The sequence below is a fragment of the Rhodococcus sp. ARC_M12 genome (assembly GCF_022810385.1).
Taxonomy (GTDB): domain Bacteria; phylum Actinomycetota; class Actinomycetes; order Mycobacteriales; family Mycobacteriaceae; genus Rhodococcoides; species Rhodococcoides navarretei.
Genome location: NZ_JALGQI010000002.1, coordinates 114477 through 170933, shown reverse-complemented (window position 1 = coordinate 170933; position 56457 = coordinate 114477). Strand labels below are relative to the sequence as shown.

58 protein-coding genes (2 of these 58 running past the window's edge) are annotated in these 56457 nt (G+C 64.8%); 27 read left to right on the top strand and 31 right to left on the bottom strand.

The features are described from left to right. Nucleotides 1–188 carry the end of a phosphatase PAP2 family protein gene (locus MTX35_RS04355; protein ID WP_243593795.1) on the top strand. It extends 364 nt beyond the left edge of the window, so 188 of the gene's 552 nt are visible here — the last part of the coding sequence; its start codon lies off the left edge, out of view; the stop codon is at nt 186–188. Here MTX35_RS04355 and MTX35_RS04350 read toward each other — a convergent pair. Beyond that, nucleotides 157–300, bottom strand: coding sequence for a hypothetical protein (locus MTX35_RS04350; protein ID WP_167327272.1), 144 nt, complete (start codon nt 298–300; stop codon nt 157–159). The two genes, MTX35_RS04355 and MTX35_RS04350, sit on opposite strands and share 32 nt — an antisense overlap. 141 nt (nt 301–441) lie before the next feature. After that, on the bottom strand, nt 442–681 hold the full coding sequence (locus MTX35_RS04345; RefSeq protein WP_243593794.1) for a DUF2530 domain-containing protein: 240 nt from the start codon (nt 679–681) through the stop codon (nt 442–444). A 59-nt stretch (nt 682–740) separates the two neighbouring features. Here MTX35_RS04345 and MTX35_RS04340 point away from each other — a divergent pair, with 59 nt between their 5' ends. From MTX35_RS04340 to MTX35_RS04330, 3 genes are read left to right on the top strand one after another with little or no spacing between them, the layout of a single operon-like run. After that, complete coding sequence (locus tag MTX35_RS04340) at nt 741–2192, top strand: NCS2 family permease (RefSeq protein WP_243593793.1); 1452 nt, start codon at nt 741–743, stop codon at nt 2190–2192. 52 nt (nt 2193–2244) lie between these two features. Beyond that, entirely contained in the window at nt 2245–2673 is a 429-nt protein-coding gene (locus MTX35_RS04335; protein ID WP_243593967.1) for a MarR family winged helix-turn-helix transcriptional regulator, read from the top strand. A gap of 57 nt (nt 2674–2730) precedes the next feature. Then, nucleotides 2731–4002, top strand: coding sequence for an MFS transporter (locus MTX35_RS04330; RefSeq protein WP_243593966.1), 1272 nt, complete (start codon nt 2731–2733; stop codon nt 4000–4002). 5 nt (nt 4003–4007) lie between these two features. On the opposite strand, the gene MTX35_RS04325 is transcribed toward MTX35_RS04330, so the two are convergent. From MTX35_RS04325 to MTX35_RS04305, 5 genes are read right to left on the bottom strand one after another with little or no spacing between them, the layout of a single operon-like run. Then, nucleotides 4008–4613 (bottom strand): response regulator transcription factor, encoded by a 606-nt coding sequence (locus MTX35_RS04325; protein WP_243593792.1) that lies wholly within the window; start codon nt 4611–4613, stop codon nt 4008–4010. Beyond that, a complete protein-coding gene (locus MTX35_RS04320) occupies nt 4610–5746 on the bottom strand; it encodes a sensor histidine kinase (RefSeq protein WP_243593791.1) in 1137 nt (378 codons plus the stop codon). Before MTX35_RS04320 ends, MTX35_RS04325 begins: the two co-directional genes overlap by 4 nt. A 38-nt stretch (nt 5747–5784) precedes the next feature. After that, nucleotides 5785–6558 carry an ABC transporter permease gene (locus tag MTX35_RS04315; protein WP_243593790.1) on the bottom strand — a complete coding sequence of 258 codons (774 nt, stop codon included), beginning with the start codon at nt 6556–6558 and terminating at the stop codon, nt 5785–5787. After that, on the bottom strand, nt 6555–7490 hold the full coding sequence (locus MTX35_RS04310) for an ABC transporter ATP-binding protein (protein ID WP_243593789.1): 936 nt from the start codon (nt 7488–7490) through the stop codon (nt 6555–6557). Before MTX35_RS04310 ends, MTX35_RS04315 begins: the two co-directional genes overlap by 4 nt. After that, complete coding sequence (locus tag MTX35_RS04305) at nt 7487–7714, bottom strand: hypothetical protein (RefSeq protein WP_243593788.1); 228 nt, start codon at nt 7712–7714, stop codon at nt 7487–7489. Before MTX35_RS04305 ends, MTX35_RS04310 begins: the two co-directional genes overlap by 4 nt. 144 nt (nt 7715–7858) lie before the next feature. Here MTX35_RS04305 and MTX35_RS04300 point away from each other — a divergent pair, with 144 nt between their 5' ends. Beyond that, nucleotides 7859–9184, top strand: a complete 1326-nt coding sequence (locus MTX35_RS04300; RefSeq protein ID WP_243593787.1) for an MFS transporter — start codon at nt 7859–7861, stop codon at nt 9182–9184. On the opposite strand, the gene MTX35_RS04295 is transcribed toward MTX35_RS04300, so the two are convergent. Beyond that, nucleotides 9165–10364, bottom strand: coding sequence for a GNAT family N-acetyltransferase (locus tag MTX35_RS04295; protein ID WP_243593786.1), 1200 nt, complete (start codon nt 10362–10364; stop codon nt 9165–9167). The genes MTX35_RS04300 and MTX35_RS04295 overlap by 20 nt on opposite strands. Before the next feature lie 75 nt (nt 10365–10439). Between MTX35_RS04295 and MTX35_RS04290 the strand changes: the two genes are divergently transcribed. Beyond that, the gene (locus MTX35_RS04290; protein ID WP_243593785.1) at nt 10440–11243 is read left to right on the top strand and encodes an RNA methyltransferase; all 804 of its coding nucleotides are present in this window, start codon (nt 10440–10442) and stop codon (nt 11241–11243) included. Further along, nucleotides 11240–11509, top strand: coding sequence for a DUF2537 domain-containing protein (locus tag MTX35_RS04285; RefSeq protein ID WP_243593784.1), 270 nt, complete (start codon nt 11240–11242; stop codon nt 11507–11509). Before MTX35_RS04290 ends, MTX35_RS04285 begins: the two co-directional genes overlap by 4 nt. A 105-nt stretch (nt 11510–11614) precedes the next feature. On the opposite strand, the gene MTX35_RS04280 is transcribed toward MTX35_RS04285, so the two are convergent. From MTX35_RS04280 to MTX35_RS04260, 5 genes are all read right to left on the bottom strand, one after another. Beyond that, on the bottom strand, nt 11615–12370 hold the full coding sequence (locus MTX35_RS04280; protein WP_243593965.1) for a hypothetical protein: 756 nt from the start codon (nt 12368–12370) through the stop codon (nt 11615–11617). An 86-nt stretch (nt 12371–12456) separates the two neighbouring features. Next, nucleotides 12457–13359 (bottom strand): septation protein SepH, encoded by a 903-nt coding sequence (gene sepH / locus MTX35_RS04275; protein WP_243593783.1) that lies wholly within the window; start codon nt 13357–13359, stop codon nt 12457–12459. 112 nt (nt 13360–13471) lie between these two features. Beyond that, a complete protein-coding gene (locus MTX35_RS04270; RefSeq protein ID WP_243593782.1) occupies nt 13472–14143 on the bottom strand; it encodes a rhomboid-like protein in 672 nt (223 codons plus the stop codon). Between the two features lie 126 nt (nt 14144–14269). After that, the gene (gene serC / locus MTX35_RS04265; protein WP_243593781.1) at nt 14270–15391 is read right to left on the bottom strand and encodes a phosphoserine transaminase; all 1122 of its coding nucleotides are present in this window, start codon (nt 15389–15391) and stop codon (nt 14270–14272) included. A 69-nt stretch (nt 15392–15460) separates the two neighbouring features. After that, nucleotides 15461–16579, bottom strand: a complete 1119-nt coding sequence (locus tag MTX35_RS04260; RefSeq protein WP_243593780.1) for a citrate synthase 2 — start codon at nt 16577–16579, stop codon at nt 15461–15463. Nucleotides 16580–16714: 135 nt separating this feature from the next. Here MTX35_RS04260 and pdxH point away from each other — a divergent pair, with 135 nt between their 5' ends. The 5 genes from pdxH (at nt 16715) to MTX35_RS04235 (ending at nt 21871) form a co-directional block, all read left to right on the top strand. Further along, nucleotides 16715–17332 carry a pyridoxamine 5'-phosphate oxidase gene (gene pdxH, locus MTX35_RS04255; protein ID WP_243593964.1) on the top strand — a complete coding sequence of 206 codons (618 nt, stop codon included), beginning with the start codon at nt 16715–16717 and terminating at the stop codon, nt 17330–17332. 5 nt (nt 17333–17337) lie between these two features. Beyond that, nucleotides 17338–18621, top strand: coding sequence for an MFS transporter (locus tag MTX35_RS04250; RefSeq protein WP_243593963.1), 1284 nt, complete (start codon nt 17338–17340; stop codon nt 18619–18621). Further along, nucleotides 18605–19534: an aldose 1-epimerase family protein gene (locus MTX35_RS04245; protein ID WP_243593779.1), complete on the top strand. Its 930-nt coding sequence runs from the start codon at nt 18605–18607 to the stop codon at nt 19532–19534. The genes MTX35_RS04250 and MTX35_RS04245 overlap by 17 nt, the downstream gene beginning before the upstream one ends. Next, the gene (locus MTX35_RS04240) at nt 19531–20502 is read left to right on the top strand and encodes a carbohydrate kinase (protein WP_243593778.1); all 972 of its coding nucleotides are present in this window, start codon (nt 19531–19533) and stop codon (nt 20500–20502) included. The genes MTX35_RS04245 and MTX35_RS04240 overlap by 4 nt, the downstream gene beginning before the upstream one ends. A 70-nt stretch (nt 20503–20572) precedes the next feature. Further along, a complete protein-coding gene (locus MTX35_RS04235) occupies nt 20573–21871 on the top strand; it encodes a citrate synthase (RefSeq protein ID WP_243593777.1) in 1299 nt (432 codons plus the stop codon). A gap of 215 nt (nt 21872–22086) precedes the next feature. Here MTX35_RS04235 and MTX35_RS04230 read toward each other — a convergent pair whose 3' ends face one another. Then, nucleotides 22087–22887: a carbon-nitrogen hydrolase family protein gene (locus MTX35_RS04230; RefSeq protein WP_243593776.1), complete on the bottom strand. Its 801-nt coding sequence runs from the start codon at nt 22885–22887 to the stop codon at nt 22087–22089. Nucleotides 22888–23069: 182 nt separating this feature from the next. Here MTX35_RS04230 and MTX35_RS04225 point away from each other — a divergent pair, with 182 nt between their 5' ends. After that, the gene (locus MTX35_RS04225; RefSeq protein ID WP_243593775.1) at nt 23070–23429 is read left to right on the top strand and encodes an FKBP-type peptidyl-prolyl cis-trans isomerase; all 360 of its coding nucleotides are present in this window, start codon (nt 23070–23072) and stop codon (nt 23427–23429) included. A gap of 76 nt (nt 23430–23505) precedes the next feature. Here the strand turns inward: MTX35_RS04225 and MTX35_RS04220 are convergent, their stop codons facing one another. The 3 genes from MTX35_RS04220 to MTX35_RS04210 are packed head-to-tail and all read right to left on the bottom strand — an operon-like array spanning nt 23506 to nt 25749. Then, a complete protein-coding gene (locus MTX35_RS04220; protein WP_243593774.1) occupies nt 23506–24807 on the bottom strand; it encodes a sensor histidine kinase KdpD in 1302 nt (433 codons plus the stop codon). After that, nucleotides 24804–25532 (bottom strand): response regulator transcription factor, encoded by a 729-nt coding sequence (locus MTX35_RS04215; protein WP_243593773.1) that lies wholly within the window; start codon nt 25530–25532, stop codon nt 24804–24806. The genes MTX35_RS04220 and MTX35_RS04215 overlap by 4 nt, the downstream gene beginning before the upstream one ends. Nucleotides 25533–25542: 10 nt before the next feature. Continuing rightward, nucleotides 25543–25749 (bottom strand): hypothetical protein, encoded by a 207-nt coding sequence (locus tag MTX35_RS04210; RefSeq protein ID WP_243593772.1) that lies wholly within the window; start codon nt 25747–25749, stop codon nt 25543–25545. 139 nt (nt 25750–25888) lie between these two features. Here MTX35_RS04210 and MTX35_RS04205 point away from each other — a divergent pair, with 139 nt between their 5' ends. After that, on the top strand, nt 25889–27217 hold the full coding sequence (locus tag MTX35_RS04205) for a deoxyribodipyrimidine photo-lyase (protein ID WP_243593771.1): 1329 nt from the start codon (nt 25889–25891) through the stop codon (nt 27215–27217). Nucleotides 27218–27245: 28 nt separating this feature from the next. On the opposite strand, the gene MTX35_RS04200 is transcribed toward MTX35_RS04205, so the two are convergent. Together MTX35_RS04200 and MTX35_RS04195 are read right to left on the bottom strand one after the other, a co-directional pair. Then, entirely contained in the window at nt 27246–28148 is a 903-nt protein-coding gene (locus tag MTX35_RS04200) for a DMT family transporter (protein WP_243593770.1), read from the bottom strand. Nucleotides 28149–28220: 72 nt separating this feature from the next. Continuing rightward, complete coding sequence (locus tag MTX35_RS04195; protein WP_243593769.1) at nt 28221–30077, bottom strand: propionyl-CoA synthetase; 1857 nt, start codon at nt 30075–30077, stop codon at nt 28221–28223. Between the two features lie 192 nt (nt 30078–30269). Between MTX35_RS04195 and MTX35_RS04190 the strand changes: the two genes are divergently transcribed. Continuing rightward, nucleotides 30270–30668: a hypothetical protein gene (locus MTX35_RS04190; protein WP_243593768.1), complete on the top strand. Its 399-nt coding sequence runs from the start codon at nt 30270–30272 to the stop codon at nt 30666–30668. A 37-nt stretch (nt 30669–30705) separates the two neighbouring features. On the opposite strand, the gene MTX35_RS04185 is transcribed toward MTX35_RS04190, so the two are convergent. The 7 genes from MTX35_RS04185 to MTX35_RS04155 all read right to left on the bottom strand — a co-directional run bounded on the left by MTX35_RS04185 (nt 30706) and on the right by MTX35_RS04155 (nt 36182). Next, the gene (locus MTX35_RS04185; protein WP_243593767.1) at nt 30706–32190 is read right to left on the bottom strand and encodes an acetyl-CoA carboxylase carboxyltransferase subunit alpha/beta; all 1485 of its coding nucleotides are present in this window, start codon (nt 32188–32190) and stop codon (nt 30706–30708) included. Nucleotides 32191–32199: 9 nt separating this feature from the next. Beyond that, nucleotides 32200–33399, bottom strand: a complete 1200-nt coding sequence (locus tag MTX35_RS04180) for an ABC transporter permease (RefSeq protein ID WP_243593766.1) — start codon at nt 33397–33399, stop codon at nt 32200–32202. Continuing rightward, the gene (locus tag MTX35_RS04175) at nt 33396–34289 is read right to left on the bottom strand and encodes an ABC transporter ATP-binding protein (RefSeq protein WP_243593765.1); all 894 of its coding nucleotides are present in this window, start codon (nt 34287–34289) and stop codon (nt 33396–33398) included. The genes MTX35_RS04180 and MTX35_RS04175 overlap by 4 nt, the downstream gene beginning before the upstream one ends. Before the next feature lie 16 nt (nt 34290–34305). Further along, entirely contained in the window at nt 34306–34857 is a 552-nt protein-coding gene (locus MTX35_RS04170) for a hypothetical protein (protein ID WP_243593764.1), read from the bottom strand. A gap of 2 nt (nt 34858–34859) precedes the next feature. After that, on the bottom strand, nt 34860–35393 hold the full coding sequence (locus MTX35_RS04165; protein WP_243593763.1) for a hypothetical protein: 534 nt from the start codon (nt 35391–35393) through the stop codon (nt 34860–34862). After that, nucleotides 35390–35662 (bottom strand): helix-turn-helix transcriptional regulator, encoded by a 273-nt coding sequence (locus tag MTX35_RS04160; protein WP_032385724.1) that lies wholly within the window; start codon nt 35660–35662, stop codon nt 35390–35392. Before MTX35_RS04160 ends, MTX35_RS04165 begins: the two co-directional genes overlap by 4 nt. A 64-nt stretch (nt 35663–35726) precedes the next feature. After that, on the bottom strand, nt 35727–36182 hold the full coding sequence (locus tag MTX35_RS04155; protein WP_243593762.1) for a MarR family winged helix-turn-helix transcriptional regulator: 456 nt from the start codon (nt 36180–36182) through the stop codon (nt 35727–35729). Nucleotides 36183–36263: 81 nt separating this feature from the next. Here MTX35_RS04155 and MTX35_RS04150 point away from each other — a divergent pair, with 81 nt between their 5' ends. Continuing rightward, the gene (locus MTX35_RS04150) at nt 36264–37094 is read left to right on the top strand and encodes an alpha/beta fold hydrolase (RefSeq protein ID WP_243593761.1); all 831 of its coding nucleotides are present in this window, start codon (nt 36264–36266) and stop codon (nt 37092–37094) included. A 64-nt stretch (nt 37095–37158) separates the two neighbouring features. Here the strand turns inward: MTX35_RS04150 and MTX35_RS04145 are convergent, their stop codons facing one another. Then, nucleotides 37159–38823: an ABC-F family ATP-binding cassette domain-containing protein gene (locus MTX35_RS04145; RefSeq protein ID WP_243593760.1), complete on the bottom strand. Its 1665-nt coding sequence runs from the start codon at nt 38821–38823 to the stop codon at nt 37159–37161. Between the two features lie 89 nt (nt 38824–38912). Here MTX35_RS04145 and MTX35_RS04140 point away from each other — a divergent pair, with 89 nt between their 5' ends. Further along, nucleotides 38913–39761, top strand: coding sequence for an aldo/keto reductase (locus MTX35_RS04140; protein ID WP_243593759.1), 849 nt, complete (start codon nt 38913–38915; stop codon nt 39759–39761). Between the two features lie 63 nt (nt 39762–39824). Next, nucleotides 39825–40646 carry a uroporphyrinogen-III synthase gene (locus tag MTX35_RS04135; protein ID WP_243593758.1) on the top strand — a complete coding sequence of 274 codons (822 nt, stop codon included), beginning with the start codon at nt 39825–39827 and terminating at the stop codon, nt 40644–40646. On the opposite strand, the gene MTX35_RS04130 is transcribed toward MTX35_RS04135, so the two are convergent. Further along, nucleotides 40643–41710, bottom strand: a complete 1068-nt coding sequence (locus tag MTX35_RS04130) for an NAD(P)-binding domain-containing protein (protein WP_243593757.1) — start codon at nt 41708–41710, stop codon at nt 40643–40645. The two genes, MTX35_RS04135 and MTX35_RS04130, sit on opposite strands and share 4 nt — an antisense overlap. Nucleotides 41711–41772: 62 nt before the next feature. Here MTX35_RS04130 and MTX35_RS04125 point away from each other — a divergent pair, with 62 nt between their 5' ends. From MTX35_RS04125 to MTX35_RS04115, 3 genes are all read left to right on the top strand, one after another. After that, entirely contained in the window at nt 41773–42504 is a 732-nt protein-coding gene (locus MTX35_RS04125) for an enoyl-CoA hydratase (protein ID WP_243593756.1), read from the top strand. Next, nucleotides 42501–43835 carry an ammonium transporter gene (locus tag MTX35_RS04120; RefSeq protein ID WP_243593755.1) on the top strand — a complete coding sequence of 445 codons (1335 nt, stop codon included), beginning with the start codon at nt 42501–42503 and terminating at the stop codon, nt 43833–43835. Before MTX35_RS04125 ends, MTX35_RS04120 begins: the two co-directional genes overlap by 4 nt. Nucleotides 43836–44026: 191 nt before the next feature. Next, nucleotides 44027–44701: a hypothetical protein gene (locus tag MTX35_RS04115; RefSeq protein WP_243593754.1), complete on the top strand. Its 675-nt coding sequence runs from the start codon at nt 44027–44029 to the stop codon at nt 44699–44701. 63 nt (nt 44702–44764) lie between these two features. Here MTX35_RS04115 and MTX35_RS04110 read toward each other — a convergent pair whose 3' ends face one another. After that, entirely contained in the window at nt 44765–45712 is a 948-nt protein-coding gene (locus tag MTX35_RS04110; protein ID WP_243593753.1) for an alpha/beta fold hydrolase, read from the bottom strand. Nucleotides 45713–45908: 196 nt separating this feature from the next. On the opposite strand from MTX35_RS04110, the gene shbA reads away from it, so the two are divergent. Together shbA and MTX35_RS04100 are read left to right on the top strand one after the other, a co-directional pair. Further along, complete coding sequence (gene shbA, locus MTX35_RS04105; RefSeq protein ID WP_243593752.1) at nt 45909–46490, top strand: RNA polymerase sigma factor ShbA; 582 nt, start codon at nt 45909–45911, stop codon at nt 46488–46490. 113 nt (nt 46491–46603) lie between these two features. Beyond that, nucleotides 46604–48250: a cytosine permease gene (locus tag MTX35_RS04100; RefSeq protein WP_243593751.1), complete on the top strand. Its 1647-nt coding sequence runs from the start codon at nt 46604–46606 to the stop codon at nt 48248–48250. A 63-nt stretch (nt 48251–48313) separates the two neighbouring features. On the opposite strand, the gene MTX35_RS04095 is transcribed toward MTX35_RS04100, so the two are convergent. Then, nucleotides 48314–49117 (bottom strand): crotonase/enoyl-CoA hydratase family protein, encoded by an 804-nt coding sequence (locus MTX35_RS04095; RefSeq protein WP_094739812.1) that lies wholly within the window; start codon nt 49115–49117, stop codon nt 48314–48316. A gap of 125 nt (nt 49118–49242) precedes the next feature. After that, nucleotides 49243–51180 (bottom strand): molecular chaperone HtpG, encoded by a 1938-nt coding sequence (gene htpG / locus MTX35_RS04090; protein WP_279395654.1) that lies wholly within the window; start codon nt 51178–51180, stop codon nt 49243–49245. Between the two features lie 94 nt (nt 51181–51274). Here htpG and MTX35_RS04085 point away from each other — a divergent pair, with 94 nt between their 5' ends. From MTX35_RS04085 to MTX35_RS04070, 4 genes are all read left to right on the top strand, one after another. Continuing rightward, nucleotides 51275–52390, top strand: coding sequence for an MBL fold metallo-hydrolase (locus MTX35_RS04085; RefSeq protein WP_243593750.1), 1116 nt, complete (start codon nt 51275–51277; stop codon nt 52388–52390). Between the two features lie 23 nt (nt 52391–52413). Beyond that, on the top strand, nt 52414–54810 hold the full coding sequence (locus MTX35_RS04080; RefSeq protein WP_243593749.1) for an HAD-IC family P-type ATPase: 2397 nt from the start codon (nt 52414–52416) through the stop codon (nt 54808–54810). 40 nt (nt 54811–54850) lie between these two features. Continuing rightward, nucleotides 54851–55039, top strand: coding sequence for an antitoxin (locus MTX35_RS04075; protein ID WP_243593748.1), 189 nt, complete (start codon nt 54851–54853; stop codon nt 55037–55039). Between the two features lie 77 nt (nt 55040–55116). Beyond that, nucleotides 55117–56457, top strand: the 5' portion of a protein-coding gene (locus MTX35_RS04070; RefSeq protein ID WP_243593747.1) for a Na+/H+ antiporter. The gene runs 288 nt beyond the window's last position; 1341 of the gene's 1629 nt are visible here — the first part of the coding sequence; its start codon is at nt 55117–55119; its stop codon lies off the right edge, out of view.

Genomic DNA, 56457 nt, shown 5'->3' with positions numbered 1-56457 from the left:
TGCATCGGCCGGTACTGCTTGCGCTACCTGTGGTCGCGTCCCTGCTGATCGGATTCTCTCGGATCTATCTGGGTGCGCACTGGACCACGGATGTGTTGGCCGGCTGGGTGTTCGGTGCCCTGTGGGGGCTGGGATGGATCTATGCCGTCAGGCTGATCAGCGCGAGAAATCCGAGCGCTGGGCGATGACGAGCAACTCGTCGCGCATGGCCGGGCTGGAGACAGCGTTGGCGCGTGCATAGAGGGCGCGGAGCGAGCGGACGTGGTTACGGCGATTGCGGTACTGAGCGACGAACTTCATGGCCTGGCTTTCGTGGATCGAGAGGTTATCTGAACTGACATAACCCATGGTCCACGTTAACTTTGTGTTACTCAACCGGCTGACGGGTTAGTTTGCCCACGTCAGAGGCCATAAGGTGATGGCGCTTACGTGATGCTGGTCTCAATCGAGCCCGCGTTGGGCGGTTCTGCTCCCGCGACGTGACGCCGCTCTCTGCAGCAGGAAGATCCCGAACCCTACTGCACCCACCGCGATGCCGGACCAGCACGTTGCGAGGACGTCACCGTCCCGGTCTCCGGTGGCCGTGAACACCACCAGTGCCACGATCCACCCGAGGATGCCGATCGCCAACACCGGCACGGGATCGGTGAGGCTGCGCGGGATCTGGGGGAGGTCGGCCACGAAATCACGCTACGCCACCATATTTCCCCAAGTCTCGCGGTGTGCTTTATCGTTCGCTCATGCAATTGTCGTCGCGGCTACTCGACAACTACTTCAAGATCACCGAGCGTGGCTCGACCGTCGGATCCGAGGTACGGGGAGGCGTGGTCACGTTCGTGGCCATGGCCTACATCGTCGTCCTCAATCCGCTGATTCTGGGCAGCTTCTCGGCCGACGATGCAGCGGCCAAGACCGACGTGCTCGGTAACATCCTGCCGGTCGCCCAGGTCGCCGCCGTGACAGCGCTGGTGGCCGGGTTCATGAGCATCGCCTTCGGCATCATCGCGAACTACCCTTTCGGCATCGCCGCGGGTCTGGGCATCAACACCCTGCTCGCCGTCACCATCGCTCCTCAGGTGACGTGGCCCGAGGCCATGGGGCTCGTCGTCATCGACGGCATCATCATCGTGCTCCTGGCCGTCACCGGGTTCCGCACGGCGGTGTTCAACGCAATCCCGGCCGAACTCAAAGCGGCGATCGCGGCCGGCATCGGCGCGTTCATCGCCTTCATCGGGCTGGTCGACTCCGGGTTCGTCCGCCGCATCCCCGATGCCGCAGGCACGACGGTTCCCGTCGGCCTCGGGATCGACGGGTCCATCGCGTCGTGGCCCACGGTGATCTTCGTGTTCGGGCTGTTGCTGATGGGTGTGCTGGTGGTGCGCAAGGTGCGCGGCGGTCTGCTGATCGGCATCGTGGTCACGACGGTGCTGGCGGCGATCGTCGAAGCCGTCACCGATGTGGGTCCGTCCAACGGCGTCGACCCGAAGGGCTGGAATCTGTCGGTACCGCAGTTGCCGGGTCAGTTGGTGCAGTCGCCCGATCTGTCGCTGGTCGGCAACGTCGATCTCCTCGGAGCATTCACGCGCATCGGCGTGCTGGCCGCGAGCTTGCTGGTGTTCACCCTCGTGCTCGCGAACTTCTTCGACGCGATGGGCACGATGACCGGTTTGGGTAAAGAAGCCAAGCTGGACAAGGACGGGACACTGCCGAACATCGGCAAGGCGCTGGTGGTCGAGGGAGCGGGAGCGATCGCCGGAGGTGGGGCCTCGGCGTCGTCGAACACCGTGTTCGTGGAATCGGCGTCCGGCATCGCCGAGGGTGCCCGCACCGGACTGGCCAACGTCGTCACCGGATTGCTCTTTCTGCTGGCCATGTTCTTCACTCCGCTCACCGCCGTCGTTCCGATCGAAGCAGCGGCTCCGGCCCTGGTCGTGGTGGGTGCGCTGATGATCGGGCAGGTACTCGACATCGACTTCCGACGCTTCGACTACGCGTTGCCTGCCTTTCTGACCATCGTGGTCATGCCGTTCACGTACTCCATCGCCAACGGGATCGGCGTCGGTTTCATCACCTGGGTGATACTCGCCGTCGGGTCCGGCCGGGCGAAGTCGGTACATCCCCTGCTGTGGATCGTCGCATTGCTGTTCGTCGCATATTTCGCCGTCGGACCCATCACGGAGGCGGTTACATGATGCGTGGTCGGTACCAAGGCGTATCCTCTGCGCTGTGACGTCGGGAAACATTGTGAAAGACAATCGGGAATTGGCAAGCGATCTGTCGCTTGCGGTGGTGAGGCTGACTCGCCACCTTCGGGGTAGGCGAGTGGACTCGCAAGTATCACTGACTCAGCTGTCGGCTCTGGCCACGCTGAGCCGGGAGGGCGATATGACTCCCGGTGCGTTGGCTGCGCGGGAGAGGGTGCAGCCTCCGTCGATGACGCGGGTGATCGCATCGTTGGCCGAGCTCGGTCTGGTGGTGCGCACGCCGCATCCGACCGACGGACGTCAGGTGATCGTGTCGCTCTCGCCGGCCGGCCGAGAGCTGATCGCCGACGAGGCCAGTGCCCGCGAGGCGTGGATGACCGCGCAGCTGGCAGGGCTCGGACCCGAGCAGCTCGACACGCTTCGAGACGCGGTGAAAATCATCAGCGCATTGGTCAGCGACTCCGAGTAGTTACCTAGGTTTATTATTTGAACGGTGGCCCCTGCTTCCCGTACTTCCGGCTCGACGATGTTCGCCGCCCTGAAGACTCGCAACTACCGATTGTGGGCTTCGGGGCAGATCGTCTCGCTGGTCGGCACCTGGATGCAGCGGGTCGCCCAGGACTGGCTCGTTCTGACGCTGTCCGGCGGCAACGGCTTTGCCGTCGGCATCGTCATGGCCCTGCAATTCGGGCCGACGCTGTTCCTGTCGGTCTGGGGAGGGGTACTGGCGGACCGGTACGACAAGCGCAAGCTCCTCATGATCACCCAGATCTTCGCCGCGGTCTGTGGCCTTGTCCTGGGTGTGCTCGATGTCGGGGGGATGGTCGAGCTGTGGCACGTCTACCTCATCGCCTTCATCCTAGGCTGCTCGTCGGCGATCGATGCGCCGGTGCGGCAATCGTTCACCATCGAGATGGTCGGTAAAGAGACCCTCGCCAACGCAATTGCGTTGAACTCCATGACCTTCAACATGGCCCGCATCGTCGGGCCTGCCGTCTCCGGAGTGCTCATCACCCTCGTCGGCACCGGCTGGGTGTTTCTCATCAATGCCGTGTCGTTCGCGGCCGTGTTCGGTGCTCTCGTGGCGATGAACGTCGGTCAGCTCTTCCGCGTCGAACCCGCCCCACGCGCCAAAGGGCAGGTGCGGGAGGGCTTTCGGTATGTCTGGGGGCGCGGCGACCTGAGGGTCCTGCTGGCAACGGTCTTCATGGTCTCGACATTCGGGCTGAACTTTCCGCTGAGTCTGTCGGTGTTGGCGCGCAACACGTTCGGCAGCGGAGCAGACGCCTACGGTCTGCTGTCGACCACCCTCGCGGTCGGTACCTTGGCCGGAGCGACCCTGGCGGCCCGGCGCGCCACGGCACCGCGATTACGGCTCTTCATCGGTGCAGTCATCGCGTTCGGGATTTTCGAGCTGCTCGTGGGGTTGATGCCCAATTACGTTCTGGTGGCGATCCTGTTGGTGCCTACCGGCGCGTTGACGTTGACCTTCACGACGTCGGCGATGAATATTCTGCAGATGTCGGTGCCGTCCGATATGCGCGGACGCGTGATGGGTATCTACATGCTGTGCTTCCTGGGCGGAACCCCGCTGGGCAGCCCGGTCCTCGGCTGGCTCGCCGATGTGCTCGATCCGCGTGCCCCGCTCGTGTTCGGCGGCATCATCTCCCTGGCAACGGGACTCTTCGCGGCCGTATATCTACTGCGGCACAACAACTTGCGGATCACCGTGGTACCGCCCGCCGGCGGACACCGGCTGCCGACGCTCGATACGGTGGCCGCCACCGCCAAGGTGTGACGCGTTCAGATCCACCCGTGGCGTCGGGCCAGTGCGCAGGCCTCGTGCCGATTCGCCGCGCCGAGCTTCGCGGCGGCGGCGGACAGGTAGTTGCGGGTGGTGCCGGGCGACAGATGCGCGCGCTGTGCGATCTCCGCTATCGATGCACCGTCGGCGGCGAACTCGAGTACGTCCGCTTCACGCGGGGTGAGCGGTGAATCCCCGGCTCCGATGGCTTCTGCAGCGAGCGTCGGATCGACGTAGCGTCCGCCGCCGTGCACGGTGCGCACCACCTCGGCGAGGGTGGCGGCCGAGGTGGTCTTCGGCAGGAACCCGCGCACTCCGGCCTCCAACGCCTTCTTCAGATAGCCGGGTCGACCGTGGCTGGTGACGATGATCGACGCACACGTCGGTAGGGCTTCTCCAATCTTCTGGGCCGTCTCGATGCCGTCGATTCCGCCCATCTGTAGGTCCAGCACTGCCACATCGGGGGCGAGAGAGGCTGCGATGGTCAACGCTTTCTCGCCGGAGTCGGCCTGCCCGACGATCTCGATGTCGTCCTCGAGATCGAGCATGGTCGCCAGAGCAGTTCGGATCAGATTCTCGTCGTCGGCCAGTAGAACTCGAATCATGGTGTGGTCCTCGGCTTCTGGGTCGATGTCGGTAACGCCGCAGTGAGGATGAATTCCTCGCTCGTCTTCTCTGTGTTCAGCGCCCCTCCGACCGCGACCAATCTCTCGCGCAGACCGCTCAGGCCGGTGCCGTCGTCGCGGCCGGCCGACGCGTGCGGATTGTCGTTGACGAGTCGAATGCTGTTGTCGGTCAGTTCGATCAGACAGTACGTGGCCGCGGAGTGGCGCAGAATGTTCGTCACACCCTCACGGACGATCCAGGCAGCCGCCTCGGCCGCCGGCTCGGACAGAGTGGAGGTCTCGCCGACCAGTTCGGTGGAGATACCTGCGGCGGACAGCAGCGATCGGGCTCCGTCGAGTTCCGATGCCACATCGACCGATCGATAGCCGCGAACGAGCTTTCTGGCGTCGGCCATGGATTCCTGGGCCAGCAGGCGAACCTCGTCCATCTGGCCCGCAGCACGGTCGTCACCCCGACGAGCAAGCGTCGCGGCGAGTTCGCTCTTGACGGCGATGGCGGACAGTGCGCGGCCGACGACGTCGTGCAGATCTCGCGAGAACCTCAGACGCTCCTCGGCGACCGAGAGCGCGGCCGCGGCGTCGCGGGTGGCGTCGAGTTCGGTGACGATGCGCAGCAGCCATGCCGACAGTTGCAGGGTGAAAGCCATGAAGGCGATGAAGAGACCGAGCACCAGCGTTTCGATCGCGGGGCGCCCCAGAGCCGCCGCAAGCGCAGCAGAGGCCACGGCGGCCGCCAGGCACCAGCGCAACGGGATCAGAGCTGCCACGGCAGTCGTGGCGAGGGCGGCGGCCCACAGCATGTTGTTCGAGTCTCCGCTGAACGCCACCACGACAGCGGAGACGGCCATGATCACCAGGGGCACGCGCGGACTTGCCTTCGAGATGCCACCGATAGCGGGAGTGCGCTGCACAATTACGAAAGTGGCTGCGGCGCAGACCGCTTCCGCCGCCATCGACAGATAGTCGTCGTACTGCAGAGATGTGAGCATCGCTGCGATTCCCACAGCGACGGCGAGCGTCAGGAACGATTGACGGGTGTAGACGCGCACCTTGTCCACTGCACTGCTGTCGTTCCAGCCGTGCAGTGGATTGAGGTACTCGTACAGCTTCATGGTCTCCAGCCTTGCAGACGGTCGACGAAGGGTGCGATCTAGGATCGCGGTTCCCAGCGGAAATGCGTGCGGGCGATCAGCAGACTGCCGACGATCCAGGCGAGCATCACCGCCAGTGGCATTCCGGCTTCGCCGAAGGTGCCGGCGAATCCGATCGACGCGTCGCCGGGGGTGGTGGTGCCGAACCAGCCCAGGTTCAACAGGTCCGACACCGCGGCCATCGGAGTCAGCTCGATGACGTTGCTCAATGAATCCGGGACGACGCCACGCAGCGCAGACGACCCGACCATGGCGAGCAGGATGACCGGCAGGCTGGTGATCTGTGCGGCTTCCGCGTTGCGGGTGAAGGCGGACGTGATCAACGCCAGTGCCGCGAAGAGTGCCGCGCCGCCGAGGAGTGCGACGGCGACGAGCAGGGGATTGGTGGGAACCGGCCCACCGAAGGCCACCACCACGGCTCCGACGATCAGGCCGAGCGCGACGGTGAGTACCAGCGAGGGTATCGCCGGGCCCAGCAGTATTTGAACGTCCGAGCTTTCTCCGGTACGAAGTCGCTTCAGTACCAACTCGTCTCGACGTGTGGCATAGACCGAGAGCATGTTGTAGTAGACCAAGAGCACCAGCAGGAACAGTGCGAAGATCTCCAACGCACTCGCGACGCCTGCGTCCCTCAGCCCGCCGTCACCCCGGCTGCCGATGATCAGCAGCACGATGGGGACGATCAACGGCATGACGATCGCGTTGAACAGCAGTACTCGGTTGCGTCCCAGCAGCGTGAACTCTGCTCGCGACAGGGCGGTCATCGTGCTCATGCGCTCATCACCTTCTGTTCTGTAACGTCCGTATTGTCGAATTCGTCTGCGATGGAGAGGAACACGGTTTCCAGCGACGCCGCTCGGGCGTCCAGGCCGTGCAGTGTCACCCCGTTGTGTCGAGCCCACAGCAACAGATCGGTCAAGGTGTCCTGCACCGACGACGTCTGAATCGAGATGGTCTCTCCCGAGACGTCGACGGACGTACCGGGCAATGTCGGCAGCGCCGTACCGGGGGCTGTCAGTTCGATCTTCGCGGGGTGGTCGGCAACCACCTCGTCCACCGTTCCGCTGCGAACGACTGTGCCGCGGTGCATGATCGCCAACCGGTCACAGAGAGACTCGGCCTCGTCCAGGTAGTGCGTCGTGAGCATGATCGTCACCCCCGAGTTCTTCAGCTCCTGAATCAAACGCCATGTGTTGCGGCGACTTTCGGGGTCGAGTCCGGTAGTCGGTTCGTCCAGGAACAGCACTCGTGGACGGCTGATGATGGCGCAGGCCAGATCCAGTCTGCGCTGCTCGCCACCGGAGAGAAACTTCACCCGGGTATCGGCGCGGTCTGCCAGGTCGACGCGTTCGAGCACGTCCGCCACCGGCAGTGGATTGCTGCAGGTACCTGCCCACATCCGCAGGCTCTCGGCGGTCGTCAGATCCTGTGGCAGGCCGCCCTTCTGCAGCATGATGCCCAGAGAGGGGCGGACCTTGCGGCGATCGGACACGGGGTCCATTCCCATGATCCTGACCGAGCCCTTGCTGGGCCGCGAAAGACCCTGAATCACTTCGAGAGTGGATGTCTTGCCCGCACCGTTGGTGCCCAGCAACCCGAACAGCTCGCCCTCGGCGATGTGCAGATCGAGAGCTTTGACGGCGTCGTACGCGTTCTTACCCGAACCGTAGCGTCGAGTCATTCCGTCGACATCGATGATGGTCATGATTGCCTCCCCCAGTGGCGCATTCCGATGACGAACCGGACACCCATGAAGGCGACGATGACGCCGAGTGCGACGAACGCCGGAAGCGAGGTACCGACGATCGCGAACAGCACGGCGACGATGGCGATGGTGATGACGATGACGACGATCTCACGCGCCATCGTCGGAGCCGGCCCGAGCTCCATCAGATCGGTGAACAGGTTTCCTTCGTCTGGTTGCTTCATGACTACGAGTCTGCTGCGCCCGAACCACCGAAAACAGTGCAGCGCATCATGACCTGAAGTGACACCGTCACAGTCCAGCCATGACAAACGTCATGTGCTTTCCGACTGCGCCCTCGTTGCCGGGAGTTCGGGTACCTTCAGCACGTGAATCGCACCGAGCCGGCGAGCCCCGACCGTCGTACGCAGGTACGCGCTATTCTTGCGGGCTCCGTGCCGAACCTGGTGCAGTGGTTCAATCTGTACCTCTACGCAACGTTCGCGCCGTACTTTCGGACCGAGTTCTTCGATCCGGCCTCGACCGATTCTCTCGTGTACGTCTATGGACTCTTCGCACTGACCTTCGTCGTTCGCCCGCTCGGCTCGTGGTTGTTCGGCAGGCTCGCGGACGCGCGTGGCCGACAGTTCGCGCTCGTCGCGGCGGTGACTCTGATGTCGGCCGGATCGGTCGCTCTCGCGCTGACTCCCACCGTCCACGCGATCGGAGCCTGGGCGGCGGTGATTCTCGCGGTCGTGAGCATCGTCCAGGGCATCGCGACCGGTGGCGAGTATGCGGCGGCGACGGTGTTGCTCTCCGAATCGGGCACACGAGGCCATCGCGGATTCTTCGCCTCGTTCCAGGCCGCGACCATCGTCGGCGGCCTCGTGCTGGCGCAGACCTGCCTGCTCGTACTCCTCGCGAGCAGCGACCGTGCAGAAATCTCGGAGTGGGGATGGCGCCTGGCGTTCGTCGCCGGAGGGGCAGCCGGCCTGGCCTCGTTGTGGTGGGCCCGCGGACTCGATCGCACGCAACCTGCGCCGAGAACGCCACGAGCAGAGCGAGAATCCACGCTGGGGGCGCTGTTTCGCGATCACTGGCGTCCACTCGTCTGGGTGTTCCTGCTGACCGCAGGAGGAAGTGCAGCGTTCTACACCTATACCGTCACCGTTCCCTCGATCGTGCGCGAGACGTTCTTCGCCGCGGACGGTGACAGGGGAGAGCTCACGGCGACCGCTGTCGTACTTGCCGCCTTCGTGGTGCTGATGGTGCTGCAACCCATCGGCGGCGCACTGAGCGACCGTATCGGGAGGAAGCCGCTACTCATCGCCTTCGGGGCACTGGGCATCTCGGGTACCGGGGCGCTGCTGGTGGCGACCACTCGGGTGACGTCCCCACCGGTGGTCCTCGTCATCCTGATGTCGGCGTTCGTCGTTCTGACGTGCTACCTGTCGGTGAACGGCATCGCCAAAGCCGAAGTGTTTCCCGCACACATCCGTGCGCTCGGCGTCGGCTTCGGCTACGCGGTGGCGAACTCGCTCTTCGGCGGAACAGCACCGTTGATCTACCACGCCACCAGCGGTCACGGCAGTGTCGACTTCATCGTGTACATGACCGTGCTGATCGCGGTGACGCTGTGCGCCGCCCTCTGGATGCGAGGTGGCTCGGCGTCAGCGCTCGATGCGCCGAACGGCTCTAGAAACCCCAACCCATGACGGCCGGGCGTGCAGTTCCGAACGTCAGGTCGAGTGCATGCAGTGATTCTTCGTTGCGGGCGGTGAGGCGGTTGGCTGCGGCGAACAGTCGGGCCCGATGGGTGCCGAAGTAGATGCTGGCCAGCACGTCGATGTCGAGTTCGATGTCCGGCTCGGATTCCACCCGGGTACAGGTGGCTCGGCCGTCGGTCACGGTCAGCGAGTAGGTGCCGCCCGCATCGAGGAAGGGATCTCGCACAGCGATGATCAGCGAGGTGTCGAGTGCGTAGGTGCGAGCCTCCAACGCTGCCTCGACGTGCATGATGCGGCCCCACAGCGCGTCGTGATGCGCGGTGACTTTCGGTAGCCGATTGTTGGTCAGCAGGAACGGAAGTGCTTCGTCCCGTGCCTGCCGTACCTCGATGGTGTCGACCAGGTCGACCCCGACCAAGATCTGCCACAGCGCGGCGTACGCGTCGTCGGTCACCGCGATGAATTCCTCCACCACCACTCGGCTCGGGTTGCGTCCGCGTCGATAGGCGACGTAGCCGTCGGGATGGGCGATGAAGAACAGCGCCGTCAGCCCGCCGCGTCGGTTCTCACGATCGGCGAAGAATCGCTCCCAGCGGATCGGCGGCTTGGGCTGCGCGCCTGCGGTCTGCTGCTGCCAGCGATGGTAGATGTCGGGGAGCAGTTCGGTGGCCTCGGCCGATTCGATCAGTCGTACACCGGTTGCCGGGGGCGCGTCCTTGCGGAACTGCGCGAATCGACGGTCGATCGAGACGCTGATCTCCTCGGTCACCGGTCCGTAGCCGAAGCGTCCGTAGATCGTCGCCTCGCTGGCCGTGAGCAGCGAGAGGGGTGCGCCCGCGTCGTTCAGCGCGCGGTGCTGCTGAGTGAACATCGATCGCAGGATGCCGCGTCGACGATGCGTCGGCGCGACCGACACCCAGGAGACTCCGGACGCCTCGACCTGCGCACCACCGGGAACGGTGACCGACATCGGGAAGTGCATGGCCACACCCACCGGGGTCTCGCCGTCCCACGCCAGGTACACGTGCTCGGACTGGGTCAGGATCTGCGTCTCGGCCAGGTCCTCGGCGTTCTGGTGCTCGCCGAATGCATGGGCGTCGAGCAGCGCGACGGCATCCCAGTCGTCGTCGGTGGCGGTGCGGATGGTGATCGATTCGTCGGTAGTCATCGCTCTTTACTTTTCCATACAGAAGTAGGCCTTCGCCGAGGGACTGCCAGAAATGCCGGGTGACAAGATGAGCGGGTGGTGCATGTAATCGATATCGACGACCCATCGGACCCGCGACTGGACGACTTTCGCGATCTCAACTCGTCGGACAGGCGGCCCGACCTGCCCGAGGGCAAGGGCTTGGTGATCGCCGAGGGCGTGTTGGTTGCACAGCGTCTGTTGACCTCGCGTTTCCCGATGATCAGTCTGCTCGGTGTGGATCGACGGCTCGACGCCCTGCGCGACGATCTGGCAGATTCCGACGTCCCGTTCTACCGGACGTCGGCGGAGGTGATGGCCGAGGTCGTCGGGTTCCATCTCAATCGCGGGGTGTTGGCGGCGGCGAACAGACCGCCTGCGCTGGAACTGGACGAGGTGCTGGCCGACGCGAAGACGGTGGCGATTCTCGAGGGCGTCAACGATCACGAGAATCTCGGGTCGATGTTCCGCAACGCGGCAGGCCTCGGGGTGGACGCAGTGCTGTTCGGAGCCGCGTGCGCGGATCCGCTGTACCGACGTTCGGTGCGGGTATCGATGGGGCATGTGCTCCGCGTGCCGTTCGCGAAGGTGCCCGAGTGGCCGCGCGGCCTCGATCGCGTACGCGCGCACGGCTTTCAGCTGATCTCGCTGACGCCCAACCCGGAGGCGGTGTCGCTGGCTGCGGCGATGACGGGGGAGAAGGTTGCCCTGCTGCTCGGTGCGGAGGGGCCGGGCCTGACCGAACATGCCATGCGCGCCACGGATATTCGTGCTCGGATTCCGATGGCCCCTGGCACCGATTCGCTCAACGTGGCGACGGCCGCGGCGATGGGATTCTACGAACGCGTGCGGTTGACGTGATCGATCACGACGCGAGCGTGCGTTGGACCGGAATCCCGATCGCTGTGATCTCGGCGGCGCTCGTGGGAGTGGCCCTGACAGCATTCGGTCTGGAGCTGGCCAGAATTCATCCGTTGCTCGCGATCGGCCTGAACATCATCGTTGTCGCGGGTGCCGCGCCGACGGTCATGCGATGGCTCGTGACCCCGGTGTGGCGCTGGGCTGTGTACGGAGCCGGTATCGGTTCCATCCTGAGCTTCGTGGCACTGGCGGCGCTGGCGTTCTGACGTTCGCCGGGCACCCGGAGCGGGCAGGGTTGCGCACTACCGGCGACGATCGGCGGAAACCCGTCGACAGGCGGTCGTTGTGTGCAACTGTGCCCACCCGAGCCACTATTTGCGCGAGAACCAACGCTTCTTCGGCCGCGGTGCCTGCTCATCGGGGGCACCGGGCATCGGTTCCTGTGCACCCCGGCCGTTGGAGTTCTGCTGGTTCGGTGGCGGCGGTTCCTGCCCAGGAACGTACATCGAGAATCCGCAGACCGGCAGGGTGTTCGGATCGAATTCGTCCGCGTGCGGCGCGCCGGTGTAGCGGAATCCGAGCCACTCGGCGTTGGCGGCCTCGGCGAATTCCTGCGGGTGGAACGGAAGCGATTGCGGATCCGGCATCACGCCGGGGGGATAGATCAGTGGATGCTCACCGGCCCAGAAGGACCGTTCCCACACCAGGGGCAGGCCTGAGTCCTCGTAGATGTACACCGGTGTGGCGCTGAAGGAGCGGCGGAATTCACCGCGCTCCCAGTAGGCGAACGCTCCCCAGGCGTGTTGGGGATCCGAGGCGACGAGGTAGGTGTGCTCGGATGCCAGAGGGCGAGTGAAGGATTCGGGAAGACTCGACGGCGTGGGCACTGCGAGATTGGATCCACACACCACGGTGACGCCGGGGTAGCAGCCGATGAAGACGTGATCGTCGTCCACGCCTGCCGAGGTCGATATCGGGCCCTGTCCGAGGGGCACTGCCGTCAGGTGGGGGTACAGACGTCCGACGAGTGCGGTCGCAGCATTCCAGTCCGAGGTAGTTGCCTCTCGGAGAACAGAAATGGGATCCGGCGCGTCCACGTACCAGATCGTTGATGCTTTGGCCCCCACTACCGGCACCTCTCTCTCCGTTACCTCCTGGGAAGCCTACGGTGCGAGCGTCGGTGATTCTTCACCGCGCGGCACATCTGTCACGTTCAGTTGTGACCGCTGCTGCGAACGCCGAGCAGAACGTCCTCCCACGACGGCATGGCAGGCTTGCCGCGCTTGTCCTTGCCGCTGGTGTGACCCGCAGCCGGCTTGGGTGCGGGCTTGGGTTCCCTGGCCGCCGGTTCGCGAGGCTGCTCGGGCTCGGTGGTTTGCACAGCGTCCACCTCGACGTCGATGGTCTCGACATCCATTTCGCTGTCGGCGGTGGTGCCGTAGTACTCGTCGAAGCTCTGCTGTGAGGCCTCGTCGTCGCCCGAGTCCTCGGCGGACGCGAGTGCGCGCACCGGGGCCAGACCGCGAAGCTGGCGTCCGAAGTCGGGATCGATGAGTTCGTGTGCGGTGTCGTCGAGGGGCGCGATGGTGCCGCCGTGCCCGTCGGGGAGGAACTGCCAGTGCGCCTTGTTGGTGGTGCGGCCGGCCTGCCACTTCAACTGCGCGACCCATTTGTTGTCCTCGTCGCGCCAGGCGTCCCACGCCGCGTCGTCGAGGTTGTGCCCGCGAGCACGGAAGGCGAGGGTGACGATCTCGAGCAGGGTCTGCACGGCGGGGCCGTCGTGGCGCAGCGGATGACCGGCCTGAGCCATCGAAGCGGCCTGCGAGCGCTCGAGCAGCACGGGGTGCGCGAACACCTCGACGCGGCTGATGGCCATTCCGGAGTCGGCGGCAACCTGTTCGATGGTCGCTCCGCTGCGGATGCGCGCCTGAATTTCTTTCGGCCGAAGCAAGCTGTCCATTTCGATCTCAATCTGTCCTAGTCGAGCGATGTCGCCGCGGGAGGCCGCGCGGAGCTTGTCGTCGGCTGGAAGCCGGAATCTGTCGCCGGTCTTGGGATCTGCACACACGACGAACTTTCCGTCGGCCTCGAGACCCACCACACGTAAGTCTCGCACCTTGACCTCCTCATCGCGCCGGCTCGCGATACCGTCGAATTCGAGCCTAGTTCACTCGCCGTACTCGGCGGGTGTTCGACACGCATCGCGTGTGCCGACGATCGTTTCCCTATCAGAGGGTAGACAGCTGCGGGCCCGGCTGCACCCATTCGGTCGATGTTCCATCAATTGCTTTGTGCGGCAACGTCGATACGTCTCTGCGAAGGTAGACGGCACCCAGGCCGAAGCCGATGGTCAGGGCGATCGCGTGGCCGACGGCGGTGAAGGACGGGTCCGACACTCCACTGATGGTGACGACGCCGATCCACAGTGCGGCCCAGCCCGCACGCCACGGCATCGGCAGGTACCTGATCATCGACCCTGCGACCGCGGCTGCTGCGTAGCTGACACCGACGTCGACGGCCATCGCCAGCGAGTCGGCGAGCCAGTCGTTGTGAATGCCGATGAGCAGGCCCGCGGCCACCGATACCGTCGCACCGAGGTGTCCCGCACTGAAGGTCAGCAGAAAGCGGTGCCAGCCGGAGATCCACTCGGCGACGGCGAACAACAGGGCGACCGCGGCCAACCACGACCAATTCACCCGTCCTTCGGTGAGAAAGACGCTCGTGACGAGGGTGGCGAGGTGGCCGTCGGTCAGATTGTGCAGATTGGTGCTCGCCGCGTGCAGTACGTGCCAGCGATCGTGCGGGCCGATCTGGCCCAGCGCGACGATTCCCGCTGCCGCGAGAGCGCAGTACACCAGAGTCACACGAATCCGTAGCGCGAATGCCAGGAGCCTGTACATATGAGCGCTCCCTCCGCGGTCGTTACGCTTGCTTACTTGATAGCAAGTGTATGCCGCGAAGGGAGCGCTGTAGCTGTGAGCTTGCTGCGAATGGTCGTTCCGCAGGCTCCACTCCTGCCCTGGTAATCAGCTCAGTGTGGACACGACCCAGTCGATGCTCTTGGTCAGTGCGGTGATGTCGTCCGGCTCGATGGCCGGGAACATACCGACACGCAACTGGTTGCGGCCGAGCTTGCGGTACGGCTCGGTGTCGACGACGCCGTTGGCGCGCAGGATCTTGGCGACCTGGGCTGCGTCGACCTTCTCGTCGAAGTCGATGGTGCCGACGACCTGGCTGCGGTGATCCGGGTTGGTCACGAACGGCGTCGCGAATTCGCTCTTCTCGGCCCAGTCGTACAGACGTGAGGACGAATCGGCGGTGCGGCCGGTGGCCCAATCGAGGCCGCCCTGCGCGTTCAGCCACTCGATCTGGTCCGCGAACATCAGCAAGGTCGCCACGGCCGGGGTGTTGTACGTCTGGTTCTTGCTGCTGTTGTCGACGGCGATCGGCAGCGACAGGAAGTCCGGGACCCATCGATCCGTGGCAGCGATCTCGCTGACGCGCTCGAGTGCGGCCGGGCTCATCAGCGCCACCCACAGGCCACCGTCGGCGGCGAAGCACTTCTGCGGTGCGAAGTAGTAGACGTCCGAGTCGGCGACGTTCACCGGCAGACCGCCGGCACCGGAGGTGGCGTCGATCGCGATGAGGGCGTTCTCGGAGCCGGCCGGACGGCTGACCGGAATGGCCACGCCCGTCGAGGTCTCGTTGTGCGCCCAACCGATGAGGTCCACGGACGGGTCGGAGGTGGGCTCGGGCGCGCTGCCCGGCTCGGCCTTGACGACGATCGGGTCACCGATGAAGGGGTTGTTCTTGGCCACCGAGGCGAACTTCGAGCTGAACTCGCCGTTGGTCAGGTGCAGCGACTTCTCGCGGATGAGGCCGAACGCAGCGGCGTCCCAGAACGCGGTGGTGCCACCGTTGCCGAGCACGACCTCGTAGCCCTCGGGAAGCGAGAAGAGATCCTTCAGACCACTGCGTACACGTCCGACGACGTCCTTGACGGGCTTCTGCCGGTGGCTGGTGCCGAACACGGAAGCGCCGACGTCGACCAGGGATTGCAGCTGCTCGGGGCGAACCTTGGACGGGCCGCAACCGAAGCGTCCGTCGGCGGGCAGAAGATCGGCGGGAATGATCGGCAATTCGGCCATGGAGTAGCGCGTCCTAGCGTCGATGGAATATGGCATCCACAGGCTAGTCGGGTGTCATGACACCGTCGACTACCGGATCAGCTCCCAGCCGTCGACGGACTCGGGGGTGCGGGGTTCGGGGCCGGTGTAGAGGGCGGCCGGGCGAACCAGCTTGCCGAGCCGCTTCTGCTCCAGGATGTGGGCACACCAGCCCGCTGTGCGACCGCAGGTGAACATGGCGGGCATCATGTGCGCCGGTACCTCGGCGAAGTCCAGAATCACCGCAGCCCAGAACTCGACGTTGGTCTCGATGGCGCGGTCGGGGCGGCGCTCACGCAGTTCGGTCAGCGCGGCCTGTTCGAGCGCGGCAGCAACCTCGTAGCGTGGTGCGTTCAGCCGCTTCGCAGTTGCCCGCAGCACGCGGGCGCGGGGGTCCTCGGCGCGGTAGACGCGATGTCCGAAGCCCATGAGCTTCTCTTTGCGGTCCAGGATCCCGGTGATGAGAGCGCGTGCGTCACCGGTCCTCTCGACTTCTTCGATCATCGGCAGGACGCGGGCGGGCGCGCCGCCGTGCAGGGGCCCGGACATCGCACCGATGGCACCCGAGAGGCAGGCGGCGACGTCGGCTCCGGTGGAGGCGATGACCCGCGCGGTGAACGTCGACGCGTTCATCCCGTGCTCGGCAGCCGAGACCCAGTACGCGTCGATGGCGGCGACGTGAGCGGGATCCGGTTCACCCTTCCACCGGACCATGAACCGCTCGGTGACCGTCGCGGCCTCATCGATGCGGGTCTGCGGTACGGCGGGCTGATAGATGCCGCGAGCGGACTGGGCGACGTAGGACAGGGCCATCACCGACGCGCGAGCGAGGTTGTCGCGAGCGGTGGAGTCGTCGATGTCGAGTATCGGCTGGTAGCCCCAGATGGGTGCCAGCATCGCCAGACCCGCCTGTACGTCGACACGGACGTCACCGGTGTGAATCGGCAGCGGGAAGGGTTCGGCCGGGGGGAGTCCGCGACCGAATTCTCCGTCGACGAGCAGTGCCCATACATCGCCGAAGGTGACGTTCTGTGCGACGAGTTCTTCGATGTCGACACCGCGGTACCGCAGTGCGCCACCGTCCTTGTCGGGCTCGGCGATGTCGGAGGTGAACGCGACGACACCTTCGAGACCGGAGACGAAATCCTCGGGAACTCGTTGAACAGCCATGGCCTGTGGACTCCCTCGTCGCAACTGCACCCGGCTCTGCGCCGCATCCGGGCGTACTTCGTCAGAACCATAGCCGGGATCTACGCGGGAGTAGCGTCTGGGCTTGTGTCTGCAGAAGAACAGCGCCTGGCGAACATGCGGGTGGACTACGGAGAGCCCGAGGACCTCGATGTCGATGCTCTGGCGGGCGGGTGGTGTTCGCTGGCGCAGCAGTGGTTGTCCGACGCGATAGCCGCGAATCTGCCCGAGCCCAACGCCATCGTGTTGGGCACTGTCGACGAGGCGGGTAGACCCGCCACCCGCACCGTGTTGTGCAAGGACTTCGATGCAGACGGGGTGGTGTTCTACACCAACTACGACTCGGACAAGGGCCGTGCGCTCACTGCGACGCCGTACGCCTCGATCACGTTCCCCTGGATCGGAATTGCTCGCCAGCTCACGGTGCGCGGCCCGGTGGTCAAGGTCGACTCCGAGACCACCGAAACGTACTGGCACACGCGGCCCCGCGGCTCGCAGCTGGGGGCATGGGCGTCCGAGCAGTCGCGTCCCATCGGCTCGCGGGAAGACCTGGCTGCGCGTCTGGCCGAGGTCACCGCGACGTTCGACGGTATCGAGGTACCGGTGCCGCCGAACTGGGGCGGCTTTCGCGTCGAACCGGAGACGGTCGAGTTCTGGCAGGGCCGAACGAGCCGTATGCACAATCGAATTCGCCTGACGGTGGCAAGCGGTGTGATCGAGCGTCTGCAACCGTGAGCGGGTTGCGCGGCATCCTTGCCGACACGACTCCGCTGAAGACTCCGGCGTACCAGCGGTTGTGGTTGGCGAACATCGTCACCGTCATCGGGGCGCAGCTGTCCATCGTCGCTGTGCCGCAACAGGTTTTCCAGATCACGCTGAGCTCGGCCTACGTGGGTCTGACTGGTGTCTTCGCGCTGGTGCCGCTCATCGTGTTCGGTCTGTGGGGCGGGGCGCTGGCCGATGTGATGGACCGTCGCACCCTGCTGATGATCACCACGTGCGGCCTGATCGGAACGTCGGCTCTGTTCTGGTTGCAGGCGTTCCTGGACCTGAACAATGTGTGGATCATCCTGGTGCTGTTGGCCGTTCAGCAGGCGTTCTTCGCAGTGAATCAGCCGACGCGCAGCGCGATTCTCCCACGAATCCTGCCGGCCGAGCAGCTGCCGGCCGCGAACTCGCTGAACATGACGGTGTTCAACTTCGGTGCTATCGCCGGACCGCTCAGTGCAGGCATCCTCATCTATTACATCGGGCTCGAGACCCTCTATCTGATCGACACCATCGCACTGTTCGCCACCCTGTGGGCAGTGATCCGGCTGCCGGGGATACCGCCGGCGAAGTCGGGTCAGCGCGCTGGATTGCGTTCGGTGTTCGACGGTTTCGCCTACCTCGCCACCCAGAAGGTGTTGCTGGCCTCGTTCGTCGTCGACATCATCGCGATGGTGTTCGGTATGCCCCGGGCGCTCTTCCCACAGATCGCGCACGAGAGCTTCGGCGATCCGGCGTCGGGCGGTCCGGTTCTGGGCATGCTGTTCGCAGCGATGTCCGCGGGCGCTGTGGTGGGTGGGGTGTTCTCCGGCTGGCTGCCGCGAGTGCGCAGGCAAGGCCTCGCGGTGCTGATCTGCATCGTCGTGTGGGGCGTGGCGATGATCGGCTTCGGTCTGGCCGTCGGCGCGGCCACCGACGGGGCCACCACCGTCGCCCTCTGGTTCGCAATGGCGTTCCTGGCCCTCGGCGGTGGAGCCGACATGATCTCCGCGGCGTTCCGTAGCACGATGCTGCAGACCGTTGCGACCGACGAGATGCGTGGCCGACTGCAAGGTGTCTTCATCGTCGTCGTCGCGGGAGGGCCTCGCATCGGCGATGTCCTGCACGGTGCCGCAGCCGCGTCGGTGGGGACGGCAGCTGCCGCTGCGGGCGGCGGAGTGCTGGTCGTCATCGGGGTCTCGATCGCTGCCCTGGCACTTCCGGCGTTCATTCGCTACCGAGTGGGTGCGGTGGTAAAGAATGGCTCTCATGGCTGACGCGCAGACCTATTCGTTGACGAGCGGCAAGTATCGGGCAGACATCGCTGCCGTCGGAGCGGGCCTTCGGGTGCTCGAGTACGACGGCTCGCCGCTCACCGAGACCTGGGAGGCGGGCTCGAAGCCGCCGCTGTCGGCGGGACTGGTATTGGCCCCGTGGCCGAATCGAACGGCCGACGGCACGTTCGCCTTCGAAGGCGTCGAGCATCGGTTGGAGATCACCGAGCCTTCGCGGAACAACGCCAGCCACGGATTCGTCCGACGCGTGGCGTGGACTCTCGTGGAGCACACGGACAGTCGCGTCGAGCAGAGCGTGGACATCGGTGTGCATCCGGGTTGGCCGTTCTCGGTGACGGTCACCGTGGTGCACGAGTTGTCGGCGGACGGTCTCACCGTCACCGCGTCGGCGAAGAATGCCGGTGATTTCGCGGCACCGTTCGGTATCGGTTTTCACACCTTCGTCCGGGTGGGGGATGTGCCGCTCGACGAGTGCACGGTCGAGCTCTCGGCCGGGACGCGGCTACCGCTCGATCCGGTGCGCAATCTCCCGGTGGGAAACTCGGTCCCGACGGCCGATACCGAGTACGACTTCCGGCAGCCGCGAAGCCTGGAGGGCGTGCAGCTCGACACTCCGTTCAGTGCGTCGCTACCCGACGCCGACGGTCGTGCGAACCATGTGCTGCGTGGTCCCGACGGCACTGCGACCGTGCTGTGGACCGACAGCAGCTTCGGTTGGGTCCAGGTGTTCACCGCCGATCCCGCCAACGATCAGGCCTATCCCGATCGGGGACGAGCGCTGGCGATCGAGCCGATGACCTGCCCACCCGATGCGTTGAATTCCGAGATCGATCTGATCGTGCTCGAACCAGGGCAAACCTGGTCCGGCACCTGGGGAATGAGGTACGAGAAGTGACGATTCTGGTGTGCGGTGAAGCGTTGGTCGATCTGGTCCCGGTGCACGAGGGTCCGCTGCTCTCGCCCAAGCTCGGCGGCGGACCGTTCAACGTCGCTGTTGCGATCGGTCGACTGGGTTCGCCCGTCGCGTACCTCTCGCGGATCTCCCGCGACCCGTTCGGCGAGCAGATTCTGGCGAGTCTGCGCGACGCGGGCGTCGACGTGTCGTGGGTGCAGCGCGGCGACGAGCCGACGACGTTGGCGATGACCACGCTCGCCGAGGACGGCAGCGCCGAGTACTCGTTCTACGCCGACGGCACTGCCGACCGCCTGGTGGCCGATCCCGGTGACCTGCCGGACGAGATCAGCGTGCTCTCGTTCGGCACACTGTCTCTGCTCTACGAGCCCGGCGCGTCGATGTACGCGGGCCTGCTGCACCGCGCTCGGGCTGCGGGCAAGCTCACAATGCTCGACCCGAACATTCGGCCTGCTGCCATCGACAGCACCAGTGGCGACATCACCGCCGACGGTTTTCGCGATCGCTTCCGTTCGTGGTTGCCCAGCATCGACATTCTCAAGGTGTCCGAGGACGACTCGCATTGGCTGGGTCTCGGAACGCAGGGCACCACCGTCGACGACTGGCTCGCGGCAGGGGTCACCGCGGTGGTGATGACCCGCGGCGGCGACGGCATCTCGGTCTTCACCGCCCCCGAGCAGAACTCGACCTCGGGAATCGTGGCAGCCGAGGAAACATCTGTTGCGGGTGTGGCCGTCGACGTCGTCGACACGATCGGCGCTGGTGACACCGTGCACGGGGCTCTGCTGAGCTTTTTGCAGAAGGAGAGCATTATCACATCGAACGCGGTGAAACAGATGAGCAAGCAAGATTGGCAGTCAGCGCTCGAGTTCGCTGCGAAGGCAGCGGCAATCACGGTTTCGCGCCCCGGTGCCGACCCTCCCTGGGCGTCCGAGGCGTCGAGAGACTAGTTTCACTATCGACGTTAGAACTGTCCGCTTCAAGTACGTGTCCGTTACACGAGTTCGAGAGGGACCATTCGTGCCCGCTGAGAATGATGCCAAAGCCACCCTCACCTATCCCGGTGGCGAATACTCCATGTCGATTGCCGAGGCCTCCGAGGGCAACAACGGCATCGAACTGGGGAAGTTGCTGGCCACCACCGGCTACACGACGTTGGACGGCGGGTTCGTCAACACCGCGTCGACCAAGTCGGCCATCACCTACATCGACGGCGACGCAGGCATCCTGCGCTACCGCGGATACCCGATCGAACAGCTCGCGGGCAAGTCGTCGTTCATCGAGGTCAGCTACCTGCTGATCTACGGAGAGCTGCCGTCGGAGGTCGAGCTCGAGAAGTTCACCGACAAGATCCGTCGGCACACTCTGCTGCACGAGGACCTCAAGCGGTTCTTCGACGGCTTCCCGCGTAACGCGCATCCGATGCCGGTGCTGTCGAGCGCCGTCAACGCGCTGTCGGCGTACTACCAGGATTCGCTCGACCCCAACGATCCGGAGCAGGTCGAACTCTCGACCATCCGTCTGCTGGCCAAGCTGCCGACCATCGCGGCGTACGCCTACAAGAAGTCCGTCGGTCAGCCGTTCCTGTACCCGGACAACTCGAAGAGTCTGGTCGAGAACTTCCTTCGCCTCACCTTCGGCTTCCCGGCCGAGCCGTACGAGGTCGACCCCGAGATCGTCAAGGCACTCGACATGCTGCTCATCCTGCATGCCGATCACGAGCAGAACTGCTCGACGTCGACGGTCCGGCTCGTCGGATCCTCGCAGGCCAACCTGTTCACCTCGATCTCCGGCGGCATCAACGCACTGTGGGGCCCGCTGCACGGCGGAGCCAACCAGGCCGTGCTCGAGATGCTCGACAAGATCAAGGCCGAGGGCGGCGACGCCACCGACTTCCTGCGTCGAGTGAAGAACAAGGAAGACGGCGTCAAGCTCATGGGCTTCGGACACCGGGTGTACAAGAACTTCGATCCGCGCGCGACGCTGGTCAAGGAAACTGCACATACGATCCTCGGCAAGCTGGGCAACGGCGACGAGCTGCTCGAGATCGCCCTCAAGCTCGAAGAGACCGCGTTGACCGACGACTACTTCGTCGAGCGCAAGCTCTACCCCAACGTGGACTTCTACACCGGCCTGATCTACCGCGCGATGGGCTTCCCGCCGCGCATGTTCACGGTGTTGTTCGCGATGGGCCGTCTCCCGGGCTGGATCGCGCACTGGCGCGAGCAGAACGAGGACACGACCGGCAAGATCGGCCGTCCGCGCCAGATCTACACCGGCTACACCGAGCGCGACTACCAGGACGTCAGCTCCCGCTAGTTTCTGCCGTACTACGACGCCGCCGGCTCCCATGTGGAGCCGGCGGCGTTGTTGTTGGTGCCGCTGCGCCGAGTTCGCACTTACGCAGGCGATTTGGCCACTTTCGGCTGCACAACTGCGATCTCGCTGCGTGACGGCCGAGTGCGCGCGTCGAGTTCGAGGTTATGGACGTATTTCGGCCGGAATCCATCCATAACTTCGAGTTCGCGTCAGCATCAGGCGTCGAAGTGCTTGCGGTTCTTCAACACCGGCAGCGTCTTCCGCACGGCGTCGACCAGTTCGGTGTGAATGTCGATGGTCAGCATTCCGGGGGTCGCGTCCAGTTGACCGAGGATCTCTCCGGTGGGCGAGCAGACGATGCTGTGTCCCACGCCCAATGGTGCATTCCCTTCGGCGGCAGCGGGTTCGGCTTGATCGCAGGCTGCGATGAAAGTCGTCGAATCCAACGCGCGTGCCCGTGCGAGCAAGGTCCACTGTTCGATCTTGCCGTCTCCCGATCCCCAGGATGCCGGAACGACGACGAGTTCCGCACCGAGGTCGCCGAGCTTCTGGAACAGAGCCGGGAATCGAATGTCGTAGCAGGTTGCGAAGCCCACTCGAACTCCGGCGATGTCCACCACCAGCGGGTCCGAACCCGGTGCGACGGTATCGGATTCGGCGAATCCGAAGGCGTCGAACAGGTGAATCTTGTCGTAGCTCGCATCGATTCCGGGGCCGGTCACGAGCAGGGTGTTGGTCACCCTGTCCGCTGCCGCGGGCGTGAACATCCCGGCGACGACGGTGATGCCGGTGGCGGACGCGATGTCACGTACAGCGTTGGCCCATTCGCCGTCGAGGGATTGTGCGAACTTGCGTATCGGCCCGCCGAAGCACCGCATCGTCGCCTCCGGGAACACCACGAGGTCCGAGCCGGCGTGCGCGGCTGCCCGGGCATGAGTGTCGATGAGTTCGAGGTTCTCGGCGGGGTGTTCGCCACTGGTGATCTGGGCGAGACTGACGCGGATCGTGTCGCTCATGCACTACATCGTATGCCCCGGGCCGCCGGCGTCTCCGACCAGCGAATTCGTGTCTTTTTCGGGTGCCAGCGCCCGTCGCGACCCGTCTACGACGTAGAGTCGAACTGCTCGACGTTCAGACAACAGCCATTCAGAGCACCACAGCCGGCGTCGGCGGGCCGGCGCAACCGCAGGAGACTTCAGTGACGAAGCCAGTGATCGAATTTCAGGCCGGACCCGCACCATTGGACCTGGTGACGGTCGACCTCGTCGAGGGTGACGGCGCAGAGGCAGTGGCGGGTGGCACCGTCGAGGTGCACTACGTCGGAGTCGAGTTCGACTCCGGCGAAGAGTTCGACTCGTCCTGGAACCGTGGCGAATCCATCCAGTTCCCGCTGCGTGGACTCATCCAGGGCTGGCAGGACGGCATTCCCGGAATGAAGATCGGCGGACGCCGTCAGCTCACCATTCCGCCGGAGCTCGCCTACGGCCCCGCAGGCGCAGGACACCGACTGTCCGGCAAGACGCTCGTGTTCGTCATCGACCTGCTCGACGTCAAATAACTGCAGGTCCGGTAACAGCGCGGGTTGCCGCGGCGGCGGCCGTACCCCCTCGGCAACCTGCGTAAGACTGCAATAGTCAGCGGTCCTGCAATTCCAGCACCAATCGCGCGCCGCCGAGCGGACTGTCCCTCACATAGGCTCGGCCACCGTGCAATTCGGCCTGTTGCGCTACCAGCGCCAGGCCGAGCCCCGAGCCGCCCGTCGCGGCCCCGGTGCCACGCTCGAATCGCCCGAACACCGTGTCGCGCTCCTCGAGGGGAATGCCCGATCCGTTGTCGTCGATCGACACGCGCACCGTCGTACCCACCCGTTCGGCGGTGATGACGATCGAGGTGGCGTTGCCGTGCCGTACGGCGTTGCCGATCACGTTGTCGACGGCAAGTCTCAGACCGGTCGGCAGCGCGCGCATCGTGATCTCGCAGTCGGCGGCGGACTCCACTCGTATATCGAGTTCGGGGTGCTGTCGTTGCGCATCCTGGGCGGCGACGTCGCAGATGTCGATGATGTCGGTCTCGACTCTGTCCGCCTCGCTGGACAATTCGCCCGATGCCAGTCGCTCCAGGGCGGTCAGAGTGGTCTCCACCCGCCCCTGTGTTCGTTCGAGGTCACCCAGAATCTCTAGCTGCTGCGCAGGTTCGAGATCGAGTGTTCTGAGCACCTCGATGTCGGTGCGCATCGCGGTCAGTGGGGTTCGCAGCTCGTGCGCAGAGACGGCCGCGAAGTCGCGTGCGGTGTCGAGAGCGGCATTGGTGCGGTCCTGTGCCTCGTTGAGTCTGGTGAGCATGCCCCCGATCGCGACAGCGAGTTCGTCGGCTTCGGTGACGCCAGTCCGGGTTTCCGGAGCGGTCGGCGGTTGCGCGCTGACCTGCCTGGTCAACGTTACGAGCGGTCTGACGGCCCGGCCACCGAAGAGCCATCCCAAACCGGTGGATACGGCGACTGCGGCCAGCCCCAGCAGGAGTACCTGTTTCTGTTGCTCGTCGGTCACCTGTTGCGCTTCGATGGCCGGCACTCCGATGGAAATGGAGATCGACGAGACCACGGTCGAGACCGCGGTGTAGACCCGGAAGCGTCGACCGTCCACGTCTACGGTCTGCGAACCGGTCTCCAGCGCGGGCAGCCGTGTCGGGGTGGACGCGACGACGATGTCGCCACTGCGAATGGTGACGGCGAACGCGCCCGAGAGCTGGTCTATGAAGGCTTCCAACGTCGACGAGTTCGGGACCAGAACCTGCGATGCCGTCGTCAGACGCTCGTCGAGTTGATTGACGTTGTTGCGCGAGATGGCAACCGACGTGACCACCGCGAGGGCGGCGACCACGAGGGTGGCACCGAGCGCAGTGGCCGCGGCCACTCTGGCGCGCAGGGAGAAGCTCATGCGGCATCCCGGACGACGAAGCCGACGCCGCGGACCGTGTGCAGGATGCGCGGCGATCCGTCGGCCTCGAGCTTGCGTCTGAGGTAGCCGACGAACACGTCGACCACGTTGGTGTCGGCGACGAAGTCGTAACCCCAGACCAGTTCCAGCAGTCGCTCACGCGTCAGGACGACGCCCTTGTTACGAGCCAGGATCGCCAACAACTCGAATTCTCGCTTGGTCAGGTCGATATCGGCTCCGCCGCGGTGGACGCGATAGCCGGGGATGTCGACCACCAGCGTTCCGACGGCCACGGCGGAGTTGGGTGTGCCCGAATCCGTCACCGGTGCAACCGGACTGGTGCCGCGTCGTCGCAACATGGCGCGAATTCGAGCTACGAGCTCGGCCAACACGAACGGTTTGGTGAGATAGTCGTCGGCACCGGATTCGAGTCCGGCGATGCGATCGTCCACCGAACTGCGGGCACTGAGCACACAGATCGGAATGTCGTTGCCCATGGCGCGCAACGCGGTGACCACGCTGGCACCGTCGAGTACCGGCATGTTGATGTCGAGCACGATGGCGTCGGGCATGGATCTGGACACGACGCCGAGAGCCTCTGCGCCGTCGGATGCGGTGATGACGGTGAACCCGGACAAGCGCAGTCCGCGTTGCAACGACGACAGCACGTCGGCGTCGTCATCGACGACCAGGACGGTGGCGGGGGCACTCGGCGATTCGGTCACCGGTCCAATGCTAGGCAACCCAACTGTCGACGGTGCTGCGGCGTTCCTCGGGTGTCTTGGCGAAGAAGTCCTCGAGGGCACTGCGACGCCCGGTGTCGGCATCGAGTGACCAGGCGAGCGCGGGGGCCTTGGCGTAGAGCTGCTCGTAGTACTTCTCGAAGGTGCAGGTGCTGTCGATCAGGGAGAGGGCACCGGGGAAGGGGCGTGCGTTCGTCATGACGTTCTCCTTGTCTGTTCGGTATATCCCAAGGTAGAGGCCTTAGTTGCGGCCTTGGTGAGTCGTCGTTGGCGGTTCTCTGAGAATCGAACGATCGAGCCGGGGATTGCTCGCGGCGGGGGTGGGTAAGACTGATCTCATGTCGATCGTCTGGTTTCGCCGTGATCTCCGTCTGGGTGATCTGCCCACCCTCACCGCCGCTGCCGAGTCCGGAGATCCGGTCCTCGGGCTCTTCGTTCTCGACGACCGTCTGCTGAAGCCGTCCGGCGGACCGCGTAAGGACTTTCTGTATCGGTCTCTCGAGGCACTGAACGAGCAGCTCGACGGCAGGTTGATGGTGGTGCACGGTGACCCCGAGACGGTGGTCCCGAAAGTGGCGAAGGCCGTCGGGACCGAGGACGTGCACATCAGTGCCGATTACGGCCCCTACGGGCGCGAGCGAGACGCCCGGGTCGGGGAGAAGGTGACGTTGGTCGAGACCGGCTCTCCGTACGCGGTCGCGCCGGGTCGGATCGTCAAGAACGACGGGGAGCCGTACAAGGTGTTCACGCCGTACTCACGCCAGTGGATGGACCACGGCTGGCGCGGGCCTGCCGATACGTCCGCGAACACTGCCGACTGGATCGACCCGGACGAGGTCGAAGGTGTTCGGCGCGTGAAGATTCCTTCCGAGAAGGAGGCGTCCGACGCGGCTGCCGGTGAAGCCGCCGCATCGAAGCAGTGGAAGGAATTTCTCGACGAGGTTTCTGCGTACGACGACGAGCGCAATCGTCCCGACCTCGATTCGACGAGTCGGATGTCGGTGCATCTGAAGTACGGAACCATTCATCCGCGGACGATGCTCGCGGACCTGGGCAAGCTCCGCAACGAGGGCGCAGCGTCGTATCGTCGCCAGATCTGCTGGCGAGACTTCTACGGCGACATCCTGTTTCAGCGTCCCGACAGCGCGCGTGAGAACTACGTCAAGAAGTTCGATGCTATCGAACTGGACTCGGGCAAGCACGCCGACGAGTTGTTCGAGGCCTGGTGCAAGGGCGAGACCGGCTTCCCGATCGTCGATGCCGGTATGCGGCAGTTGAACTCGGAGAAGTGGATGCACAACCGAGTTCGCATGATCGTGGCGTCGTTCCTCGTCAAGGATCTGCACCTGCCCTGGTGGCGGGGTGCGCGCTACTTCATGCAGCATCTCGTCGACGGCGATCTGGCCAGCAACCAGCACGGCTGGCAGTGGACCGCAGGAACCGGGACCGACGCGTCGCCGTACTTCCGAGTGTTCAATCCGATCACCCAGGGCGAGAAGTTCGACCCCACCGGCGAGTACGTGCGCCGCTGGGTGCCCGAGCTACGCGGTGAAGAAGGAAAAGCCGTGCACACATTGAAGTTCGGCCGTCCCAAGGAATACCCGGAGCCGATCGTCGATCACAAGCACGAGCGGGAAGTGGCGATCGCCCGGTTCAAGGCACTTTAGCGCAGGAGCGGAGCCTGCGGAGTGACCCCTATTTTCTGCGGGACAACCCGACTCCCACCAGGCAGATGACCCCGCCGACCACGGCGAGGACGTGGGGAACCTCGCCCAGCAGCAGCCAGGCCAGAACGATCGTGATCGGTGGGACCGCATACGTGGTGATGCCGAGCTTGCCTGCGTTCATTCGCGTCAACGCGTAGGCCCAGGTGCTGAACGCCAATGCAGTCGGGACGAGGCCGAGGTAGATCAGTCCGCCGGTGGCACCGGTCGAGGCAGTCGACAGGTCGTCGAGCAGAGCCGGAGCGAAAGGCAGCGTGCACACCGCGCCGATGGTGCATGCCATCCACGTGACCTGAAGTCCTGGAATGGTGCGCAGCACCGGCTTCTGGCTGAGCACTCCGATGGCGTAGGTCACCGCGGACACCAGACACAGTGCGATGCCGAGGACGTCGGCGTCTGTTTTGGTGGTCGAGGTGGTGGTGACGGCGGTGACGACGCCGACCATGACCGCACCGGCGAACGCGATGCCTGCACCGATCACCAACCACCTCGGAAAGCCCTCGCCCAGAAGCAGACCCGCGAACAGGGCAACCAGAATCGGTCCGATCTGAATGATCATCGACGTCGTGCCGGCGTCGACGCGCTGCTCGGCGGCGTTGAGGGCGACGTTGTAGATGCCGAACCAGAACACGCCGATGCTGATGATCTGCAGCCACTGCGTGCGGTTGGGCTTGACCCATTGTCTTCTGGCCAGAACTATCGCGCCGAGTGCCACAGATCCGATCAGTAGCCGGCCGAGTGCGAGCGGGCCGGCACCGAAGGATTCGCCGACGCCGCGAATCGCCACGAAGGCCGAGGCCCACGAGACCACCGTGACGGTGACCGCGCCGAGGGCGAGCCAGTCGACGGCAGGACGGGTGTCGAGATCTGTCATGCCGACGACGCTATCGCGCGCGAACGACCCCTGGCGCGCGGATTTCGGCCATGGTTGCTCGTATTACCGCCGCTATCTGCCGAGCAGCTTCTCCAGCGCGTCGAGGACGGCCGGATCCTCGATGGTCGACGGCACGCCGTACTCCTCGCCTGAGACGATCTGGCGCATCGTCTTCCGCAGGATCTTGCCCGATCGGGTTTTCGGCAGCGCTCCGACGATCGTCACGTCGCGGAACGTCGCGAGCGCGCCGATCTGATCGCGCACCATGGCCACCAGTTCGCTACGCAGCTGCTCCTCGGTGATGGTCTCCCCGGCCTTGAGCACCACGTACCCGCTGGGGCGCTGGCCCTTGAGGTCGTCGTGGATACCGATGACGGCGCATTCGGCGACGGCGGGGTGGCCGGCCAGCACTGCCTCCATCGACCCGGTCGACAGGCGGTGTCCGGCGACGTTGATGACGTCGTCGCTACGGCCCAGCACGTAGACGTAGCCGTCGGCGTCGATGTATCCGGAATCGCCGGTGAGGTAGTAGCCGGGGAACGTATCGAGATACGAACGCTGGAAACGTGATTCGTCGTTCCACAGACCCACCAGCGCGCCCGGCGGCAACGGCAGCTGCACGACGATGTTGCCCTCGGTGCCGGCCTCCACCGGACTACCCGACGCATCCAGAATTCCGACCTGGAACCCCGGCACCGGAACAGTGGGTGACCCCGGTTTGATCGGAAGTGGTTCCAGCCCGCGGAGATTGGCGCAGATCGCCCACCCGGTTTCCGTCTGCCACCAGTGATCGACGACCGGGCGATCCAGCGTGCGCGAAATCCATTCGTACGTATCGGGATCGAGGCGTTCACCGGCGACGAACAGGGTCTCGAGCGACGAGGTGTCGTACTTCTCCAGCTCGGCGGCGTGCGGGTCCACCTTGCGGATGGCACGCAATGCCGTCGGCGCAGTGAACAACGCGCGGACGCCGTGATCCTGGATCACCCGCCAGAATGCGCCTGCATCGGGAGTCCCGACGGGCTTTCCTTCGTAGAGAACCGTTGTGGCACCGGCAAACAGAGGTGCGTAGACGATGTACGAGTGCCCGACGACCCAGCCGACGTCGGACGCCGTCCACATCACCTGCCCGGGCCCCACGTCGTAGATGTTGCGCATCGACCACGTGAGAGCCACGGCATGACCGCCGTTGTCGCGCACCACGCCCTTGGGCTTGCCGGTCGTGCCCGAGGTGTAGAGGATGTACAGCGGATCGGTAGCGAGCACCGAAACCGGTGGGGCGGCGGTGGCGTCGGCGATGAGGGTGTCCCAGTCGAACCAGTCGTGATCGCCGGGAATTCCCTCTCGTGATTTCACGATCACCGCAGGCGTTTTCGCGGTGGTGAGGGTCAGCGCGCGTGCCACCAGAGGCAAATACTCGATGACGCGACCCGGCTCGAATCCACCGCTGGCGGTGATCAGCAGTGTCGGTTCGGCGTCGTCGATACGTGCGGCGAGTTCCTTGGCTGCGAAGCCGCCGAACACCACCGAATGCACTGCGCCGAGCCTGGCGCACGCGAGCATGGCGACGACGGCCTCGGGAATCATCGGTAGGTAGATCACCACACGGTCGCCCGGCCCCACGCCCTGCCCGCGCAGTACCCCGGCGAAGCGAGCGACCTGGTCGAGCAGTTCGGCGTAGGTGTAGCTGCGGGTGAGACCGACCATCGCCGAGTCGTAGATCAACGCGGTCCGGTCGCCGTGCCCGGCGTCGACGTGCCGGTCCAGGGCATTGAAGCAGGTGTTCAGACGTGCTCCGGGAAACCAGTGCGCGCCGTCGAACGCAGTGGTGGGCGGGGTGTCCCAGTCGATGTCTGCCGCCGCAGACAGCCAGAATTGCTCACGGTTGTCGATACTGTCCTCGAAGGCCTGCCGATACTCGCCACTCATGTTGTGGAGCGTAGTTCGGGGCGGGGTGGTCCGGGCCGGGTTGCGCACTACCGGCGACGACCGGCGGAATCCCGTCGACCGGCGGTCGTTGCGTGCACTGGTGCCCGGTGCACGTCAAGATTTGGTGTCCGGGCGTCAAGATTGCGTCAACACCCCTGTTCGACGCCACCGCCCGGCGCAAGACTTCTTCTCATGACACTTCTCGACATGCTTCCGTCCCTCGGTGCCGCCTACGTTTCGCGGTGCGATCCTGCGCTCTGGCCGGCCGATACGCATTGCGTCTGCGGCCGCATCACGGTCGACGGCGTTGCGCTGGAGGATCTGGCCGATGCGCAGGGCACTCCGGTGCAGTGGGGACCGATTCTGGTGACTCGCGTGCGGTCGGTCATCGCCGGGGAGGTGGGCGTCGATGCGGAGTTCGGGGATCTGCTGCAGGCCGTGGTGGTCAACCGGCATTCGGTGGGTCCGGTGGTCAAGGTCGATGTGCACGGCCCGGGTCGCCGCTGCGTCAGCCCGGTGGAGCTACCGGCCGACCTCCGTGCGGGGGATGTGCTGGCGCTCGTGACCTCGCAGGTGCACGAAAATTCGTAGCAGGCTACGAAGTTGCGCTCACATGCGGCGCAGCCGCTCACCCCAGCGTGCGGTAGCGGCCGAGTCTGGACTGCGTGCGAGCGGCAGCATCGACGGTCGACAGCCCGCGCAGTTCTCGGACGATGGCATCGGCGACTCGTGCGGAGAACGCAGCCGGTTCGTCGGCCGCGTCGGGAAGTTCGGGAACGATGGCGTCGACGATGCCATCGCGCAGTAGATCGACCGAGCGGATGCCCTGCGCCTCGGCCATCTCCGGGGCGTGAGCGGTGTCGCGGTGCACGATGGCACTGGCTCCTTCGGGCGGAAGTGGTGCGAGCCAGGCATTCTGGGCGCACAGCACGCGATCGGCAGGGAGTAGCGCGAGCGCTCCGCCGCCGGTGCCCTGGCCGAGCAGCACCGACACCGTGGGAGTGTCGACGGTGACCAGATCCGAGATCGATCGCGCGATCTCCGGTGCCAGGCCGCCTTCCTCCGCCTCCTTGGACAGTGCTGCGCCGAATGTGTCGATGACGAGTACCAGAGGTAGCCGAAGTTCCTCGGCCAGGCGCATGCCGCGGCGAGCTTCTCGTAGTGCCGCTGGGCCCATCGTTGCCGTGGCGGTGCTGCTGCTTCGGTCGTTACCGAACAACACGCAGGACACGCCGCGGATGCGGCACAGGGACAACAGAATCGAGGTATCGGCCTCGCCCTGGCCGGTGCCGCTGAGTGGAACGTGCTCGCTCGCAGCGTGTTCGATGAGTTGCCGAATGCCGGGGCGATCCGCGCGCCGCGACGACTGCACCGAATGCCAGGCCGACTGCTCCGGTATCTCGGCCGGCTCATCGTCGGTGAGATCGGGCCACACTGTGGCGTCGACGATCACTCGGAGCGCACGGATCAACAGGTGGCGCAGTTGATCGACCGGCACCACGCCATCGATGACGCCGTGCTGGTAGAGATTTTCGGCGGTCTGGACGCCGTCGGGAAATGGCTTGTCGTACAACGCCTGATAGACGCGTGGTCCGAGGAACCCGATGAGGGCACCGGGTTCGGCGACCGTGACGTGAGCCAACGATCCCCAGGACGCGAACACTCCACCGGTCGTCGGATTGCGGAGATACACCAGGTACGGCAGGTGCGCCGCCTTGTGCGCGGTGACGGCGGAGGCGATCTTGACCATCTGCACGAAGGCCAACGTGCCCTCCTGCATGCGCGTGCCGCCGGAGGTGGGGGAGGCGATCAGCGGCAGTCCCTCGGCCGTGGCACGTTCGATCGCGGAGGTGATGCGCTCGGCCGCCGCGACACCGATCGATCCGGCAAGAAAGGCGAACTCGCACGCGATGATCACCACGCGTCGACCGTCGATGGTGCCCTCGCCGGTGACCACCGACTCGTCGACGCCGCTCTTCTCACGAGCCTTGGCCAGGTCCCTCAGATAGGACTCCCCAGGATGGACGTCCACAGGCGTGGAGTCCCACGACACGAACGATCCGCCGTCGAGAACGGAATCGAGAATCTCGGCGGCGGACGTCCGTGGGCTCATGGAAGAACCCTAGCGAGCAAACGCTTCCTTCCACGAGACGGTCTTGCCGATCCGAAGAATGGAACGTTGATAGATCTTCGCGGCACCCATCGCCAGGATCGCGGTCGTGATCACCATCAGGACCGCCGAGCCGACGATCTGTACCGGCGAGGTCACGCCTGCGGCGATGCGCAACGGCATCATGATCGCGGAGAACGGTGGGATCCAGCTCAAGGTGTTGGCGAGGGTGCTCTCCGGATCGCTGACGGAGTAGAACGCCGCGAAGAACATCGCCATGATCAGGATCAACAGAGGCATGGTCGTCGAGTTGACGTCCTCCTGTCGCGAGACCATCGACCCGCCGGCCGCGTAGAGCACCGCGAAGAAGGCGAAGCCCAAGATGAACCAGGCCAGCGTTGCCGCGAAGACACTGACGGCGGCACCGGTGACGGTGAGTACGCCCGTGCCCAATCCTGCACCCACACCGGCTATTCCGTACAGCGCAAGCTGCAGGATGCCGACCGCACCGATGCCGAGGATCTTGCCCCAGAGCAATTGCAGCGGGCGGACGGTGGACAGCAGTAGTTCGACGACGCGTGACGACTTCTCCTCGACGACGCCCATTGCGACGTACATGCCGAAGCCGATGATCTGGGCGTAGAGCAGGAATACAGCGGAGAGGGCCAGCGCGGTCCGTTGACCGGCCTCGGGGTCCGGCGGATCGATCGCGTCGACGGTGACCGTGGCGGCACTTGTCGCTGCCCCGAGCTCGTTCTGATCCACACCCTGTTGCGCCAGTGCAGTATTGGTGGCCTGCGTTGCGACACTGCCTTCGACGACGGCGCGCAACGTGCCGGTCAGATCGGACTCGGTGACAGCGGTGTACGCACCTGCGGTTCCGTCCGGAACCAACGCCACGTCGAGATCCCCGGATTCGACGCCACTGCGTGCGGCCGCCGCGTCGGCGACCTCGCGAACCTCGACCGGAGACCCGACGGCATCACCGGTCGCTTCCACCACGGCCGCGATGGACTGATCGCCCGCGATGCCGACGATGTCGCGCTCTTCGTCACCGCTGCCGGAGAAGATCGAGAATGCGATGATGCCACCGACGATGACGGCGAGAATGATCGCGTTGCTGATGACGAAGCTCTTCTTCATCACCTGAACGGTGAACTCGCGCTTGGCTATCAAGGATACTGCGCTGAAGGAGTTCAGTTGGGAGCTCATGCCACTACCGCCTCTCGGAACAGGTCGCTCAGTGAAGGTTTCTGGATGGAGAAGTCGTGTACCGGACCGGTCGCCAGTGCGGCCCGCAGGATCTCCTGATCGTCGGCCCCGGGTGCCAAACCCAGGACGGTGACGCCGTCACTGTGGCCGAGGGTGCTCACCCCGGCGATGCTCGACGCCCATCCGGGTGCCGCGTTCGGTGCATGGACGCGCAGTTGTGAATCTCCCGAGCCGCGTAGTTCGTCCACGGTCCCGACGGCTTTCATCGAGCCGGCGGCGATGATGCCGACGCGGTCGCACAGGCGCTGCACCAGGTCGAGTTGGTGGCTCGAGAACACCACCGGCACTCCGGCAGCAGCCTTTTCGCGCAATACCTCGCTCATCACGTCGACGGCGATAGGATCCAGTCCGGAGAACGGCTCGTCCAACACAAGAACCGCGGGATCGTGCACCAGCGCGGCCGCCAGCTGCACACGCTGTTGGTTGCCCAGGCTCAATGCGTCGACGGTGTCGTTGACGCGCTGATCGATGCCGAGGCGTTCGGTCCAACGCATCACCGCAGCCTTGGCGTCCTTGGTCGACAGCCCGTGCAGTTCGGCCATGTAGGCCAATTGCGGGCCGACCTTCATCTTCGGATACAGGCCGCGCTCTTCGGGCATGTATCCGATGGTGCGACGGACATCGAGGTCGACGGGCTTGCCGCCCAACAGAACCTGGCCGGAATCTGCCGACAGAACTCCCAGTGCGATGCGCATCGTGGTGGTCTTGCCTGCGCCGTTGCTGCCGACGAAGCCGAACAGTTCGCCCGGCCGGACGTCGAAACTCAGGTTGTCGAGGGCGATCTTGTCGCCGTATCTCTTCGAGACGGAGTCGATCGTGAGGGTGCTCATGGTGCCCTTTCGGTCGTTACTGCTGTTCGAAATCTTCGGTGTCTTCTGGTTCGGGGTCGGGAGTGATCCAGGCGAGAATGATTGCCGGAGTCGATATTCCGATCATCAGTGCCGCGAGAGTCCAGCCGCCGCCGGCGTAGGCGAGACGGGGGAGGTCGGGAAAAGTCGTGGACAGGAAGATCAGGGCGAAGGCCGCGACCATGACCAACCCCTGCGTGACGGTGAGGCCGATGGAGCGAGCCTCGTTGCGCTGCTGTACTTCCCATTCGTCCAATGCTCCGACAGGCGCGTCGCTGTGGCGTCCGGAGACCGTCTGCAGAGCTGTCCAGATCGGAATGAAGATGACTGCGGCGGGAATCCAGACGATCGCGGCCCACGAGAAGAACAGCGTCGAGATGCTGACGACGACGAACGTCAGGTCGGCGGCCATGACTGCGACGGCGAGAATGCGGCGTCGACGCTGCGTGCGCCACTTCGGAAGCCAGTGTCTCGTGTTGGCGTCGTTCTCCAGGAATCGGCGCGTGCGATAGGCCTGATAGCGGGTGAGGAAGTCGATGTGTTCGCTCATTGTCAGCCGTCCTCGGGATCGGGGTCGGGAGTGTTCCATGCGAGAAGCATTGCGGGGGCATATCTCCCGGCGCTCAGAGCGGTCAACACCAATGCCCCTCCCGAGAGCGCCAAATCTGTGTTGTCCAGGAACATTGCCCCGAGAAACAGGTAGGACGCTGCTGCTGTGCCCAACCCCTGAGTGACTGTCAGTCCGATCGATCGGGCGTGGTTACGACGTGCAACCTCGTACTCGTCGAGTGCATCCTCCGGCGCTTCGGCACGGCTGTGAGAGACGATGCCGAGGACGATGGCTGCGAAGAGGAACGCGATGTAGCACACGGCCCATCCGCCGAGTGCCCCCCTGACCGCGAGAGTTGCCAGCGCGAATCCGGCCGCAGCGGCGAGGAGGGTGATCAGCGCGATCACGAAGATGCGGCGACGCTTCTGGACTCGCAGGCCCGGTAGCCAGTTGGCGTAATGCTTGTCGCTGTCCAGGAACATCTGCGTGCGGGATTCCTGATAGCGAGAGAAGATGCTCGGCTCGGGCTTGTTCATCGATCCTTCTCCCTTCGGAAGAGTTCGGCCGAGAGTGGTCCGAGTTCTTCTCGTGAGAACACTGCTTCGATCGGCAGATCGAACACATCGCAGATGCGCATCGCGAGGTCGAGGCTCGGGTAGTGGTCCCCTCGTTCGAGGGCGCCCACCGTCTGGGGATTCACTTCGACGAGTTCGGCCAGTTGCGCGCGGCTCATCTTTCGTTCTGCCCGCAGAACACCCACCCTGTTGAAGATCGGGAGCGCGGTACCGCGCTTGACTGGGCTCATGACAATGAAGTGTTGTATAAACCCAACGATCTGTCAACGGGTAATAACGGATTGCTTGAGTCGGCTACGTTTCCTGCTGCTCCCGAGCGTCGGCAACGATGGTGCGCATGGTCGTCAGAAACTCGTCGATCGTCGCCCGCTGCTCGGGTGTGAAACGCGCCAGCTCGTCGACTGCGCGGCCGATCACGGGGCCGAAGAACGCGGTGCCGAGTTCCGAAGCGTGTGCGGTCACGCGCAGCAGTACTCGCCGACGATCGGCTGGGTCGGGTTCACGTGATACCAACTGGCGCTTCGCCATTCGATCGACGAGGGCGGTGACGGATGCCGATTCCAGGCCCAGCTGTGCGCCGAGCCAGCCGGGCGTGGCACGCGTTCCGGCTCGGTCCGCATCCAGCAGGCAGATCAGCGCCCGGATATCCGTCGGGTGGAGCGCATGTCTTTGCGCGAACTCCGCGCCCAGAAGATCGAGGTCGACCGTCAGTGCGCGTAGCTGGTGGACGGCAGAGGCGGGCTCGGTCATGTGCTGATCCCTCGGTTGATGCTGGACGGAGAGTGTCTCCATTGTCTATTATCTCGATCATCGAGAGAATTGAGGGTTGCTGTGACCGTGGACAAGTTCTGTGCCGCCTACGACCGAGTTCTGAAGAAATGGCCTGCAGATACCCAGGCCATCGACGTGAACACGGTGCACGGCACCACGCGAATCAACGCCTGCGGACCCGTCGATGGCCCGGCTCTGGTGCTGCTGCCGGGGGCCGGTGCGACCTCCACCGTGTGGTTCGCCAACGTCGGGGCACTCTCGCAGCGATATCGGATGTACGCGGTCGACCTGATGGGCGACGTGGGACGCAGCGTTCCCGGTAACCAGTCCATCGACTCCGTGGACGAGCTGTTGGACTGGGTGACGGCGGTGCTGAATGAGCTGAATCTGCCCACCGCGGCGTTCTGCGGCCATTCCTACGGCGCGATGATCGCTCTGGCATACGCGCTGCGTCACGACAACCGCGTCGACGCACTGACCCTCCTCGATCCCAATGCCTGCTTCGGCTCCATGAGTCCGCGCTACCTGCTGCATGCGCTACCGATACTGCTGTTCCCCAACGAGAAACGGCAGCGCGCTTTCGTCCGGTGGGAAACCGATGGCGCGCAGTTGGATTCCGACTGGCTCGACGTACTTGCTCTGGGAGCCACGCATGCCCCGACCACAAAAACCATTGTTCCCAAGCGGCCGAAGCCCGCTGCGTTCGAGAACTTCGGTGTGCGTGCCACCGTGGTCCTCGCGGGGAAAGGGAAGGTGCACAACGCTGCTCGCATCGAAGCGGCTGTGCATGCCGTTCTGCCGAGTGCGAGGACGGTGATACTCGAGAACTCCACGCACCACGGGCTCCCGATGCACCCCGTAGCAGAGGTGAACGAGATCCTGCTGAGCTGACGTGAATCGGGTGCAGCTGACCGCGCTCACCGCGGTCAGCTGCACCCGATTTCGATCACCGCGACTACTGTTCCGACAGTTGTCCGTCGGCCATCGTCCAGTGACGAGTGCTTCGGACCGTGTCGAGCATTCTGCGGTCGTGAGTCACCAGCAGCAGCGTGCCCTCGAAATTCTCCATGGCGCGTTCGAGTTGTTCGATGGCGGGCAGGTCGAGGTGGTTGGTGGGCTCGTCCAGCACCAGCAGATTCACGCCCCGGGCCTGCAGCAAGGCGAGTGCAGCGCGGGTTCGCTCACCGGGCGAGAGCGACGACGCCGGCCGGAGTGCGTCGTCGCCGCGCAGTCCGAACTTGGCCAGCAGCGTGCGTACCTCGGCATCGGGCCACTCGGGAACCGCGGCGCTCAAGGCGTCGGACACCGTGCCGTCGCCCACGAAATATGCTCGTGCCTGGTCGATCTCACCGATTGCCACACCCGAACCCAGCGAGGCTGTCCCCTCGTCCGGCTCCAACCGGCCCAGTAGTACCGACAGCAACGTCGTCTTGCCGGAACCGTTGGGCCCGGTGATGAGGATGCGATCGCCCCAGTCGATCTGCGTCGTCACCGGACCGAACGTGAACCCGGATCGCCGCACCAGAGCACCGCCCAGCACCGACACGACAGTTCCGCTACGGGGAGCCGCGGCGATCTCCATTCGCAGCTCCCATTCCTTGCGAGGCTCCTCGACCACCTCGAGTCGCTCGATGCGCCGCTGGGTCTGACGGGCTTTCGCGGCTTGTTTCTCGGTCGACTCGGCGCGGGTCTTGCGGGCGATCTTGTCGTTGTCGGTGGCCTTGCGTCGTGCATTGCGCACCCCCGACTCCATCCAGTTGCGCTGCATCTGCGCGCGAGACTCCAACGCGGACTTGGTGTCCGCGAACTCGTCGTACTTCTCCCTCGCATGCTGGCGCGCAATCTCCCGTTCCGCGAGATAGGACTGGTAGCTGCCGTCGTACACATCGATGCGACGCTGCGCTCGATCGAGCTCGACGACGCCCGTCACCGTCCGTGCCAGGAATTCGCGATCGTGACTGACGACAACGATCGCCGCCCGCGTCGCGACCACGAACTGCTCGAGCTGCTCGAGGCCCGCCAGATCGAGATCGTTGGTGGGCTCGTCGAGCAGCAGAATGTCGTAACGCGCGAGCAAAATTGCCGCGAGCCCCGCGCGCGCAGCCTGTCCGCCCGACAGATCCGTCATCAGTGCAGACCCATCGACCTCGAGACCGAGATCGGCCAGTACCTTCGCCGTGCGCTCCGCCAGATCAGCGCCGCCGAGTGCCAGCCACTTCTCCAACGCGGGGGTGTAAAGGTCTTCGTCGGCAGGAGCGGAGCCTGCGGAGTGACCAGAGTCGCTGCCACCCAGGGCCTCGGCGGCTGCGTTCATGGAGGCTTCGGCATCGGTGACCCCGGTGCGCCGACCGAGGAAGTCCAGCACCGTTTCCCCGGCGATGCGCTCGGGCTCCTGCGCCAGATAGCCGACGGTCGCGTCGGGCGGGCTGGTGTATATCTCACCCTCGTGATCGGCCGTCCCGACCCCCGCGAGCAGCGTCAACAGCGTCGATTTACCTGCGCCGTTCGCCCCGACGAGCCCGATCACATCACCCTCTGCCACCGTCAGATCCAGTCCGGAGAACAGGGTTCGATCGCCGTGAAATGCGGCGAGATCGTCGATACGAAGCGTTGCGGTCACACCGAAACACTAGGCCGTGCATTCTGGTCGTTCATCAGGCTCCACTCCTGCCCGGGAACAACACCACCCCACCCACCGTTGCCATTCGTATGACGTATTCAGCCGAGACCAGTACTGTCCCGACCATCGTGCTCAACGACGGCACGTCCATTCCCCAGCTGGGGTTCGGTGTGTGGCAGGTGCCCGACGACGGTGCCCAGGCCGCAGTGACCGAGGCATTGAAGGTCGGCTACCGCAGCATCGACACCGCCAAGGTGTACGAGAACGAGGCCGGCACCGGCAAGGCGATCGCGGAATCCGGCATCGCCCGTGACGAGCTGTTCGTCACCACCAAGCTCTGGAACGACGATCAGGGCTACGACTCCACCCTGAAGGCGTTCGACGCCAGCATGGAACGACTCGGACTCGAGTACCTCGACCTGTACCTCATTCACTGGCAGCAGCTCGATCGCGACAAGTACGTCGACACCTTCAAGGCATTCCAGAAGCTGAAGGCGGACGGCCGCATCGGTTCGATCGGCGTCTCCAACTTCACCATTCCCACCCTCGAGAAGCTGATGGACGCCGTCGGCGAGGTGCCCTCGGTCAACCAGATCGAGCTGCATCCGCGCTTCATCCAGGAAGAGCTGCGCGCGTTCCACACCTCGAAGGGCATCGCCACCGAGGCCTGGAGCCCGCTGGGATCGGGCACCATTCTCGACGAGCCGGTGTTCGCGAAGATCGGCGACGCACACGGCGTCACCCCGGCTCAGGTCATCCTGCGTTGGCACATCCAGCTCGGCAACGTGGTGATCCCCAAGTCGGTGACCCCGAAGCGCATCGCCGCCAACTTCGACGTGTTCGGATTCGAGCTGAGCAACGACGAGATTCAGCAGATCAACGCACTGGATTCCGCAGACGGCCGCACCGGCCCGGACCCGGACCAGTTCAGCAGCTGATGTGAGCGGAACTTCGTAGCCCACTACGAAGTTCCGCTCACATGGGGGGCCTAGTCTGTATCCATGTCCGATTCGCTCGACGGCAAGACCGTTGCCCTCACCGCCGAGCGGCGTGCAGACGAATTGGCCACCATGCTCGAACGCCGCGGCGCGAACATCGTTCACGCCGCGGCGATTCACGTTCTGCCTCTGATCGACGATTCCGAGCTGAAGTCCGCCACCGAGGGCATCGTCGAACACCCGCCGCAGATCGTCGTGATCAGTACCGGTGTCGGTTTCCGGGGCTGGCTCGACGCGGCCGCCGACTGGGGGATGCGCGAAGACCTCCTGACAGCACTGGGGCACACGCGAATCATCGCCCGAGGTCCCAAGGCGCGCGGGGCAATTCGTGGTGCCGGGCTCAGGGACGAGTGGTCACCCGCTACCGAGGCCTCGCAGGAAGTCTCCGATCATCTCGAGGCCGAGGGTGTCGCCGGCGTGGACATCGCGGTTCAGCTGCACGGCGTCATCACCGAGTGGGAACCGACGATTCACCTGAGCGACGCGTTGAACGAACTCGGTGCACGTGTCCGCCCGATCCCGGTGTATCGGTGGATCCGCCCCGTGGATCAGAGTCCACTCATCGACTTGCTGGCGCAGATCACCGAGCATCGCGTCGACGCGGTGACGTTCACCAGCGCGCCCGCGGTCGCGTCTCTGCTCTCGACAGCGAAGGACAACGGCCTGCTCGACGCTTTCCTGGACGCACTTCGAGGCCCTGTCGCCGCGATCTGCGTCGGGCCGGTGACGTCGGCACCGTTGGATGCGTTGGGTGTTCCGACCTCCATGCCGAGCCGGGCGAGGCTCGGCGCGCTGGCCAAGTTCGTGGCCGAGCAGCTCGGTTAACCCAGAGTCTCGAGCAGCTCCGTCACCGCCGCGCGACCGGCCCGGTTCGCGCCGATCGTGCTGGCGGACGGTCCGTAGCCGAGCAGGTGGACGCGATGGTTCGCTGCCACGCGGGTGGTGAGCCTGCCGTCCATCACGATTCCGCCGCCGTGTCCGCGCAGGCGCAGCGGAGCGAGGTGGTCGAGGGCGCTGCGAAAACCGGTGGCCCACAGGATCACATCGGCGTGCTGACTCGACCCGTCCTCCCACACCACCGAATCCTCCGTGATGGACGAGAACATCGGCTTTCGGTCGAGCGCGCCGCGCTTCTGGGCGGCAGCCAACGACGGGGTCAGCAGCAGTCCGGTGACCGAGACGACCGACCCGGGAGGCAGGCCTGCCCGCACGCGTTCTTCGACCATCGCGACGGCCTCACGACCGGCATCGTGATCGAACTCGCTGTCCCGGAACACCGGTGGTCGACGCGTCACCCAGGTCGTCGTCGTGACCTGCGAGATCTCGTCGAGCAGTTGGACGGCCGAGATGCCGCCGCCCACCACAACGACGTGCTGGCCGGCGAAGTCGTCGGCCGTCCGATAATCCTTGGTGTGCAGTTGCTTGCCACCGAACGTCTCGGCACCGTCGTAGTGCGGAACGAACGGCTTCTCCCACGTCCCGGTCGCATTGATCAGCCCCTCGGCCATGACGACTGTCTCGCCCGCTTCGACCCGGAATCGGGGCTCGCGGTCGCACACGACGGTCACCGTGACGGGGCGTCGAACATGCAGTTCGAAGCGGTCTTCGTACTCGCGGTAGTACCGGGGAACGGCATCGGCGGCCGCGATGGTCTCGGCAGGCTCGTCGCCGAGGGTCTCGGCGAACGCCATGCCGGGCAGGTCGTGCACGCCGTTGACGGTGCTCAGGGTCAGCGACGGCCAGCGGAATTGCCACGCGCCACCCGGGCCGGGGGAGCGATCCAACATCACGAACCCCTCGCCTGCGGTCAGGCCGGCGCGATGCAGGTGATAGCCGGCCGAGAGTCCTGCTTGGCCGGCACCGATGACGGCGACCCGAGTGTCGATCATGGAGACCAGTAGATCAGGCCCCACACTGTCGATTCCTGTACTGGTGGGTAACCTCTGCACTCGTGATTGGACACACACGTGACGGCGATGTCGTCACCCTCGAACTGCAGCGCCCGGATCGACGGAACGCATTGAACTCCGAGTTGTGCCTCGCGGTGCAGCGCGGAGTCGAACAAGCCGAGCGTGACGGCGCGCGGGTCGTGGTCATCACCGGTCAGGGGACCAGCTTCTGCGCGGGAGCCGATCTGACCGGTGATGCGTTTCCCGAGCATTTCGGGCAGATCCTCGAGGAGATGCTGACGGCGATCGAACGTGTCTCGATCCCGGTGGTCGCGGCGATCAACGGCCCGGCGGTGGGTGCCGGGACACAGTTGGCGATTGCCTGCGATCTGAGGGTTGTTGCGCCGGGTGGATTCTTCGAGATTCCGTCGACGCGGCTCGGTATCGCGGTGAGCAACTGGACCATCCGGCGGTTGGCCGCGCTCGCCGGGGGCGGCGTCGCACGCACGATTCTGATCGGCGGGGAACGGGTGCACGCCGATCAGGCGTACACGTGCGGGCTGGCCAACAAGCTCGGCGACGTCGATGCGGCGATGGAGTGGGCACAGTCGATCACCGCACTCGCGCCCTTGGCGCTGAAGCATCTCAAGCTCGTTTTCAACGATGATGGAGCACATGATGTTCCGACGTCGGAACAGGCCGCTGCGTTCGAGGCCACGTGGAGCAGCGAGGACATGAAGGAAGCGCGCCGAGCACGTACCGAGAAGCGCACGCCGAAGTTCGCAGGAAGGTGATCAACGGCGCGCCCGATGCGGGCGATACTGCATGGTTGCTGGCCAGTACCGCGCTGGTGTTGCTGATGACGCCCGGTCTGGCCTTCTTCTACGGCGGGATGGTGCGCTCGAAGAGCGTGCTGAACATGATGATGATGAGTTTGTCGGCGATCGCGGTGGTGTGGCTGCTGTGGTTGGCGTTCGGATTCTCGATGGTGTTCGGCGACAACGTGATCGGCGGATGGATCGGGAATCCACTGCAGTACGCAGGTTTCGAGGGTCTGCTGGGTGGGGTGTACACCTCCGCCGGGGGAGCGGTGTCGATTCCGTTGGTGGGCACCGTTCCCGCACTGGTCTTCGCGGCCTTCCAGGCGGGCTTCGCGATGGTGACCGTGGCGTTGATCTCGGGAGCCGTCGCAGATCGGATGCGCTTCGTTCCCTGGGTCGTGTTCGCGGCCTTGTGGTCCACCCTGGTGTATTTCCCGGTGGCGCACTGGGTGTTCTCGCTCGACGGCCTCACGAGTGAGTTCGGTGGGTGGATCGCCAACCGGCTGGGCGCGATCGATTTCGCCGGCGGCACTGCGGTGGAGATCAACGCCGGAGTTGCCGGTCTCGTGCTTGCCCTGGTGGTCGGCAAACGTCGAGGTTGGCCGCGAGATCCCATGCGCCCGCACAACCTTCCGGCCGTGATGCTCGGAGCCGGGTTGCTGTGGTTCGGGTGGTTCGGCTTCAATGCTGGATCGTCCCTCGCCGCGGACGGGGTTGCCGCAGTGGCCCTGGTGAACACGATGGGTGCCGGAGCGGTATCCATGGCCGCGTGGCTCGTCGTCGAGAAGCTGCGGGACGGCCGCGCGACGTCGTTCGGTGCTGCATCGGGAGTCGTCGCCGGACTGGTGGCCATCACGCCCTCGTGTGCGGCGGTCACCCCGATAGGTGCCGCAGCGATCGGGGTCGCGTCGGGCGCGCTGTGTGTGCTGGCCATCGGGCTCAAATATCGCTTCGGATACGACGATTCGCTCGACGTCGTGGGCGTGCATCTGGTGGGCGGCATCGTCGGCACGCTGATGATCGGACTCGTGGCCAGCGCGCAGATGCCGGCGGGAGTGGACGGTCTGTTCTACGGCGGCGGGCTGCATCAGCTGTGGGTGCAGGGGATCGCGGTGGCCGCGGTCTTCGCCTACTGCGCAATCGTCACCACCGGAATCGCGTTCGCCATCAAGGCCGTCATGGGCGTGCGCGCCGACGCACAACACGAAGCCGACGGCTTGGACGAGCACGAGCACGCCGAGTCCGCATACGACTTCGGAGTGGGCCACGGAGGCAGCAACAAGCCGGGTCTTTTCGGTAAGTAGAGACAACCCGCGCGAGTCGTTTACGAAACGATTGGACTTCGAAAGTCGTTCTGTCCCTTATGACTCGATGCGTCGGATCGTTGTTCGGTTCGACCCCGTTCGTTCATCCTCGGTTCGCCTGACCCGCGTGTTCCACCCATAGTTTTTCGCTGCTCGCATCGAGTGATGGACACGACGAAAGACTGAGGAACATGAAGCTGACTCGATTCGCGGCAACGTCCGCATTGGTCATTGCAGCGATGACGACCGCCATGGGCACCGCCTACGCGGATCCGGCTCCGGCGCTCGCCACTCCGGTCGGGTGGAACGTCACCCAGGCCGGTAACCAGGTCCTCGTCGACACGACGGCCGGCACCCTGAGCAACGAGGACAACCACCTCGTGGTCCGTGACGCCAACGGCGCACTCGTGGACTCGGTTCCGCTGGCCATTGCCGCCGACGGATTCTCGCACCCCGTCGCCGCCGTGATCGACGGAAACCACGCCACCCTGACCGCAGATGTCTCGCCCGCCGCGGCAACCCCGGTCTCCGCCTCGCTCCCCGGCCTGCAGCAGGTCGACCTGCCTGCCGCTGTCGCGGGTGTCAAGGACAACCTCAGCCTCACCGCCTCTGTCGGCGGATTCCTCGGTGCTGCAACCGGAATCGTCGGTGGATGCCTCCTCGGAATCATCACCGGAGTCGTTGTGACCGCACCGGTTGCAACTCTTCTCGGAGCCGGGCCCATCGGCGGCTGCGTCATCGGCGCGATCGCTCTCGGTGCCATCGGATCGCTCGCCGGCACCTCAGCCGGTGGCCTCGGCGCGGTCATCGGTAACGCCGGACAGTTCATCCAGCTCCTCAACGCTCCTCCCGCAGTCAAGAAGTAGATCGTTCACTGCAGTGCTGTGGCCCGCATCGGATTCCGGTGCGGGCCACAGTCGTCGGCAGGTCTACCGTGCCAGGGCAAGATCTCCCACGTGTGCCCGTCGAGCGGCCGTCACGAGTTCGACGATGGCGTCCGCCACCTCGTGTGCCCGTTCGAGAATCACCATGTGTCCGGCCTGCGCCACCCGGACCAGGCGAGCGTCGGGCAGATGTGCGGCAAGGGTTTCCGAGTGTCGCATCGGTGTCATCAGGTCGTCGGTGCCGCAGAGTACGAGGGTGGGAATCGAGGCCAGCGCGGCCAGGCCGGCTACCTCGTCGAGACCTCGGAATGCTCCGAGAAAGCCGGACATCGTGACGATGGACGTCTCACCCAGCATCGCCGTCGCCAGCGTCACCACCCGCGGGCTGACTTTGTGGGAGCCGCATCCCGCCGTCCTGACGATGGGGGCGCACACCCCGCGACTGAGCTTCTTGGCACCCGACATCAGTCGAGGGGCGCGTCGAACAGCGGCTTGGAACGCCGACACGGCGGGATGCGCGAGGCAACTGCCGAGCCCGTCGTCGGTGATCCCACCGGCCGACGTCGCGATCAGACCGACCCCGACCAGACGTGAGCCGACGGCCTCCGGGTTCTGACGGGCATAGGAGAGCGCCGTCATGCCGCCCATCGAGTGTCCGATCAGAACGAACGGCCCCACCGGGACCACAGCGCGGATCACGTCGGCCAAGTCCTCGCCGAGCTGATCGATGGTGCAGCTGTCCGGCGTTGCTGCACCGGATTCGCCGTGGCCGCGGTGATCGTAGAGAACGATTCGCGTGTCCTCGCCCCAGACTGCCTCGACGTGTGTGCGCAGCTCGGTCCACGACTGCATCCGCAGGCAGTGTCCGTGGACGAACACCACGGTCAGAGCTGCATCGGGGTGTCCGAACTCGCGCACTGCGAGCGTGGTGCCGTCCGCAGCGGCGACGGTGCTCCGGCGACCGACCAGATGGTTCTGCTCACTGGTGTTCATGTGCGCTCCGCGGTGTCAAGGTCACGTGACGCGACGTGGATGTTGTCCGGTACGTCGCTTCCACGACACGCCGTGTTACCTGAATCACATTTTCTTTCGATGTGGTAGCCGATCCGACCAAGCCGAACGGTCGGCAGCGTCGAAGTACCGATGAGCGTTCAGGTGAGGGCGCGCGTTGCCAAGAAGGAGATCGGCCATGAGCACTTCCATGGACACGCTGGAAGACGTCGTACCGCGGGCCGTCGCGGGCGACCGTGCCGCACTCGAACGCGTACTGGTGCTGATCCAGCCACCGGTCCACCGCTACTGTTCCGCCCGGGTCCGGAATCTCGACGTGGCTGCGGACGACGTGGTGCAGGACGTATGCCTCGCACTGGTCACCGCCATTCCCAAATATCGCGACATGGGCAAGCCCTTCATGGCGTTCGTCTACGGGATCGCTGCACACAAGCTGGCCGATGCAGGTCGTAGATCTGCTCTTCGTCAATCGTTCTCGGTCGACGAGATGCCCGAGGAGCAGTCAACCGACGCCGGGCCCGAGCAGGTCGCGCTCGGCGACGAACTGCGCAGCCACGCTCAGGCCTTGATGGATACCCTGCCGCCGAAATACAGGAAGATCATCCTCATGCGAGTGGTGTGGGGTCTCACGGCACCGCAAACAGGCGAAGCGCTCGGAATGACGGCCGGGGCCGTGCGAGTGGCCCAGCATCGGGCGATGAACCTGCTCCGTGCCGAGTTGTCGAACTTCTCGCTGTTGGCGGCACGCGCAGTCGCCTGACGATCCCTCCGTGACGAGCATCTGCGCCGGATGTCCGAATCGTCGGAGTGAGTAACAGTAGCTACATCGTCACAAGACACTCCGGCAATGTGGCGGTTCTACGTTGTTGATCCATGACCGCCGTACAGCCAGCATCGACAGACACCGCGCTCAAAGAGACGCTGGAGGACTACACACTGCGCTTCGCGCCGCGGAGCTACCGTAAATGGGGAACCGGCGTTGTCGCGACGTCCGCGCTCGGCGGCATCGCGTATCTCGCAGACTTCGCCATCGGTGCCAACATCGGCATCTCCTACGGAACCGGTAACGCCCTGTGGGGCATCCTGGTGTTCGCCGTCGTGATCTTCCTGACCGGGCTCCCGCTCGCCTACTACGCTGCGCGCTACAACATCGACCTCGATTTGATCACCCGTGGAAGCGGATTCGGCTACTACGGATCGGTGGTCACCAACGTCATCTTCGCGACGTTCACGTTCATCTTCTTCGCGCTCGAAGGCTCGATCATGGCGCAGGGACTCGAACTCGGCCTCAACATTCCCTTGCCCATCGGGTACGCGGTATCCACGATCATGGTGATCCCGCTGGTCATCTATGGCATGAAAGCCCTTGCCAAGCTTCAGGTCTGGACCACCCCGCTGTGGCTCGTCCTGATGGTGCTGCCGTTCGTGTATCTCGTGATCAGCAACCCCGACTCGGTCGGTGAGTTCTTCGCCTACGGCGGTCAGGACGGGGCCGACGGCAAGGGCGTCAACGTCGGGTCGGTCATGCTCGCCGCAGGCGTGTGTCTGTCGCTCATTGCGCAGATCGCCGAGCAGATCGACTACCTGCGCTTCATGCCGCCCAAGACTCCCGAAAATTCTCGGCGGTGGTGGACGGCAGTGCTTCTGGCCGGCCCGGGCTGGGTCATCTTCGGTGCACTCAAGCAGGTCGTCGGCCTCTTCCTCGCCGTGTACCTGATCGCCAACGTCGTCGACGGGTCCAGCATCGCCAACGAGCCGGTGCACCAGTTCCTGGAGATCTACGAGAACTTCATGCCGGGCTGGCTCGCCATGACCCTCGCGGTGATCCTGGTGGTCATCAGTCAGATCAAGATCAACGTGACCAACGCGTATTCCGGGTCGCTGGCGTGGACCAACTCCTACACCCGCCTCACCAAGACATATCCCGGCCGCATGGTGTTCGTGCTGTTCAACCTTGCCATCGCACTGATCCTGATGGAAGCCAACATGTTCGACTTCCTCAACAGCATCCTCGGCTTCTACGCCAACTGCGGTATCGCGTGGATCGCGGTGGTGGCGTCGGACATCGTCTTCAACAAGTACATCCTGAAGCTCTCGCCCAAGGTCCCCGAGTTTCGACGCGGCATGCTCTACAACATCAATCCGGTCGGCTTCGGGTCGATGGCGGCGTCGGCGATTCTGTCGATTCTCGTCTTCTTCGGCGCATTCGGATCGGCGATCAAACCGTACTCGCCGATCGTGGCTCTCGTTCTCGCACTGGTGCTTCCGCCCATTCTGGCGGTGGCAACCAAGGGCAAGTACTACCTGCGGCGTACCGACGACGGTATCGATCTGCCGATGTTCGACGAGTACGGCAATCCGTCCGACGCGCTCGTGATGTGCCACGTCAGCGGAATGGAATTCGAGCGACCCGACATGATCGCGTCCAACGTGCCGGGGCCCAACGGGGAGAAGCAGTACATCAGTTCACTGTCACTGAGTACCGACAAGACGGGGGAGCACATCCTGCCCGAGCAGTAGGCGACTTCGTCGCAGGTGAGTGGAAACTCGTAGTGGGGGCCGAGTTTCCACTCACCTGGCGAGTCAGCGTCCTCGGAACTCGGGATCGCGACGCTCGAGCATCGCGTTGACCGCCTCGGAATGATCCTCGGTGTGGTGTGCGATGGCCTGATAGGCAGCGGAGAGTTCGAGCAAGGATTCCAGACTCTGCTGCTGGCCCTCGCGCAACAACTTCTTCGTCATACGCAGTACCTGCGGTGGGTTGGCCGCCACACGCCGAGCCAGTGTGTGGGCAGCGTCGAGCAGATCCTCGGGCTCGACGACCCGAGAGACCAAGCCCCATTCCAATGCCGTTGCAGCATCGATGGCCTCGCCGGTGAACGCCATTTCGCTCGCCCGTGCCATGCCGATGGCTCGGGGGAGCAGCCAGGCCCCACCGTCTCCGGGAATGATGCCCACCTTGGCGAAACTCTCGGAGAATGTCGCAGTGGTCGAGGCGATTCGAAGATCGCACATCAATGCCAGATCGCAGCCGGCTCCGATGGCTGGGCCATTGACCGCAGCGATCGTGGGAATCTCGCAGTGATACAACGCCTTCGGGATTCGTTGAATGCCGTGGCGGTAGCCCTGCCGCAACTCGGCCGGGCTACCACCGAACATTCCCTGCTTGTCCCGCATGTGCTTGACGTTCCCGCCCGACGAGAATGCCGAACCGGCACCGGTCAGGATGGCGACCCTGATCGATGGATCCCCGTTCGCGTCGGCGATCGCGGCCTCGAGAGCGTCGATGGTCTCCATCTCGGAGATGGGATTACGGGCCTGGGGGTTGTTCAACGTCCAGGCGACGATGTCCCCGGTTCGCTCGATCAGCAGTGGTGCGTCGGTCATGGCGGGCGGGTCCTCCATCTTCTTGTGCAGCTTGGGTCGTGAGTGGACTTCGTAGCAGGCTACGAGGCAGGAGTGGAGCCTGCGGAACGACCCGCAGGCTCCACACTCACATGCGGCGAAGCCGCTCAGATGGTGCGGGTCAACCGATCCGCCAGCAATCGGGAGAATTTCGCCGGGTCCTTCAGCTCGGTGCCTTCGGCCAACAAGGCCGTTGCATAGAGCAACTCGGCGGTCTCGGCGAGGTGCGGATCATCGCTGCGATCCTCGCGGGCCTTCTTCAATCCCGTCACCAGATCGTGGGTGGGGTTGAGTTCGAGGATGCGCTTGGAGGTCGGCACGAACTGTCCCGACGCCTTGTACATTTTCTCGAGCTGCGGGGAGAAGCTGAACTCGTCGCCGACGACGCAGGCCGGTGACGTCGTCAGGCGCGTCGACAGACGTACCTCCTTGACGTCCTCGCCGAGGGTCTCGGTCAGCCAGGTGAGCAGGTCCGCGAACTCCTTGTCCTGCTCCTCGCGCTTGGCCTCGGAGTCCTTCTTCTCCTCTTCGGTGTCGAGGTCCACCTCGCCCTTGGCGATGGACTGGAACGACTTTCCGTCGAAGTCGGTGACGTTGCCGACCCACACCTCGTCGACCGAATCGGTGAGCAGCAGCACCTCGAGGCCGCGAGCCTTGAACGCCTCCATGTGCGGCGAGCTCTCGATCTGCTGACGGGATTCGCCCGTCATGTAGTAGATCTGCTGCTGGCCGTCCTTCATCCGGTCCACGTACTCGGCGAGGGTGGTCACGCCCTCCTCGGAGTTCGTGGACGCGAACGACGAAATGCCCAACAGGGTTTCGCGATTGTCGGAGTCCGAGATCAGGCCCTCCTTGAGGACCGTGCCGAACTGCGACCACAGCGTCGTGTACTTCTCGGGCTGCTCGCTCTGCAGCTCCTTGACCGTGGAGAGCACCTTCTTGGTGAGGCGTCGACGGATCGCGCGGATCTGCCGGTCCTGCTGCAGGATCTCGCGAGAGACGTTGAGCGAGAGGTCCGCTGCGTCCACGACACCCTTGACGAAGCGCAGGTACTCGGGCAGCAGTTCCTGCGAGTCGTCCATGATGAACACGCGCTTGACGTACAGGTGCACGCCGGCCTTGCTCTCGCGCATGAACAGGTCGAACGGCGCCTGCGACGGAATGAACAGCAGCGCTTGGTATTCGAACGTGCCCTCGGCCTTGAACGGGATGACCTCGAGCGGCTCGTCCCAGGCATGGCTGACGTGCTTGTAGAACTCCTTGTACTCCTCCTCGGACACCTCGTCCTTGGAGCGGGTCCACAGCGCCTTCTGCGAGTTGATCGTCTCCGTCTCGATCGTGACTATGTCCTCGCCGACATCGCCATTCTCATCAGCTGGGCTCTTGATGCGCTTCTCGACGTCGATGCGAATGGGCCAGGCGATGAAATCGGAGTACTTCTTGACCAGTTCCTTGATCTTGCGCTCGGACGCGTAGTCGTGGAGATGGTCTTCCTCGTCGGCGGGCTTGAGCGCCAGCGTCACCGAGGAGCCCTGCGGAGCGTCGTCGACGTCGGTGATCTCGTAGGTGCCCTCACCGGTCGACTCCCACTTGGTGGCGGTGCTTTCACCCGCCTTGCGGGTGAGCAGCGTGACCTTCTCGGCCACCATGAACGTGGAGTAGAAGCCGATGCCGAACTGGCCGATCAGCTCCTCGGATGCGGCTGCGTCCTTGGCTTCCTTGAGCTTCTTGCGGACCTCTGCGGTGCCGGACTTGGCCAGCGTGCCGATGAGGTCGATGACCTCCGAGCGCGACATGCCGATGCCGTTGTCCCGGATGGTGAGGCTGCGGGCTGCGGCGTCGATGTCGATCTCGATGTGCAGATCCGAGACGTCGACGTCCAGGTCCTTGTTGCGGTACGACTCCAGGCGCAGCTTGTCCAGCGCGTCCGAGGAGTTGGAGATCAGTTCACGGAGAAAGCTGTCCTTGTTGGAGTAGATGGAGTGCACCATCAGATCCAGGAGCTGACGCGTCTCCGCCTGGAATTCGAGCTGTTCGGTACTCAATGTCTCCCCTTCTAGCAGCAAAACCGACGCGAATATTCTACGGCAAGGCTACGGGTGAGCTGCGAAGACGTCGGCGCCGCCTACTGTGGTGGCCGTGACGAAGACGAAGTTCGTACTGGGAGCCACAGCAGCACTGAGCAGTGCATGGTTGGCGCGTGCCCTGTGGGGTCTGCCCTCGGCCATCGGTGCCAGGCGCGTGCACATCACCCCGTACGCAGCAGGATCGCCGCGATACCGCGATCGCCGATTCCACAACTCCGACCCCAGCTCCAGTTACGTACCGGGGCGCGGCGAGAAAGGGCAGCAGAACATGTTCGTCTCGCTGCTCACCGAACGCGGCAAGGGAAGGCCCCAACGCCCGATTCCGCTGGCACCGCCGATCGCGCCGGTGGACGCGGGCGAGCTCGCGGTCACCTGGTTCGGACATTCGAGCGTGCTCGTCGAGGTCGACGGCTACCGCGTCCTCGCCGATCCCGTGTGGAGCAATCGTGTCTCGCCGTCCTCGGTGGTGGGGCCCGCGCGCCTGCATCCGACCCCGGTCGGGCTGATCGATCTGCCGCAGGTCGACGCCATCGTCATTTCCCACGATCACTACGACCATCTGGACAAGGTGACGGTGCAGAAGCTGGCGAGTACGCAGTCGGCCCCGTTCGTCGTGCCGCTGGGAATCGGTGCTCACCTGCGGAAGTGGCGGGTGCCCGACGCGCGGATCATCGAACTGGACTGGGACGAGCAGACGAACGTCGGTGGCCTCACCGTCACGTGCACCGAGGCGCGTCACTTCTCCGGCCGTGGCTTGACCCGGGACTCGACGCAGTGGGCGTCCTGGGCCTTCGCCGGTCCGGTTCGACGCGTCTTCTTCGGCGGCGATACCGGCTACACACCGAAATTCGCCGAGATCGGCAGCAATTACGGCCCCTTCGATCTGACGCTTCTTCCCGTCGGTGCCTACGACGTGCGGTGGCCGGACATCCACATGAATCCGGAGGAAGCGGTCACCGCGCACGTCGATCTGACGGCGTCGGGCATCTTCGTCCCGATCCATTGGGCCACGTTCAACCTGGCCTTCCATCCCTGGTCCGAGCCGATCGTGCGGCTGCACGCCGCCGCCGAGGACGTCGGAGTGCAGGTGGCCGTGCCGATGCCGGGCCAGCGCATGGACGCAACTCGAACGTTGCACGACGATCGTTGGTGGGCTCGGCTGGGCTGAGCGAACCGCATTAGGCTGCACGCATGTCTATCGACGCCGATGCGCAGCGGGATGCCGGGCTGACCGAGGCGGAGGTCGCCCAGCTCCGGGCCGAGGGGAAATCCAACGACGTTCCGGCCCGAGCGTCTCGGTCGGTTCGCGACATCGTTCGCGGCAACGTGTTCACCCGAATCAACGCCATTCTCGGGGTGTTGCTGATCATCGTGCTCTCGACGGGCTCGGTGATCGACGGCATGTTCGGGCTGTTGATCGTCGCGAACAGCGGCATCGGCATCATCCAGGAGATTCGTGCCAAGCGCACGCTCGACCGCCTGGCCATCGTCGGTCAGAACAAGCCCCAGGTTCGACGCGAGGGCGTCTCGAAGCAGATCCCGCCCGATGAGGTCGTGCTCGGCGACATCGTCGAACTCGGGCCGGGCGATCAGATCGTCGTCGACGGTGAGGTGATCGAGACCGCAAGCCTCGAGATCGACGAGTCACTGCTCACCGGTGAGGCCGACACGGTGCACAAACTCGAAGCAGCGCAGGTGCTTTCGGGAAGCTTCGTGGTCGCGGGCAGTGGGGCCTACCGCGCGACGAAGGTGGGCCGCGATGCCTATGCGGCCAAGCTCGCCGAGGAAGCCAGCAAGTTCACCCTGGTCAAGTCCGAACTGCGCAGCGGTATCGACAAGATCCTGAAGTTCATCACGTACCTGATGATTCCGGCCGGTGCGCTGATCATCTACAACCAATTGTTCTCCAGCGGTCAGGCTTTGCGGCCTGCCCTCAACGGCATGGTGGCTGCGCTCGTCCCGATGGTGCCCGAGGGCCTGGTGCTGATGACGTCGATCGCCTTCGCGGTGGGCGTGATCCGGCTCGGTCAACGGCAGTGCCTGGTGCAGGAGCTGCCGGCGATCGAGGGCCTCGCCCGCGTCGATGTGGTGTGCGCCGACAAGACCGGCACGCTCACCGAGAACGGCATGCGTCTGTCCGAACTGGTGCTGATCGACCAGCCCGATTCCGACTCCGCCACAGCGGCTCTCGCGTCCCTCGCACGCGACGATCCGCGTCCGAACGCCAGTGTGCAGGCCGTCGGCGAGGCATACCCGGACGCGCCCGGGTGGACGCAGACGGCCGTGGCCCCGTTCTCCTCGGCCAAGAAGTGGAGCGGGCTGTCGTACGGCGAGCACGGGAACTGGCTGCTCGGTGCTCCGGACGTGTTGCTCGACGCCTCCTCCGACATTGCCCGTCGGGCCGAGGATGCCGGTTCCCATGGACTGAGGGTGTTGTTGCTCGCCAGCTCCGACCGCTCGGTCGACCACCCGGAGGCGCCCGGCGTCGTGACACCGCAAGCGCTGGTGATTCTCGAGCAGAAGGTCCGTGAGGACGCCCGAGAGACGTTGGACTACTTCGCAAGTCAGCACGTCGAGGTCAAGGTCATCTCCGGCGACAATGCTGTTTCCGTCGGCGCGGTCGCGGGTTCGCTCGGACTGCCCGGTGGCAACGCTCCGATCGATGCGCGTGACCTCCCCGAGGATTCCGATCGGCTGGCCGACGCCGTGGCAGGTTCGACCACGTTCGGTCGGGTGCGGCCCGATCAGAAGCGGGCGATGGTGGGCGCGTTGCAGTCTCGCGGCCACACGGTCGCGATGACCGGCGACGGCGTCAACGACGTGCTCGCGCTCAAGGACGCCGATATCGGCGTCTCGATGGGCTCGGGGAGTGCGGCAACGCGAGCCGTTGCGCAGATCGTGTTGCTGGACAACAAGTTCGCCACGTTGCCCTACGTCGTGGGTGAGGGGCGACGCGTCATCGGCAACATCGAACGTGTCTCGAACCTGTTCCTCACCAAAACGGTGTACTCGGTGCTGCTGGCGTTCCTCATCGGTCTCTCGGGCGTGCTCTCGCAGATCTTTCATTTCGAGCCGATTCCGTATCCGTTCCTGCCACGGCACGTGACGATCGCGGCGTGGTTCACCATCGGAATTCCCGCCTTTGTGCTCTCGCTCGCGCCCAACAACGAGCGGGCACGCAGTGGCTTCGTGTCGCGGGTGATGCGCCTGGCCGTCCCGTCCGGGTTGATCGTCGGCTCCTGCACGTTCATCTCCTACCTGCTGGTCTATGCCGGCCCGAACGCCAGCGAGACCCAGGTGACGCAGGCCAGTACCACCGCGCTGATCACCTTGATCATGATCGCGCTGTGGGTGTTGGCCGTCGTCGCGCGGCCCTACAACTGGTGGAAGATTCTGCTGCTCGCCGGATCGGTCGGTGGCTACCTGCTGCTGTTCGCAATCCCGTTCTGCCGCACGTTCTTCAAGCTCGATCCGTCGAACGTCGGAGCAACCACCAGTGCTCTGGTCATCGGCGGCATCGGTATCGCGCTCGTCGAGGTCGCCCACCGATTCGGATCGGCACTACGCAACAGGCAGTACAAAACGTAAGCTCCCAGGTGTTCGATCACTCTAGCGACAGGAGAGAGTCATGGGCTTCGCAGACAATCTGAAGGGCATCGTCGACAAGGGCAAGGACCTTGCGGCCGAGAACTCGGACAAGATCGACGACGTGGTGGAGAAGGCCGGGGACTTCATCGACAACAAGACCGGCGGCAAGTACGCCGACAAGATCGACAAGGTGCAGGAAGCCGCCAAGAAGGCAATCCCGGACAAGTAGGACCTATCGGGCGTCCGACGTGAGTGTCGGTGCCGTCGGCCGCGCCACGGGGTGCGGCTGGCGGCACAATCGTCGGTGTGGACGGACCGATTCTTCTTCTCGTAGTCATCTTCGCGATCGCGGTCGCCGGTTTCGCCAAGCGCCTGGACCTTCAGGTTCCGCTCGTGCTGGTCACCGTCGGATCCATCGCCTCGTTCGTTCCCGGAGTGCCGCACGTCAGCCTCTCGCCCGAGCTGATCCTCGGCGTCGTACTCCCGCCGCTGCTGTACTCCGCCGCGCTCGACTTCTCGTTCGTCACCTTCCGGCGCAACCTCGGCCAGATTCTGCGACTGGGTCTGGTCATGGTGATCGTGACGACGCTGGTCGTCGGCTGGTTCGCCAATCTGCTGATCCCGGAACTCACTCTCGGCGCGGCCCTGGTCCTCGGCGCGGTCGTCGCCCCGCCCGACGCGGTGTCCGCGACCGCGGTCGGCCGCAAGCTCGGCTTGCCCGCGCGGATGATGGCCATCCTCACCGGCGAGAGCCTGGTGAACGACGCGGCCGCGCTGACCCTGTTCACCTTGGCCGTTGCGTCGGTGACGGGCAGTCGGATCGAACTGGGCTCGCCGGTGCTGTTCTTCCTGTACGAGATCGTGGGTGGCGTGCTGGTGGGGTTGATCCTCGCTCGTATCGTGCGGTTCGTCCGCAATCGCATCGCGGACTCGGCGCTGGAAACCGTGCTCGGCCTGGTGCTGCCGTTCACGGCGTATCTGGCGGCCGAGGAGATACACGCGTCCGGCGTACTCGCCGTCGTCACCGCCGGTTTTGTGCTGGGCCGTGTCACTGCCGACGTGTCGGTCTCCACTCGGGTCCAGGAACGACAGGTGTGGCCGACGCTCGATCTGCTGCTCGAAGCATTCGTGTTCGCCTACATGGGTTTACAGCTGAAGTTCGTCATCCAGGAAGTGCAACGCGAGGGGCTGCCGGTCCATCACGTGTTCGCGTACGCGGTGCTGGTGCTCGTGGTGGTCATGGTGGTCCGGCCGGCGTGGATCTTCGCCAATTCCGGTCGAGACATATTCATTCGCAAGCTGTTTCGTCGATCATCCCCGGCTGAGGCCGGTCTCACGTGGCAGCAGAACCTGGTGCTCTCGTGGGCCGGGATGCGCGGGGTGGTGACGCTCGCTGCGGCGGCCGGTGTGCCGCTGACCACGGTGGTCGGAGACGAATTCCCCGGGCGGGCAGTGATTCAGGCCGTGGCGTTCGTCGTCGCGGTCGGTACGTTGCTGCTGCAGGGGCTGACGCTTCCGCTGTTGATCCGCCGGCTCGACGTCGCAGATCCACTCGAGCAGCAGCGCAACGACAATCAGCGTCTGCTCTCACAGGCCATCGCCCGTACGGCGGCAGAGGACTACCTCCAGCGCGCGGCGAAGGAAGGA

Coding starts and splice junctions, on each gene's coding strand:
- MTX35_RS04350 (WP_167327272.1), bottom strand. CDS start 300: ATGAAGTTCGTCGCTCAGTACCGCAATCGCCGTAACCACGTCCGCTCG.
- MTX35_RS04340 (WP_243593793.1), top strand. CDS start 741: ATGCAATTGTCGTCGCGGCTACTCGACAACTACTTCAAGATCACCGAG.
- MTX35_RS04330 (WP_243593966.1), top strand. CDS start 2,731: ATGTTCGCCGCCCTGAAGACTCGCAACTACCGATTGTGGGCTTCGGGG.
- MTX35_RS04325 (WP_243593792.1), bottom strand. CDS start 4,613: ATGATTCGAGTTCTACTGGCCGACGACGAGAATCTGATCCGAACTGCT.
- MTX35_RS04320 (WP_243593791.1), bottom strand. CDS start 5,746: ATGAAGCTGTACGAGTACCTCAATCCACTGCACGGCTGGAACGACAGC.
- MTX35_RS04315 (WP_243593790.1), bottom strand. CDS start 6,558: ATGAGCACGATGACCGCCCTGTCGCGAGCAGAGTTCACGCTGCTGGGA.
- MTX35_RS04310 (WP_243593789.1), bottom strand. CDS start 7,490: ATGACCATCATCGATGTCGACGGAATGACTCGACGCTACGGTTCGGGT.
- MTX35_RS04305 (WP_243593788.1), bottom strand. CDS start 7,714: ATGAAGCAACCAGACGAAGGAAACCTGTTCACCGATCTGATGGAGCTC.
- MTX35_RS04295 (WP_243593786.1), bottom strand. CDS start 10,364: ATGACTACCGACGAATCGATCACCATCCGCACCGCCACCGACGACGAC.
- MTX35_RS04270 (WP_243593782.1), bottom strand. CDS start 14,143: ATGTACAGGCTCCTGGCATTCGCGCTACGGATTCGTGTGACTCTGGTG.
- serC (WP_243593781.1), bottom strand. CDS start 15,391: ATGGCCGAATTGCCGATCATTCCCGCCGATCTTCTGCCCGCCGACGGA.
- MTX35_RS04260 (WP_243593780.1), bottom strand. CDS start 16,579: ATGGCTGTTCAACGAGTTCCCGAGGATTTCGTCTCCGGTCTCGAAGGT.
- pdxH (WP_243593964.1), top strand. CDS start 16,715: ATGCGGGTGGACTACGGAGAGCCCGAGGACCTCGATGTCGATGCTCTG.
- MTX35_RS04245 (WP_243593779.1), top strand. CDS start 18,605: ATGGCTCTCATGGCTGACGCGCAGACCTATTCGTTGACGAGCGGCAAG.
- MTX35_RS04230 (WP_243593776.1), bottom strand. CDS start 22,887: ATGAGCGACACGATCCGCGTCAGTCTCGCCCAGATCACCAGTGGCGAA.
- MTX35_RS04220 (WP_243593774.1), bottom strand. CDS start 24,807: ATGAGCTTCTCCCTGCGCGCCAGAGTGGCCGCGGCCACTGCGCTCGGT.
- MTX35_RS04210 (WP_243593772.1), bottom strand. CDS start 25,749: ATGACGAACGCACGCCCCTTCCCCGGTGCCCTCTCCCTGATCGACAGC.
- MTX35_RS04205 (WP_243593771.1), top strand. CDS start 25,889: ATGTCGATCGTCTGGTTTCGCCGTGATCTCCGTCTGGGTGATCTGCCC.
- MTX35_RS04200 (WP_243593770.1), bottom strand. CDS start 28,148: ATGACAGATCTCGACACCCGTCCTGCCGTCGACTGGCTCGCCCTCGGC.
- MTX35_RS04195 (WP_243593769.1), bottom strand. CDS start 30,077: ATGAGTGGCGAGTATCGGCAGGCCTTCGAGGACAGTATCGACAACCGT.
- MTX35_RS04190 (WP_243593768.1), top strand. CDS start 30,270: ATGACACTTCTCGACATGCTTCCGTCCCTCGGTGCCGCCTACGTTTCG.
- MTX35_RS04185 (WP_243593767.1), bottom strand. CDS start 32,190: ATGAGCCCACGGACGTCCGCCGCCGAGATTCTCGATTCCGTTCTCGAC.
- MTX35_RS04180 (WP_243593766.1), bottom strand. CDS start 33,399: ATGAGCTCCCAACTGAACTCCTTCAGCGCAGTATCCTTGATAGCCAAG.
- MTX35_RS04175 (WP_243593765.1), bottom strand. CDS start 34,289: ATGAGCACCCTCACGATCGACTCCGTCTCGAAGAGATACGGCGACAAG.
- MTX35_RS04170 (WP_243593764.1), bottom strand. CDS start 34,857: ATGAGCGAACACATCGACTTCCTCACCCGCTATCAGGCCTATCGCACG.
- MTX35_RS04165 (WP_243593763.1), bottom strand. CDS start 35,393: ATGAACAAGCCCGAGCCGAGCATCTTCTCTCGCTATCAGGAATCCCGC.
- MTX35_RS04160 (WP_032385724.1), bottom strand. CDS start 35,662: ATGAGCCCAGTCAAGCGCGGTACCGCGCTCCCGATCTTCAACAGGGTG.
- MTX35_RS04155 (WP_243593762.1), bottom strand. CDS start 36,182: ATGACCGAGCCCGCCTCTGCCGTCCACCAGCTACGCGCACTGACGGTC.
- MTX35_RS04140 (WP_243593759.1), top strand. CDS start 38,913: ATGACGTATTCAGCCGAGACCAGTACTGTCCCGACCATCGTGCTCAAC.
- MTX35_RS04135 (WP_243593758.1), top strand. CDS start 39,825: ATGTCCGATTCGCTCGACGGCAAGACCGTTGCCCTCACCGCCGAGCGG.
- MTX35_RS04130 (WP_243593757.1), bottom strand. CDS start 41,710: ATGATCGACACTCGGGTCGCCGTCATCGGTGCCGGCCAAGCAGGACTC.
- MTX35_RS04115 (WP_243593754.1), top strand. CDS start 44,027: ATGAAGCTGACTCGATTCGCGGCAACGTCCGCATTGGTCATTGCAGCG.
- MTX35_RS04110 (WP_243593753.1), bottom strand. CDS start 45,712: ATGAACACCAGTGAGCAGAACCATCTGGTCGGTCGCCGGAGCACCGTC.
- shbA (WP_243593752.1), top strand. CDS start 45,909: ATGAGCACTTCCATGGACACGCTGGAAGACGTCGTACCGCGGGCCGTC.
- MTX35_RS04100 (WP_243593751.1), top strand. CDS start 46,604: ATGACCGCCGTACAGCCAGCATCGACAGACACCGCGCTCAAAGAGACG.
- MTX35_RS04095 (WP_094739812.1), bottom strand. CDS start 49,117: ATGACCGACGCACCACTGCTGATCGAGCGAACCGGGGACATCGTCGCC.
- MTX35_RS04080 (WP_243593749.1), top strand. CDS start 52,414: ATGTCTATCGACGCCGATGCGCAGCGGGATGCCGGGCTGACCGAGGCG.
- MTX35_RS04075 (WP_243593748.1), top strand. CDS start 54,851: ATGGGCTTCGCAGACAATCTGAAGGGCATCGTCGACAAGGGCAAGGAC.